Source organism: Achromobacter sp. JUb104, from assembly GCF_024806975.1.
GTDB classification, from domain to species: Bacteria; Pseudomonadota; Gammaproteobacteria; order Burkholderiales; family Burkholderiaceae_B; genus Achromobacter; species Achromobacter spanius.
Genome location: NZ_JANUEY010000006.1, coordinates 1 through 57,671 on the forward strand (window position 1 = coordinate 1; position 57,671 = coordinate 57,671).

Below are 57,671 nucleotides of genomic sequence, written 5' to 3' on the forward strand. Positions count from 1 at the left end.
GTCACGGAAGACCTGGGCGTGTCGGGCGGCAAGCTCAGCGTGAACGGCGCGGTCACCATCAGCGACGCCGACGCCGGCGAGTCGACCTTCAATGCGAGCTCCCTCAAGTTCACCGGCAGCACGCATGCCGGTGGCCAGCTGGGCGCAGTCACCATGAACGCCGACGGCACGTACACCTACAAGGTGGACAACGCCGCCGTACAGTTCCTGAAGGCCGGCCAGTCCATCGTCGAGACCTACACGGTCGCGTCCGCTGACGGCACCGCCACCAGCACCATTAGCATCACCATCAACGGCACAAATGACCTGCCGACGGTGACCAATGACGCGAAGTCGGTCACGGAAGACCTGGGCGTGTCGGGCGGCAAGCTCAGCGTGAACGGCGCGGTCACCATCAGCGACGCCGACGCCGGCGAGTCGACCTTCAATGCAAGCTCCCTCAAGTTCACCGGCAGCACGCATGCTGGTGGCCAGCTGGGCGCGGTCACCATCAACGCCGACGGCACGTACACCTACAAGGTGGACAACGCCGCCGTGCAGTTCCTGAAGGCTGGCCAATCTGTCGTCGAGACCTACACGGTCGCGTCCGCTGACGGCACCGCCACCAGCACCATTACCATCACCATCAACGGCACCAATGACCTGCCGGTGATCCAAGCTCAAACCAACCACGGCCTGGAAGACCAAACGGTGTCCGGCAACGTGCTGAGCGGTGCCGGCGACCGGGACAACGATGCACTGAGCGTCGCCGAATTCACCATCAATGGCACGAAGTATGCTGCTGGCGCCACCGCCAACATCGTGGGTGTCGGCTCGATCTTCATCAATGCCGATGGCGGCTATGTCTTCACGCCGAACGCCAACTGGAATGGTGTGGTGCCGCAAATCACCTACACCGTGACGGACGGCACGGGCCAGGTCTCTTCCTCGCTGGACATCGATGTCCTGCCCGTGAACGACGCGCCTGTGTCCAAGGATGGTTTCGGCAGCGTGACCGAGGGCAAGGACTACGTGTTCGGCACGAAGGACTTCGCGTTCTCGGATCCGGTGGAAGGCCATTCGATGAAGTCGGTGATCATCGATTCCCTGCCTTCGGGCGGCACGCTGTACCTCAATGGCCAGGCAGTGACGCAAGGCCAGGAGATCAGCGCGGCGGATCTCGCCGGCGGCAAGCTGGTATACACGCCGAACACCTCGAACGTTGGCGAGAACGCGGGCGCGTCCTTCCAGTTCCAGGTCAAGGACACCGGCGGCACTGCCAACGGCGGCCAGGACACGTCCAGCGAGCAGACGTTCACGCTGCATGTCGACCAGTTCACCACAGGCAATAACGGCGACGAAACCGTGAAGGGCGGATCCGGCGACGACGTGTTGTTGGGCGACCAGGGCGGCATGGTGAAGAATGTGACGCCGGGCGCGAGCTATAACATCGCGCTGGTGTTGGATCTGTCGGGTTCGATGGACTATTACTGGGGCAGCGGATCCAACCAAGAGCGACGCCTCGAGACCGCCAAGAAGGCCCTCAAGGCGCTGCTTGAAAATCAGCTGGCGATGCACGATGGCACCATCAACGTGTCACTGATCACCTTCGCGGATAGCAGCGCCAAGCTGCAGAAGGAAATCTCTGGCCTGAACTCCAGCAATGTCGACGAAATGGTAGACATTCTGATGGGTCTGAAGGCTGACGGAGGTACTCCCTATGGCGCTGCCTTCCACGAAGCCAAGGACTGGTTCGACGGCCAGCCCACGGTAGATGCCAACGGCAAACCGTACGAGAACCTGACGTTCTTCCTGACGGACGGCGAGCCTACCTCCGAAGGGTGGTGGGGCTATGACCGAGACGCCGAGTTCAACTCCCTGGCCGGCGTGAGCGACGTGCACGGCATAGGCATCGGCTCGGGTGTATCCACTTCCACACTTAATCAGTACGACAACACCGGCGGCCGCTATACCTCTGGCGGCGAGGTCTACGTGAACTTCTCCGGAACCTCGGGAGCGAATAATCCCGCCAACTGGCAGAAGGATGGAGACGGCTCTGCGGCGAAAAGCGGCAATGCGATGCGCCTCACCGACACGACGGCGGACGGTAAAGAATTTACCGTGACCATGAATGCCGCCAACAAGATGGTCGTGAACAGCGCCGGCGGCGCCACGTTCAGCTTCGACGCAAGCGTCGCCAACAAGGGAACCGGCGATACCTTCAAGTGGGTGTTGTTGAAGTGGAATGGCACCGCCTGGGCGCCGGTGGAGTCGGGCTCGGAAGCCAACACCCGCTCGAGCATCCACGGCCCTGGCCAGTACCTGTATCAGTTCACCCTCAATGACAAGAGTTCGAGCAACAGCGCGTTCCGAGTAGATATCGACAATATCCGCTCGTACACGTCGGGCCGCACCGACAACTCGCAAGTGGTGCTGAGCCCGTCGGACCTGGAGTCGGCGCTGGCCGGTGGCAGCACAACTACCGAACTGGCCCCGGTCGGCAACGACAAGATATTCGGCGGCGACGGCAACGACATCCTGTTCGGCGACACGGTCAATACCGATCAGTTGCCCTGGGGCATTGGCGGCAATCCGGCCAAGCCGGCCGACCTGGGTGACGGCGCTGGCCTGGATGGTCTGAAGCAGTTCCTGCTGCTGAAGAACGGCGTGCAGCCCACGGATGCCGATCTGCACAAGTTCATCCTGGACAATCACTCGATCTTCGATGTGCAGGGCGACGCGCGCGGCGGCAATGACGAATTGCACGGCGGCAATGGCAACGACATCATCTACGGCCAGGGCGGCAACGACACCCTGTACGGCGATGCTGGCAATGACACGTTGTATGGCGGCACCGGCAGCGACACGTTGTACGGCGGCGACGGCAATGACGTCCTGATCGGCGGCCAGGGCAACGACATCCTTGTCGGCGGCGCAGGCAGCGACACGTTCAAGTGGGAACTCAACGACCAGGGCACCGTCGGTGCCCCGGCCGTGGACACAATCAAGGATTTCTCGAAGGCCTCGATCGCCGATGGCGGCGATGTCCTGGACCTGAAGGAACTTCTCGTGGGCGAGCACGACGGCAACTTGTCGCAGTATCTGAACTTCAAGCAGGATCCGGCCAACTCCAACAACACGCTCGTCGAGATCAACACCCAGGGCAAGCTTGGCACCCAAGGCGCCGACCAGAAGATCGTGCTGGAAAACGTGGACCTCACGCATGACGCCAACGGCCAGGTCATGAGCAACCAGGCCATCATCAATGACCTGCTGCAGAAGGGGAAGCTGAACGTCGATCACAGCTAAGCCCTAGGCATCAAGGGGACGGCGGGCAGCCGCCCTCCCCTTGAACCCGCCATATTTTTTGCTGACACGTCTTTCATGAGTCGGAAAAATGTGAAAATCCGTTTCATGTCTTCGACTCACCGTTACCGCGGCTTTGTAAACCTGTGTCGGCTGGTATTGCTGTGCCTGGCTTGCGTCTGGGGCGGAAGTTTCGCGCTGGATCTCAGCTCGGAACGGCTGCAAAGCCTGGCCGCCAGCCGCTATGGCGCGAAGGGCGCGAAGTCTGTTGGCAACTGGCTGCAGTTGATGCGCAGCCCGCCCCCGTCACAAGAACGGGACAAGCTGACGCTCGCCAACGATTTCTGGAACCAGGCGCTGCTGTCCGCCGAAGACATCACCCTCTGGAAGCAGGCCGATTACTGGGCCACGCCGCTCGAATCGCTGGGCCGAGGCGCCGGCGACTGTGAAGACTACGTCATCGGCAAGTACTTCACCCTGTTGGCGATGGGTGTGCCCGCCAACAAGCTGCGTTTCATCTACGTCCGCGCGCGCGTGGGCGGGCCGGCCAGCAGCAGCCAGGTCGCCCACATGGTGCTGGGCTACTACGACACGCCAAACGCTGTTCCGCTGGTGCTGGACAGCCTGATCTCAACCATCTTGCCGGCCACGCAACGTCGCGACCTGACGCCGGTATTCAGTTTCAACGCCGACGGTGTCTACGTTGACGGCAAGCCTGCCGCGCCGGTTGACCGACTCAGCCGCTGGCGTGATCTACTTCAACGCATGGAACGGGACGGCATACGCCCCTGATGGCCGGAAACAAGACTATGTCCATACTTCGACAGTTACTGCTTAGCGTGACCCTCGCGATCGGCGTCATCCTGCTGGGCACGTTGGCGCTTAGCATCAACTCGGCGCGCGAATACCTGTCTGGCCAGTTGCAGGTGCAAAGCACCGACGCGGCCGTGTCGCTGGCATTGTCCTTGTCGCAACCCGCCAATAACGATCCGGTGCTGCAGGAATTGCTGATCTCGGCACTGTACGACGGGGGGCATTTCTCGCTGGTGCGTCTGGCGGACCCCGAAGGCAAGGTGCTGATCGAACGCAAGTCCACGGCCACGCCGAATGCGGTTCCCGCCTGGTTTCAGAAGCTGGCGCCGCTGGACACGCAACCGGCCAGCCACGCGGTCAGCGACGGCTGGCGTCAGGTGGGTGAAGTGACCTTGATCGCCAATGACGCTTACGCCTGGGAAGCCCTGTGGCGCAGCAGCGTGAAGATGATCGCGCTGGTGGTCGGCGCCGGCGTGTTGTGGGCCGTGTTTGCTTTTGTGCTGGTGGGGTGGATCAAGAACCGTCTGCTGCGCGAGATCAGCGACCATGTCCGCAGCATCGGCCAAGACACCCCGCCCGAACAAGTCGAGGCGCGCGTGCCCGAGTTGTCTGGCGTGGTGCAGGCGTTGAACCAGACCCGCGAGCGCGTGTACGCCAGCGTGGAAGAACAGAATGCCAAGATCGAATCGCTGGAACTGGAACTGAACCAGGATCCGGTCACCCGCTTGCCGAATCGCAAGTATTTCGTGAATGAATTCCGGCGCGCGCTGGAAGCGCCGACGGTGGCGGGCGGGCACGTGCTGGTGTTCCGCCAACGCGACCTGGCTGACCTGAACCGCCACATGCCGCGCGAATTCATCGACCAATGGCTACGCGCCGCGTGCGAACGGATTCAGGGTGCGCTGAAGGCGCTGCACGTGGCGTCGCCCTTGCTGGCCCGCCTGAACGGTTCGGACTTCGCGTTGTTGCTGCCGGGCTGCGCGGCGCCACAGGCCATGATGGTGGCCGAGCAGCTCCGGGCCGACCTGCATGCCACGCGCATTCCCGTGGGTGAAGGCCACCTTTGCCGCTGGGCCCTGGCCATGACGGACTACGGCCAGGGCAACCAGGCCGGCCCGGTACTGGCGCGCCTGGACTTCGGCCTGATGCGCGCGGAAAGCGCCAACAACGATCAGGTCGTGATCGCGGGCGCGACGGATATGCAATCGCCATCGGAATCGGGAGAGCGGGCCTGGAAGGACGCTATTCTGTCCGCGCTGGAAGACAAGCACTTCGAACTGGCCACGGAACGGCTGCTGGCGGCCGACGGCACCGCCTTGCGCACCGAGGCCATGCTGATGCTGCGCACGTCCGCCGATCAGGTTGCCATTCCCGCCACGCTGTTCATCCCCCCCGCCGTGCGCCTGGATCTGGTGGCGGATTGCGACCTGGAATCGGTGCGCCTGGGCCTGGATTGGCTTGCCGCCCATGACGGTGAACTGGCGGTGCGGGTCGCCCTGCCGTCCTTGCGCGGCCAGAAGTTCTTCCGCCAATTGGCCCTGATGCTGACGGAACACCGGCCCTTGGCCCATCGTCTGTTTCTGGAGATTGATGCGCATGGCCTGGTGGAATGCCATGAGCAGATCGCCACGCTGGCCCGCGTTGTCTCGGACTTTGGCGCGCATATTGGCGTGCGCCGTCTGGCGCAGCAATTCGGCGCGGTGGCCCAATTGCACACGCTGCCTTTGTCCTACGTAAAACTGGGCGGTGGCTTTGTGGGGGGAATGTCGCAAAGCCCGGGCAGCCAACAGTTGACGGCCTCGGTGTTGGAAACCGCTCGTGCCTTGAACATCGACGTATACGCCGAAGACGTGCCGGACGCTGAAACGCAGCGCATCCTGGCCGGCTTGGGCATCGAGGTCATGCGTGGTCCGGGCGTGAAGCGCGTGGCAAACCCGGCGTAGCCGCGCCGCGCATCAACGACGCATCAACGAATAAGCCGCCCGGGTTTGACCCCGGGCGGCTATTTTTTTGCGTGGCTGCCGCGCAATGACGACTCTATTTCTTCGCCTGCTGGTACAGCGGCAATACTTGCTGGGCGGCGGCTTGCAGATCAGTGATGCGAGACTCGGCCGAGGGGTGCGTCGACAAGATTTCCGGCGGCGCACTGCCGCTACTGGCCGCCCCCATCTTTTGCCATAACGTCACGGCGGCGCGCGGGTCGTACCCTGCCCGGGCCGCCAGTTCGACACCCATGCGATCCGCTTCTGTTTCATGCGTGCGGCTGTTGGGCAACGAGAACATCACGTCGGTAAGCTGGCCGCCCAGGTCGGAGGCGGCGCTGGAACCCGTGGCGATGGACAGCACGGACAAGCCCAGGTTCGTTGCCATCTGCTGCGAAACGCGCTCGCGCGCATGCTCGCGCAACGCGTGAGCAATCTCGTGGCCAATCACCGCGGCAAGCTCATCGTCGGTGGGTTTGATCTTCGAGATCAGGCCGGTATAGACGGCGATCTTGCCTCCGGGCATGCACCAGGCGTTGACCTCGTCGCTGGACAAGACGTGGACTTCCCATTTCCAGCCCGCCGCATCTGGGCGAAAAATGCCCGCCTGCGCAACAAGCCGCTGGGAAATGGTGCGCACGCGCGACAATTGCTGCGCATCACGATCCAGCAAGCCCTTGGCTTGCGCCTGTTTGAGGATGTCGGCGTATTGCTGGCTGGCTTCCTGCTCCAGCGCTTGGGACGGCACCAGGCTGGACATGTACTGCGTCCGGTTGACGCCGATGGCGCCGGACTGCGTGGTGTTCATGCCGGTACAGCCCGCCAACACGGCCAGGGCAAGCGCGGCCCCAGCGCCGCGCAACAGATGACGTTTACGATTCATGACGGCCTCCTGGAAACGATGGCGAGAATGCCGGGGGGATCAGAGGGGATCGCCGCACTGCCCGCGGTGGCGCAGCGCGTGGTCGATCAGCACCAGCGCCAGCATGGCTTCCGCGATGGGCGTTGCGCGAATGCCGACGCAAGGGTCGTGGCGGCCCAGCGTTTGCACCATCACGGGTTCGTTCGCGCGGTTCACCGAGCGACGTTCCACGCGGATGCTGGACGTGGGCTTGATGGCCAGCGATACGGTGATCGGCTGGCCCGTTGAAATGCCGCCCAACACGCCGCCGGCGTGATTGGTCAGAAAGCCATCAGGCGTGATTTCGTCACCGTGCTCGGAGCCGCGCTGCGCAATGCAGTCAAAGCCCGCGCCGATGGACACGCCCTTCACGGCGTTCAGCCCCATCATCACGTGCGCGATGTCGGCGTCCAGGCGGTCATAGATGGGTTCGCCCCAGCCCGCGGGCAGGTTTTCGGCTACGACTTCAATGCGCGCGCCGACGGAATCGCCATCGCGGCGCAACTGGTCCATATAGGCTTCCAGTTCCGGCACGACCTCGGCGTTGGGTGCGTAGAAGGGGTTGTTGGGCACTTCGTCCCAGGACAGGAACGGGATGGCCACCGGGCCCAACTGGCTCATGTAGCCGCGCACCTTGACGCCGTATTGCTCGGCCAGCCACTTCTTGGCGATGGCGCCCGCCGCGACCGTGGGCGCCGTCAGGCGGGCCGATGAACGGCCACCGCCGCGCGGGTCACGCACGCCGAACTTGCGCCAGTAGGCGTAATCGGCGTGGCCGGGCCGAAACGTGTCGGCGATGTTTGAATAGTCTTTGCTGCGGGCATCGGTGTTGCGGATCAGCAGGCCAATCGGCGTGCCGGTGGTGACACCTTCATATACCCCGGACAGGATTTCGACCTGATCGGCTTCCTGGCGCTGCGTGACATGGCGCGAGGTGCCCGGGCGGCGGCGATCCAGTTCCAACTGGATATCGGACGCGTCCAGGCTCAACCCCGGAGGGCAGCCATCCACGACGCAACCGATAGCCGGCCCGTGGGATTCGCCGAAATTCGTGACGGTAAAAAGAGTACCTAGGGTATTGCCGGGCATAGGAAGTCAACAGGTCGGGTTTGCAAGCAACCCCGATTATGACACCGCCAGGGCCAAAGCCTGGATTTCAGCAGCCGGCGCTGGCCGCCCAAGTAGAAAACCCTGCATCACGCGGCAGCCCAACGATTTCAGGATTTCGCGCTGGCCTTCGGTTTCAACGCCTTCGGCCACGACAGGCAGCCGCATCGCCTGGCATAGGCCGAACAGCGCCGAGACGACCTCGCGGCTGCCAGCGTCGGACTCCAGCGCGGAAATGAAGCTGCGATCAATCTTCACCCAATCAATGGGCAAATGGCGCAGATGATTCAGGCTGGAATAACCGCAACCGAAATCGTCCAGCGCAATGCCGATGCCCTGGGCGCGCAGCGTGTTCAGCATCTTCACGTGCCTTTCGTAGTGCAGGATGAAGATCGATTCCGTGATCTCCAGCACCAGCTTGCGCGGCGACAGTTGCGTGGTGGCCAAGACGTCGGACACCAATTGCACCAGCCCGTCTTCATTCATCTGCTTGACGGACAGGTTCACATGCACACGCCAGGCCGGCGGCCACAAGGCGGCCTGCGAACACGCGCGTTCCAGAATCCAAGCGCCCAGGGGCACAATCAGCCCGCTGCGCTCGGCCAGCTCAATGGTGACGGCTGGCGACACACTGCCCAGCGTCGGGTGATGCCAGCGCAACAGCGCTTCGCACCCCTGCACCACGCCCGAGCCGCTATCGCAGACCGGCTGGTAAAAGAGCTCGAATTGCTCCATGGCCGGCGTGGTCAAGGCCAGCCGCAGGTCATTCTCCAGACCCTGCTGGTCTCGGTGCCGCGCCAACAGTCGGAAATCGAACAGATTCCACCCTGGCCCGCCGCGCTCCTTGAGGGGCACCAGCGCCACCTGCACGCAACGTTGCAGTTCTTCAACCGTGCGCCCATGTTCCGGGTACAAAGCCGCGCCCACCCTGAACACAGCGATCAGGGGACGCCCACCTAGTTCATAGGGCTCGCTCAGGTCTTCCAGCAATTTGGTGGACACCTGGGCGGCGCCCACCTCGTCCACTTCCGGCACGCAGATGGTGAAGGTGTCGGTGCCGCTGCGGGCGACCATACCGCCCAGCGTGCGCGTGATCAGGCTCAGGCGGTTGGCGACATGCACCAAAAGCGTCTGGTCTTCGCCCGCGCGCAGCATGGCGCTGATCTCGGCGTATTGCTCGAAACTGACAAGAAAAAACGCGCCTCGGCGCGCAGGCCCGTCTTTTTGCGCCAGCCAGACTCGGGCGCGCCGATGCAATTCCTGCTGGCTCAAGACGCCGGTCAGCTCGTCGCGCGTCAGGCGGTGACGCAGCGCACGATCGCGGCGCACGAAAAACCAACTTATCGCTGCCAGTGCGCCCGTGAGCGTCAGGCACAGTGCGAGCAGGTAACTCTCACGCACGGAGCCCCCTATCTAGATACCTTTGGCGTTGCGGTCCAGGAAAGAACCCAAAGGCTGTAACATTTTTTAAATTATGCATTATTTTCGCAAAAAAACGCCACACTTCGGAGGCAACGCGCCTCTTTTCCTTGAAATCTGAAGGCTCTTTACTCGCTTGCGGGTGGTCATGTCGGTCCTTGGTCGCAGAGTGCCGGCCGGTCCCTTGACCCATGCCCTGCCCTTACTACGACAGCGAAGCCCCAAAAATTAATACGCCCTGTCTCAATAGTTCTCAAGCTTGCGATCATCACAATCGAAATAATTGCATAGCTCGTCTGACGTTGCGCCGAATTTCGTAATATTCTGTACGTTATGTGACATGCCGAATTACAGTGTAAGCGGTGCCGCTGGAGTATTAGTAACGTGTGTCACGTTTCTTATCCAGGCTTCTTTACGTCGAGCACCCTCGTTGCCCGACGCCCTTTAACCGGCGGCCATGTAGTCTTCGACACGCGCGCTTGCTGCCCGCAAAGGGAACTCAACCACATGTCGACATTACGCCGATTACTTTTTTGCACTGCTCTCCTGGTCGGCTTCATCCTGCTTGGCGCTCAGGCGCTGGGGATGCTGGCCGCCCACCGCTATCTGAACACCCAACTTGCCCAGCAGAGCGAAAGCGGGGCCAGCGCACTGGCGTGGGCCTTGGCGCATGCCTCGTCCAGCCACGAAGAACGGGCGGCATTGGCTGATGAATTGTTTGAACAAGGGCTGTATACGCAGGTGCGCATCACCAACGAAGGCGATGCCTCCGTCATTGAGCGGAACAGCCCGCAGGCCTCCACCGCCCGCAACGGCGATTGGCGCAGTGCCTGGCTGATGGTCCAGGCCCCGTCGATATCGCGTCCCTATGTGTCGTTGGACGGCGGCGCGCGCGGCACGGTAACGGTGCAAGCGGATACCCGACTGGCGCGCGACACGCTGTGGCAAGGTGGCGTCCGGGTCCTGGGGCTGGTGTTGGCGGCAGGCGTCTTCTGGGCGCTTTTTGCCATCAACCTGGTGCGATGGATCGAGACAAGGACGTCGCGCGATATCTGCGAACGGGTACGCGCCTTGGCGCCCGGCCACAATGCCCCGCCAAGCGGATCGTGTGAACTGGCGGGCGTGGACCAGGCCCTGGTTGACGCGCAGCGGCGGGTGGCCGCCACCGTCGAAGAACAGAATGCCAAGATCGAATCACTGCAAAGCGAAATCTACCGGGATCCGATCACCCGCCTATCCAACCGCAAGCATTTCATTGACCAATTCCGAGCGGCGCTGGCCGATAAAACCGGGGAAGCGGGCGGCCACGTCCTGATGTTCCGCCAGCGCGATCTGGCCCAGATCAACCGCCATCTGTCGCGCGCGTTCACGGATCAATGGCTGCGATCCTCGTCTGACCGCTTGCGCAAGCTGATTACCGAATTTGGCGGACCCACGGCGCAACTTGCCCGGATCAGCGGCTCGGACTTCGCGCTCTTGATGCCCCGGACCTCGGCGCCGCAGGCCAGCGTGCTGGCCGAACGGGTGCGACGTGAATTGCGTTCGCTGCGGGTGCCCATGGACAAGTACGGATGGTGCCGATGGGCGCTGGCGATGGCCGCTTACGCCCCCGGTGACAACATGAGCGATACGCTGGCGCGGCTGGACCACGCCCTGATGTGCGCCGAAAGCGCCGAAGACGATCAGATCACCCCCGCCAGCCAGGCGGCCGACAGCACGCGCATCGGTGAATACAGTTGGCACGACGCCCTGGTCACCGCCCTGGAGCAGCATCGGTTTTCGCTATCGGTGCTGCCGCTGCATGCGGTGCAGGGCGAACTGCTGCACCATGAAGCCAGCCTGATGTTGCACGACACGACCGATGGCGATCCCGTTCCGGCTTCGATTTTCATGCCGCCCGCGGTTCGCCTGGGCCTGTCGGCCGAATGCGACATACAGGCTATCCGCTTGGGACTGGACTGGCTGTTCACCCATTCGGCGGCGCTGACGGTGCCGATTTCCTTGGCGTCGCTGGCGCAAAGCTCGTTCCTGTCGCGGCTTGAACGCATGCTGGCCGACCGCCCGGCATTGACCGTGCGCCTGATCATCGAGGTAGATGCCGACGGCTTGATCGAGCAAGCCGCCGATCTGCGCCAGCTTTGCAACATCGTCACCGCTGCGGGCGGCCGCGTGGGCCTGTCGCGGCTGTCGCAGCAATTTGGCGCCATGGAACGGCTGCACGAGTTCCCCGTGTCGTATTTGAAGCTGTGCGGCAGTTTCATTACCGGCTTGCTTTACAGCCCCGGCAGCCAGCACCTGGCCGCCACCGTCATGACCACCGCGGCGACCCTGGGCATGGCCGTCTATGCCGAAGACGTGCCCGACCTGGCCACCCAGGACATCCTGGAAGATCTGGGCGTCCGCGCGATACGCGGGGCTGTCGTAAACTTCGCCCTTACGCGCGAACTCGCGCCGGATCATCAATGGGTTCCTAGTTGACGGAAGGACTGTTTCTTCGCACCCGCTGTTTTTTCCACCAACGCGGTGCACGACGCGCCACCGCCGGATCGCAGGCCCTCTTGTTGCGACTCGGCATGCTGGCGTGCGCGTTCTTCTGGCCTGGCGCGGTGCTGGCCCGTGGCATCACTTCCCCTTACGAAGACCTCCTGCTTGGCTTGACCGCGGGCGTGGCGATGACGTGCGGCCTGGCGTGCCTGATGGCCTGGGTCTGCACCCGGTCGTCGCTTTTTGGCGCGGGCCTGGCCTTCATGGTGCTGGAAGGCGTATTCCGTTCGTTACCCACGCTGCTGCCGCCCGGTGCGTTGCAGGCCGGCTCTTTTGCCGCGCTATTGGCGCTGACCGCTCCGTTGCTGATGGGGTCGCCTCAGCCGGGGTCGCCTCAGCCGGGGTCGCCACATGCCGCCAGGGTTGCAAGCGCCTGCCGCGGCCTCAGCATGGCGCTGGCGTGCGTGGCAGCGTTGGCGCTGATCTTTGTCTATGAAACCGAAAGCGGCCTGATTCCAGCCGTCATCGCCGGAACCTGTGCCTGCCTGAGCGTGGCGCTGACGGCCTGGTTCGCGGTGCAAGCCGTTCAGCGCAAAGCCGGCCGCCCTTTGACAATAGCCTTGGTCTGCATCTATGCGGCATCGGCGTGGATGCTAGGCCATGACGCCTGGCTGTCCAACGGTGCAGACACCACCGGTACGCCGATTGAGCTTGCCAGGATGTTGCTGGTGGCCGGTGCGCTGCTGGGCGTGGCGCTAAGGTGGCACAGCCATGGGCCCATTGCGGTGCGTCGCGGCGTTCACGACCATGCCGATGCCGAACACGTGGCGCAGGGCGAACTGCGCGTGGCGGAACTGGCCGGTGCGCTGGACACGCAACGCCAAATGAACGCTTTGATTTCGCATGAACTGCGGGCGCCGCTATCCACCATCAGTGCGGCGGCGCAATCCCTGGACATGATCCTGTCCGACAGCGGTGAAGCCGTCGACACGCGCCTGGCCCGCATCCACCGCTCTGTGGCGCGCATGACGGAATTGATGGATCAGTTGCTGAATCAGGACCGTCTGGGCGATCAGGCCTGGACGCCGCGAGGCGAACATACCGACCTGGCTGAACTGGCGCGCGACGTGGCGGCGGCGATGCAACCCGACACCGCTCATGCGCTGATGGTTCAAGCGGACGACCCCTTGCCCGTGTTTTGCGACCGTCCGCTGACCAGCGTCGTGGTGCGCAACCTGATTCACAACGCGATCAAATATTCGCCGGCCAATGAACCCGTCAGGGTAGAAACCGGCCAGGTTCGCGTCGGTGACGCGCAAATGGCATGGCTGGCCGTGGTGGACCGTGGCCCGGGTATTGAAGATCAGGAGCAGGCGCGTGTGTTCGAGCCGCATTTCCGGCGTTCCGCGCATCGGGAAACGCAGGGCATGGGTATTGGGCTATATCTGGCTCGCCGCATTTGCCAGAACCAGGGGGGCTCGCTGACCCTGCAGAGCAAGGTCGGCGTGGGCACCCGCTTTGTCATCACCCTGCCCGTCAACGCGCCCGGCCAATCTGGCGCGAATCAGGCCGCGAACACGTAGCCTTGGCCGCGCACCGACAAGACCGGCAGCTTGAGGCCGGCGGTTTGCGCCTTGGCGCGCAGCCGGCTGACCAGCACATCGATGCGGCGCAGTTCGAAGCCACCTGGACTCTCGGGCAAGAACAATTCCGCCAATACCTGGCGGCTGACGGCATTGCCGGCCGCATCCATCAGGGCCATCAGGAACGTCCGTTCCTGCGCGCTCAAGTGCAGCGATGCGCCGTCTGGCGCCACCAGGATCCAGCCCCCGTCCTGCAATGACCAGGTGCTGTCCGCCGATGCCCGCGATTCAGCGTCGGCCGGACGCGGCGCCTTGGCCAGCCGCATGCGGCGAGCCAGGCTGCGAATCACGGAGCTGAGCTCAAGCAAGTCCACGGGCTTGGTCATATAGACGTCCGCGCCGCCCTCCAGGCCGCGCACCCGGTCTTCCAGGGCGCTACGACCTGTCAGCATGACAATGCCTACCGGGCTCAAGGCCCGCAGCCGAGTGGCGACGGAAAAGCCGTCTTCGCCTGGAAGATGCGCATCCAGGATGACGATGTCGCACGGCTGCTCCTGCAGCCGACGATAAAACGCCGCCGCATTGTCACAAGCAAACGCTACCCGAAAACCATAGCCGCCCAGGCCTAACGCCAGTTCCTCTCGGAAGTCGGCGTCATCCTCAAGCAGACCGATACATAGCAAACCATCTGCGCCAGGCATATTCAGAGTGCTTTATATTGAAAATTGTCGACAAATGCCCCATGGATGCGGTATGCGATCCTGAGTGTCCAACAGGCGACAATCTTACGAGATTTACAATGGAAACGAATGATTGCAGTGAAAAAAAGCGTGATATTTCGCTCTCTATCACCGCTTTTTCGCGTAAATCACAAGAATTCGGTATGCGTTTCCGCGCGTTTGACGCCAAGTCTTATCAAGATGAGCAACTGACTTCCAAACTTCCGGCCCAATCCGGGGGTAGACCGGCATAGCGTTCATACCCCGGTTGCGCCTCATACGGATTGCGCAGCAGCTTCATCAAGGTATCGATTTCGCTTGCGTCGCCCGTCTTTGCCGCCCGGATTGCCTCTTCGGCCAGGTGATTGCGCAATACATACAGGGGGTTGACGCGATTCATGCCGTCAGCGATTTCCTGCGCGGGCCGGCCGTCCTGCGCCTGGCGCGCCAGCAGTCTGTCGAGCCAGGCGGCAGCCGCCGGACGGTCGATGAACAGATCTTCGAACCCATTGCGCTGCCCCAGCACCGCGTCCGCCAGCCGGCGCCATGACAGGGTGAAATCAGCCTGGTTGGCGTCCATCAGCTTGAGCAGGTCGTCCAGCAGTTCCTCATCGGCTGGCCGCCATGCCGCCAGCCCCAGCTTGGCGCCCATGCGGTCGTGAAAGGCGCGGGTGAAAACCGCCTCGAACTCGTCCAGCACGGCGCGCAGGCCGTCAACGTCTTGCACCAGCGCATGCAGGCTACCGCCCAGGCGATACAGATTCCATAGCGCCACCGACGGCTGGCGGTTCCAGGAATAGCGGCCTTCCGAATCGGAATGGTTGCACACGTGCCCGAGGCGGAAGCCGTCCATGAAGCCGTACGGACCGTAATCCAGCGTGAGCCCCAGAATGGACATGTTGTCGGTGTTCATGACGCCATGGCAAAAGCCCACCGCCTGCCAGTCGGCCATCAGCCGCGCCGTGCGGTGCGTGACCTCGCGCAGCAAGTTGATGTAGGGCGTCACGTCATCGTGGGAGTCCTGCGATTGGCCCGACGGCGCCTCGCGGCATTGCGGGTAAAAGCGGTCAATGACATAGTCGGCCAGCGTCTTCAACAGTTCCGGCTGTCGGCGCGATGACCAATGTTCAAACGAACCAAATCGAACGAAGCTGGGCGACATTCGCGTCACGATGGCGGCGGTCTCCACGGTTTCGCGCATGACCGGGTCATCCGACACCACCAGCGCCAGTGCGCGCGTCGTGGGAATACCCAGACCGTGCATGGCTTCGCTGGCCAGGTATTCACGCACTGACGAGCGCAACACGGCGCGGCCGTCTCCCATGCGTGAGTACGGCGTCATCCCGGCGCCCTTCAGTTGCAGTTCCCAGCCCCCGTCCGGCCCCTGGACCTCGCCCAACAGGTGGGCGCGCCCGTCTCCGAGCTGGCCCGCCCACACGCCGAACTGATGTCCGCTGTAGACCGCGGCCAGCGTGTCGCCGCCCGGCAGCGGTTCCGAACCGGAAAAAACCTGCAAGAACTCGGGCGTCGTCAGGACGGACGGGTCCAGGCCAAGCAGCGCGGCCGCGTCGGCGTTGGCGTGCAACAGGCGCGGTTTATTCAGCCCTTGAGGCGTCAGGCGGGTATAGAAGGCAGCGGGCAACGCGGCAAACGTATTGACCGCGCGCAGTTCGGATAGGGAGTGTGCATTCATGCGCGTTGGCTCCTGGCGGCGCGCTTGGCGGGCCGCACATAGAAAATGGCGCTAAGGAAAAAGGTAGCCGAAAGGACGATTTCGCCCCAGGCCATCAGCACGGAAAGCGGCATCGGGTCGGACATGGCTCGCACCACTCCTTCCATCAGATACAGCAGCGACAACATGGACGCCCACTGATAGGTGTAGAGGTTCCCGCGCAGGATGCCGCGCAGCGGAAACGCCAGCGGCAGCGCCTTCAACAACATCCAGGATCCGCCCGGCCGCAACGGCGCCACCACGGTTTCCCAGGTCACGCACAGGACGATCAGGGCGAACAGCGAAACCGAGGCCAGCAGGCGCAAACGGGGGTTGAGTTCAAGGTTCATGCTGCTATTATCGCCTGATGAATCGCCCCGCCGAGCCCGTCGCCGCCACGCCGGCGGCTACCAAACCCTCGACCCCGCGCTATTCATGGGTTGTCAGGGCAGGCCTTTTTTTTCGGTTCACCCTGCAACGCGCCGGCGAAGAAAAACTTCTGCAAGTCGCGTCCAGCCTCACCTTCACTACGGTGCTGGCCATCGTGCCCATGCTGGCAGTGGTGCTTTCCCTGTTCACCGCCTTCCCGGTGTTTCAGGAGTTCCGTGTCGCCCTTGAAGACTTCCTTGCCAACAGCCTGATGCCGCCGTCCGTCTCGGACAACATCATGGACTACCTGAACCAGTTCGCGCGCCAGGCGTCCCGTCTGACGGCCATTGGCGGCGCGTTCCTGCTGGTGACTTCCCTGCTGTTGATCATGACGATCGACCAGGCCTTCAATGACATCTGGCATGTGTCGCGCCAGCGGCCGCTACGGCAGCGCGCGCTGGTGTATTGGGCCATCATCACGCTGGGGCCGGTCCTGGCCGGCGCCAGCTTGTGGGCCACCTCTTTCGTGGCGCGCGAATCGCTGGGGCTGGTGCGCGACGTCCCGGAAATCATCAGCATCGCCGTTTCCTTCATGCCGCTGATCCTGACGGGTTTGGGCTTCGCGGCCCTGTTCGTCTTCGTTCCCAACCGGGACGTGCTGTGGCGGGACGCGCTGATTGGCGGGGCCGTGACGGCCATCGTCCTGGAAATCATGAAGTCGGGCTTTGCGTACTACCTGACCCGGTTTCCCACTTACACCATCATTTACGGCGCCTTCGCCACACTGCCGATATTTCTGTTGTGGATCTACCTGTCGTGGCTGGCCGTGCTGTTGGGCGCCATCCTGGCTTCCAGCGCACCGCTGATCCGACTTGGCCGCCGCAAGATCAACCGCTACCCCGGCGCGCAATTCGTGGATGCCCTGGACGCCTTGCGCGCCCTGCGCCGCGCGCAGTCCGCTAATCCGCCGGGCCTGCCCGTCAACGTGCTCGCGTCGCAACTGCGCCTGCACCAAGACGAACTGAACGATGTGCTGGAAAAGCTGAGCGCGATGGGTCTGGCCACCCGCAGCCCGGAAGACCTCTGGGTGCTGACCTGCGATGCCCGCGAAACATCGATGGCGCCGGTCGTGGACAATTTTCTGCTGGATCGCGGCCAGGCCCGGGTGCGAAACGACCCGGAGATCCTGCGCGTCGCCTCGTCCGTGATTTCCCAGGAAAATGCGCCAACGCTGGAAGAACTGTGCGGAGAAGCGCAGAATACCGAAAATGGAGTCGCTCCCCTATTGCAGTTGGAAGCGAACAAGAAATAGCAAAGTATCAGGGCGCAGTCCGCCCAGGAGGAACCGATGTTGAAGGTCAGCGAGATTTTGCGCGTCAAGGGCGACACGCTCTATACGGCGTCGCCCGACATGCCTGTGTCCCAGGCCGTGCAAACCATGAGCGAGCAGGACATAGGCTCGCTTGTCATCATGGAATTCGGCACCCTGACCGGCATGCTCACGTTCCGCGAGATCATCCGCCACATGCACGCGCATGGCGGCGCCGGTGAAACCACCATCCGGTCCATCATGGACGACGCGCCGGTCAGCGTGTCCCCCAACACCAGCGCCGACGAAGTACAGCGCCTGATGCTGGAAAAGCATGCGCGCTACATCCCGGTCATGGACGGCCCGACCCTGATGGGCGTCATTTCGTTCTATGACATGGCGCAGGCGATCGTGGCGGCTCAGCAATTTGAAAACAACATGCTGAAAGCCTACATCCGCGACTGGCCAACCGAAAGCGCGGAACCCGCCAAGTCGTGATCCCCCCCAGGCTTTGGCGGCAGCAGCCGCCAGCCTGCCGTCAGACCCCCGCCGGCGCCGCTTCCAATGCGGCGCCGCGCACATCCGGCGCCTGCCGCTGGCTGCGCCAGGCGTCGTAAATCAGGTCAGGGTTGTTGGCCGCAAGCAGGGCCGGGTCCGACAGCATCCGGCGCCAGCGCCGCGCCCCGGACTGCCCATTCACCAAGCCCAGCATCGGGCGCGTCATCACGCGCAAGGGCACGCCCTTTGCCACCTGCCTGGCGGCGTATTCGGTCATGGCGTCCACCACCTGCGCGTCGGTGGGCAGACGAACCGACGGCCACAATTGCAGTGAAACCTCGGACAGCACGCGCGGCGTGTGCCAGGCGGCTCGACCCAACATCACACCATCGAACTCGTTCGCGGCCCCAACGGACTGACCCGCATCGGCCAAACCGCCGTTCAACACAAACGTGCAGTCGGGAAAGTCGCGCTTGAGTTGCTTGACCACGTCGTAGCGCAGCGGCGGAATTTCGCGGTTGTCCTTCGGCGACAGGCCCTTCAACACCGCATTGCGGGCGTGGGCAATGAAGACCCGGCATCCCGTGTCATAAATCTTGCCGACGAAGTCTCGGACAAATTCGTAGGAATTCTCGTAATCGAGGCCCAAGCGATGCTTGACGGTGACCGGGATGTCGACGGCGTCCTGCATGGCTTTCATGCAATCCGCGACCAGGGCGGGCTCGGCCATCAGGCAGGCGCCGAACGCGCCTTTTTGCACGCGCTCCGAGGGGCAGCCGCAGTTCAGGTTGATCTCGTCGTAACCCCATTGGCGGCCCAGCTTGGCCGCTTGGGCCAATGCGTCAGGCTCGCTCCCGCCAAGTTGCAGCGCCACGGGGTGCTCGGCCTCGTCAAAGTCCAAGTGCCGCGGGACGTTGCCATGCAACAGCGCGCCCGTCGTGATCATTTCCGTATACAAGCGCGCGCGGGGAGCCAGCAGCCGATGGAAATAGCGGCAATGGCGATCGGTTACGTCAATCATCGGGGCGACGCACAGCCGCCAGTCGGGGGAGTCCAAGAATCACTCTACAAAACAAGGGGATGCGGTATTTTACGGGCTTCGCGGCAATATGTCCGGCAGCCTGTCCACGCCTGCCCAAGCCCCTCCCGAACGGCCCGGGCGCTATGTGGTCTAAAATTGCGCCGCCGCCGCCGCACCCGGCATGTCCGAGCGTCCGTTAACTCCTTACCCTGTACATCAATGGCCGTATTCACTCCCGTATCCGACGACGACGCGCGCGCCCTCCTGGCGCGATTCGACCTGGGCGAGTTCGTCTCGCTTCGAGGGATTACGGCGGGTATCGAGAACACCAATTACTTCTTGTATACGACCCGCGGCGAATTCGTGCTGACGCTGTTCGAGGTGTTGACGCACGCGCAACTGCCTTTCTACATTGAATTGATGTACCACCTGGCGGAACGCGGCGTCCCGGTGCCGCAACCGCAAAACCTGCGCGACGGCACCCGACTGACGACCCTGCACGGCAAACCCTGCGCCATCGTGTCGCGCTTGCCTGGCGGCTACGAGCCCGCCCCCGGCGCGACCCATTGCGCACTGGCGGGCGCAACCCTGGCCCGCGCCCATCTGGCCGCCCAGGATTTTCCGATCCACCAGCCCAACCTGCGCGGCTTGAACTGGTGGCTGGAAACGGCCCCCAAAGTCATGCCGTTTCTTACCCCCGAGCAGGTCGAGCTATTAAGCGCGGAACTGGCTGCCCAACAAGCCGCGGTGACCACGCCCGCCTGGCAGGCGCTGCAGACGGGCCCCGCCCATTGCGACCTCTTCCGCGACAATGTGCTGTTTGCGGGCACGTTCGAAGATCCGCTCATGGGCGGCATCATCGACTTCTATTTCGCGGGCTGCGACACGTGGCTGTTCGACGTGGCGGTCAGCGTCAACGACTGGTGCATTGAACGGGATACCGGCGAGTTCGTTCCCGAACTGGTGCAATCATGGCTGGCCGCCTACGCCAGCGTGCGCCCCTTCACCGATGCCGAACGCGAGGTCTGGCCCCTGATGCTGCGAGCGGCCGCCCTGCGCTTCTGGATTTCCCGCCTGTACGATTTTTTCCTGCCCCGGCCCGCGCAAACGCTTAAACCGCACGACCCGCGGCACTTCGAAAGAGTGTTGCAGGCACGCCACCGCTCGCGCTTGCCAATATTGCCGTAACCGTAACGCCCCCCATAATGGGGCTCGCGCGTCCCTTTTTGAGAGACATCCCTCCTTTAGAGAGCCATGCAAGCAGCATTCTTACCCGCGACGTCCGGCTGGCAATGGGTTCGAGACGGCTTCCGTCTGTTCCGCAAACAACCCCTGGCCATGTTTACCTGGGCAATGTTCATCAGCCTTCTGGTCGTCTTCGCCAGCGCGACTCCTCCAGTGGGCCCGATCCTGGTCGTGGCGCTCATGCCCATCATCACCCTCATGACCTTGTCTGCGTGCAAGCACATTGAGGCCGACCGCGTCATGCTGCCGTCGATGTGGGGCAAACCCCTCAAGCAACCGGGCGTGTTCAGGAAGCTGTTCCTGATGGGCTTGTTGTATGCGGGCTTAAGCATGGCGGCCGGCCTGCTCACTTTCCTGCCGTTCATGGACTCGATGGCGGAGGCTTATCGCATCGCTTCCGTCGAGCGCTCTCTGGACCCTATTCTGATGGCCATGCGGGTTCCGCTGACCATCTTCGCCATTATTTATGTCGTGATCGCCGCCTTGTTCTGGCATGCGCCGGTGTTGGTCGCATGGCATGGCCTGCGCTTGGTGCAAGCCTTGTTTTTCTCCGGTATTGCTTGCTGGCGCAACAAGTGGCCGTTCCTGGTGTACGGCGCCACCTGGGCACTGGTTTTCCTCTTCATCGACCTGTGCGCCGGCCTGCTGGTTTATATGGGCCTGTCGCTCGAATTCGCGGGCACCCTACAGATTCCGTTCAATATCGCCGCGGGCGGCGCGCTGTATTGCAGCTTCTATCCGGCCTATACCTCCGTGTTCGGCATCAATAACACCAGCCCGCATCTCGACAACGGCAACAGCGCCCAGGCATAAGGCAATGCGGCAGGGTGGCAACGCCCTGCGCACCGCCATCACCCGCAGATCCCGCCCGACAAACGCCACGTCGATGGCATAGCGCATGCCAAAGGTATGCACGCCAGCGCAGGGCATGAGCAATACGCCGGACCGCTTGCCAGGCGGTCGGCGCCCCAGCAGGCCCCGCATCCGGCGCCTCCAGTCATCCACACGCAAGAACCTCAGCCGGACAGGCGACAAGGGCGGGCAGCCATTCATTGCACGCTTTGCAGCAATTGAACGGCAATGGGAAACGCCAGCACGATGAACGTGCACGGGAAAATGCACGCGATCAAGGGCAGCAGCATTTTTACCGGCGCCTGCATCGCCAATTGTTCGGCTCGCACGTGCCGGTCGCTGCGACACTGCGCCGCTTGTGCCCGCAGAACCGGCCCCAGGCTGATGCCCAGCGCCTCGGCTTGCGCCAATGCGGCGGCCCAGGTCCGGGCAAGCGGGCTGTTGCTGCGGTCGGCCAGCGCCTTGATCGCGGCTGTACGCGTAACGCCCGCCCGCATCTCGGCCAAGGCCTCCGCCAATGCATCGCGCAGAACACCTTGCGGGCCGCTTTGCGCCGCCAACTGCAGCGCCCCCTGCACACTCAAACCCGCTTCCACGCATAGCGTCATCATGTCGAACACAAAGGGCAGATCGCGTTCAATGCTGCGGCGGCGTGTTTCGCTCAGGCTACGCAGCCAGGCGCGGGGAGCCAGGCCAGCCAAAATGCCCAAAGCCAGCGCCCAAGGCATCCAGGCCAAGGGCGACATGCCGTAGGCCGCCATCGCGCCTGCCGCCGCCCCACCAGCCAACAGCGCCGCGCTGGCGCTCAATGCCGCCACGTGTGCGTAACCCACGCTTGCCGGTAAGCCCGCCCATTCGATCGCGCGCGCCAATCGCGTGCGCAGGCGCCACGAACATAGCGGCCCCGCTATTGGCGCCACGGCAGATACCCATGGCCAGGCCGCCTGCCACCACCATGGCAATCCGGCAGACACCGCCTGTTTGCCGCCCAGCAAGGGGCGCAGCGCAAACCAGGTCACGCAACCCACGGCCAGCGCCGCCATCAACATGCTCAGGTCCAGCAACATGACCCCCTTCCCCATTACCCCCTCCTGTTAGAGCTCGATCCGGACAATGCGCCGGATCAGCAACACACCCGCCGTCTCCAGTACGGCCACCATCGCAAGCACGCCCCACCCCATGGGCGTGTGCCACAGCAAGCCCATGATGTCGGGTTCAAGCTCATTCAATACGGCGAGCAACACCAAGGGCAGCGCCCCTACTATCCATGCTTGCAAACGCCCTTGGGATGTCAGCGCCTGCAGCTTCGCCTGCAACTGCAAGCGCGCACGCAAGGTTTGCGCAATGCTCTCCAGCGCCTCGGCCAGGTTACCGCCGGTCTGTGCCGCAATACGCATGGCGGCCACCACCAGCGAGGTGGAGTCGGCGGGCATCCGCGACTGCAAATTTCCTAGCGCCGCATCCCACGGCACGCCCAAGCGCTGCTCCCGCAGCATCAAGCCAAATTCCTGGGCCAGCGGTGCGCCGCTCTGCTCAACCACATGGCGCAAGCCCGTGGGCAGTGCGACCCCTGCGCGCAATGCCGAGGCCAGCATCAACAACGCCATTGGCAATTGCTGTTCGAAACGACGTGCCCGCCTGCGCCGCAGCATCTCAACCATCATGCGAGGCGCCCGAGAGGCCAGCCCGGCAAGCAACGCCGCCAGAATGCCACTGCCCGTCAACGAAAAAGCCAACGCCGCCGCCAGCGCCGCGCAGGCGACGGCCGCCAGCCACAACTGCGAGGGGTCGATGAACAGGAACACCTCGCTAAGCCGGACTCCCGCGTCTTGCGTGTAAAGCTCCCGGTAGCGGCGCAATGCCGGCGCAAACCAGGCCTGGGCATGCAGCACCAACACTGCTGCGCAGCACATAGCGCCCGCCGCCGCCAGCCAGATCATGGAAACCCCGGTGCAGACTTGGACGAAGGCGTCCCCTTCGGCATCGACGTTTCGGTGAACCACGCCGGATCCATCGATACCCCATCGTCAGACCAACCCTGCGAAAAGCCGGGCAACGCTCCACATCCCTTGAAGCCCGCCGTCCGGTCAAATCGGAATAGCTCCTGCAGTTGTATGCGCCCACTTTCCATCCCCGCGACTTCGACGATCGACGTCACGACGCGACGGCCGTCCGCCAAGCGGGCCTGCTGCACCACAAGCTCAACGCTGGCGGCGATCTGTTCGCGCACGGCGGACAAGGGCAAGTCCAGGCCCGCCATCAGGATCATCGATTCCAGTCGGCCCAAGGCATCGCGAGGTGAGTTCGCGTGCAAGGTTGTCAACGAGCCCTCGTGGCCCGTGTTCATAGCCGTCAACATGTCGAACGCTTCGGCGCCACGGCACTCCCCGACGACGATACGGTCCGGCCGCATGCGCAGCGCGTTGCGTACCAGCTCGCGTATGGCGATATGCCCCCTGCCCTCCTGGTTGGCGGGACGCGCTTCCAGGGCCACCAGATGATCGTGATTCAGCCGCAACTCGGCGGCGTCCTCAATGGTGACGATCCGCTCGCCATCGGGGATTTCGTTGGACAAGATGTTCAGCAAGGTCGTTTTGCCCGAGCCCGTGCCGCCGGACACAACCAGGTTTTTGCGCATCCTGACGCATAGCGCCAGGAATCGCGCCATGGCCTCGCTTAAGGACGCCGCCGCGATCAGATCGGACATCTGGGGCCGCCGCTGCGGAAACTTGCGGATGGTCAAGCTGGCGCCTTTCATCGCCACCGGCGGAATGATGGCGTGCACGCGCGATCCATCGGGCAAGCGTGCGTCAACCATGGGCGAGCTTTCGTCGATGCGACGGCCCAGTGGCGTGACGATGCGCTCGATTACCCAACGCACCGATTGTTCGCTGGTGAATGCGGCGGGGTGTCGCCAAAGCCGCCCCGCGCGTTCCACATAGATCTCGTCATAACGGTTGACCATGATCTCGGTGATGTCGGGCGCGGCCAGCAGGGGCTCCAAGGGGCCCAATCCCACGGCTTCGTCCAGCACCTCTCTGCACAAGGCCTGCTTGGCCGCATCGTCGGGCAAATCGACGTCCGACGCGACGATATGCGTCAGCAGGCGCTCGGCTTCGGCGCGCAACGTGCCGTCGCTCATGCCCGCGACGTCGCGCCGGCGCAGGTCCAGCGCGTCGAGCAAGGCCGCGTGCAGGCGCCGACGCGCTTGCACGCGCTGTGGCGCAATGGGCGGCAACGGCATCGTGGCTATCGAAGGCGCTGCCGTCTCAGCCGGGGTCAGCACGGCCGCGTCCGGCGATGCGGGCGCAACGGCTACGGCGAAGGCCAGAGCCGGTGCAGCATCGTCCGGCGCCACCCACCGTACGCGCAAGCGGCAAGGACCTATCAGGATATCGTCGTCGGGCAAGACCGGCGCATGACGCACCACTCTTGCTCCGTTCACCAGGGTGCCTGCCAAGGTACCCAGATCCTCCAGGACAATATCGTCGTCTTGACGAAGCAAACGGGCGTGCTGCCGCCCGACTCGCCAATTGATGATACGCAAGCCGCACTGGGAGCCCCGTCCGATCAGCACCGGCGTCGGCTCGAACTGTCGGCGAACGCCGGAATCTTCAAATGTCATTTCGATGTCGAGCATGGCGTCACTCTTGATGTGGAGTCTGGGGGAAGTCATCGCGGGCGACCCACTGCGAACCTGCACCTGCATAGGGATCCCAAGCGTCGACGGTGACGGGTGTTGCGGTGCCCAGGCGCGGCGGCTCTGGAAACGCCGTGTCCAACACCCCTCGCCCGCGCCGCACCCTATCCTGCATTGCGGGCTCGCTTTGCGACACAATCTTGGGGGTCACAAAAATGGCCAACTCGGTTTCGCGCTGCTGAAACCTGCGCGACGAAAACAAGGCACCAAGAATGGGAATGTTCTGCAACCAGGGCAGGCCATTGATCTCCTGGCCTTGCTCTCGCGACAAGAAACCCCCAATGACCAGCGTATTGCCCGATCTGACGTTGAATTCGGTGGAAGCCCGCCGCGTCCGCAAGGCCGGGCCACCCGCAACGCTTAGGGACGTGTCGACAGAACTGGCCTCGACTTCGATCAACGACCGAATCACGCCGTTTCGGTCGATGCGCGGCGTGATGTTGAGCGACACGCCATACGGTTTGAACAAGGTGGTGGGATTGCCACGCGAATCGGTCGACGTGTAGGGAACCTCGCCGCCCGCCAGGAACGTGGCGCTGGCGCCGCTGCGCGCAAGCAGTTGCGGCTGCGCCAGCATGACGGCTTCACCACTTTGCGCCAGCGCGGCGATGCGGGCGGACAGCAAGGCATTGACTCCGAAGTAACCCGCGGCGGCCGATGCCGGCCCGGCTGTCTCGATGATGGATTCGCCAGGTCGGGTCATGCGCGCCCGCGAGCCTGCGTCCCAGGCCAGGCCGGCATTCGCACCGCCTTGAGTCACCCCGTCCCAACGCAGGCCGAACTCGCGCATTCGCGATGTGGGAATCTCAACCACCTGCACATCAAGCAGCACCATTCGGTCCCATCCCACTTGCCCCGTGAAGTCCAGGATGGCGGGATAACGTTCGGCCAGGGCCGCGATGCGTGCCCGGTCGTCGTCGGACAAATCGTCTCCTTCGATCACGATTCGCCCTCCCACCGTGGTGCTGCGCGCGCCAGGAATACGGGCAAGCAGCGACTCAACCTCTGCCCGCAAACGCGGCGCGCCAGCGGCGACAACGCGCAGGTCATAGGCTTTCGGTTTGGCCCCGGCCGCCCAGACGTGCACGGACGACACGCCTTCGGCGCGGGCAAAGATCACGACGTCCCGGCCTTCTGTCGCAACGGCGCTTAACACCTGTCCGTTTCCAATGGCCACTCGTTTCACGCCGGGGTGCGGCAGTACCCGCGTTTCACCTACCTGCAACTCCAACGCCTGCGGCTCAGTTGAGGTGGAGGCAGTGGCCGTGGTGGACGTCAGGGCAAGCGTGATTGCGCTCAGGATGAATGCGATGCGTCTCATGGCCGCTCCGATGCACTACCCGCCATTGCGGCGGCGTCTGAAGGAACAGGCGATTGCGCCTGCATGCGGTCCCCGTACAAGATCGTTACGCCGGGAGCAGGCGCGGGTTCCGGCGCCAATCCGATAAGCGAGGCCAGATCCGTCTGAGTGGATTCGGCAACGGCCGCCTCATCGTCGCGATGTCGCAGCATGGCCGTCAACGAGCCCGCCTGCCTGGCAGCGACGAACTTCATGGCTTGGTCCGGATCGGCGGCAAGCGTAATGCTGCCGGCACCACTTGCCCCCCCATCTTCATCGGCCCCGGCGCCAACCGTCAGCACATGCATGCCCTGCAGCAAAGGCACGGTGAGCTCTCTTTGTCGATGAGGAAAGGTCACGTAGATGTCGATCAAATCACCGGCACGCAGCATATCGGCCAGCCCGCCAAGGTCAGCCGCGGCGACAGTCAGCGCCCGCTGGCCTGAACGCAGTCGGGATGCCAAGGCGGGGGTCGGCGTGGAGAAAGTCAGATGTGACTTCAGCAAAGGTTCGCCGTGGGCCACATCCGCCACCAAGGTGCCACCAAGCAAATTGTTCAGCGCCAGCGGATCCAGGCTGGCGGAAGACGCCCACTGCGCCGGAATTTCGCGGACCGCCACGTCAGCCTCTTCCAGCCGCGTGCCCGCGGCAAGGTCATAGGCCGCAACCAGACGCTCGACAACCGGTGTGCGAGCCTCGGCTTCCAACGCCTCTACCCGTTGCTGCACGTGCTCGCGCACGGCCCATGCCGACAGCAACCCCGCCATCAATGCCAGCCCATACACGCCGGCGCGGCGCAGCCGGGAAACGCCATGCATCAGTGCAGCCTTCATGGCACCCACCTTCTGACCCGCAGGCCGCTGCCCGCATCCAACGGCACCAACGACACCTGCATGCGTTGGTCTGCGCGCGCCCATGACTGCAAAGCGCCGTCATCTGCTTCAAGGCGCCACCCGTCGCGCAGCAAGGCCGCTTTTAGCAAGGGGGCTATCCGAGAAGGCGGCAAGCCATGTTGCCAAATACGCTCCCACACTTTGACGCCCGCCTCCATCACGGCAAAATCGAGGCGCAGCCGTGCGCCCTCTGGCAGCCAGACGGGCATCACAGGGTTGGGAAGGGCCGCCATGCGCAGCGAAGACACCGTGCCGATGGTCCGGCTCGGACCTGCACTTTGCATTTGCGCCACCCATTGCTGATCATCGATCCAGCCAGACAGGATGAGATGGCCCGGCAGCACATTCAAATCGGACAAGCCCGGCTGCTGGTCCACCAACGCGCGGACCACGGCACGGCTATCCGCCGGTGCGTCAAACACCAGCACTTGGGCCGGGTAGCCATGAAGCCACACGCGGTCAGCCAGCAAGGCATGCGTGGACCCTTCCGGCAAGCGCAGCCCGCTTAGAGAAACAGCGACTGTCGTTGCGGACTGCGAGGGCTGTGCGACGCAGGGGCCCGCCACCGTCGCAAGCCACGTCATTACCGCCAAGCGACGAAGCAGACGAACGACGACAGGCCTCGCCCAGAGAATCGAAGTCATTGAGTACGCATTCATGGCTTTCGTCCTTTACGTATTCCCAACCGGTCAGGCGGCACCACATCTGCCCACGCGGACAACCAATCGGTCTGTAGCGCGGCCCGCCTCCAAGGACCGTCCATGCGCCGTGTGGCAGGCCCGACGCGTCGCGCCTGCGCAAGCGACGCCCGTTCAACCTGGCGCCATGCGGTCGGTGCATTGCCAATACGACGGCGCGCGTCGGCGTCTCCATGTGCATGGCCGGCACCGATCGCCACATGCGCATGGCGCGCGATGATCGGCGCTTGCCCCTTCCGCGAAGGCATCGCGCGCCCATACACCGACAGCAGGCGCAGGCCGTCGCCAAACCATTCGCCCTGCAATACAGACATGTTCGACGGCGCGATGCCGGGCAGTTCAAGGATCCGTTGGCGCAGTCCCGCGGCAACCATCGAATGCGCTGGCGCCACGGGCTGCCCCAGCGCGCCGAACATCGCCGTCTTGCGGCTGACCTGCGACAACTGTTGAGCCGAGAACTGCAGCCCGCCGACCCAGGACACTGCCCAAACCAGCACCGCCATCAGCGGCAGCATCAGCAAGCCCTCGACGATCGCCTGCCCTTGTTGCCGAGCGGGACAACGGAGATACCCATTCCTCTGCATCATCGTGCGCTCCGGGCATGCGAGGCCTCTGCGCGCGTGACCGCCGAGAGACGTGCCTGCCAATAAGGTCGAAACAAGGTGGCCAGTTCTTCACGGCGATCCGCACGCTGCTCCGGCCGCAAGAAATACGTTTCAGCGGCGCTGGTCACGGTGATCCCGCCTGACTGCCCCAGGGCGGCGTAACGAAAGATGCCCGTCGGCAACGCCAACACGCTGTCCGCGTCGGTGGTCTTCAGTACAGAACCAGACCAACGCACGCTCACGGCAAACCGCAGCCTTTCGTGCAAGCGCGACGCCTTGACTTCGCGGTAAGCCGGCAAGCCTTTGCCGGGCCAACGCTGCGCGGACGCCATCGCATAGGAATTCGCCATGGGGTTGGTCACGCCGCTGAAGATGTCCCACGCGGTGGACTGCTCCACCCAGCGCCAAAAGTCCTCTTGGGAAAAGTCCGCGGGCGGCTCATCCACGTAGTCCACGCCATCTGGCGTCTTGGACTTCTGGCCCTGCGCCGTACCCCAGGCCATTGAGTATTCACGGAAATAGCAACCAATCCATCGATTGGATCGCAGCGCATGAAATGACTGCGTGTCCAAGGCCCCCCAACGTCCATCGGGCCCAAGCCATGTCGAACCACGGCGACGCAACTCATGCCGCTTCAAAGGGCAGCGCTTGCTGACGGGCCAGGGATTACGGCGTGTGGCATTGCGCTTTTGCAGATATCCGTAGCGGTCAGCCGCTAGTTCCACTGCTGGCCGCAAACCCGCTTTGCGCGTGGCTACGTTGCGCTCGGCGAACCCCGGCCACGCATCCGACAGCAGATGCAACGTCAGACCCCGCGCACGCGGCGACTTGCTCAAATCCGAACTCGAACCCTGATCAGAACCCGGATCCGGATCAGCCATGTTGGCGTCCAGGACTTTGCGCATGATGCGATCGCGCGAGGCCGTCAGCCTCGCCATGGCTGAGGCCGCCGCCGCGTCCAATACCCGATGCACAACGTGGTCATGTTGCGCGAACGCGCTTGCCAACCGCGACTCGGCATCGGGCAATGCCTGCCCTGCCCGATAAGCAAGCCCCATATCCGGACCGAACAGCATGGCGATCAAGCCGGCAGGCGGGTTGCCCCGGGTACGTTGAGCGTGCATGGTGCGGCCGTACTGCGCGGCGGCTGCCAAGGTGACCAAGTGCGCCATGGCGACTTGATGCGCAATCTGCGTTCGGTTCACATAGGCAAGGGCATTCAGCGTGCGCGCTTGCTCAAGCGCGCCGCTGTACGCGGCCGCATCCGCCGCATGGGTCAAGCGCATGCGGCCTTCCGCCGTTTGACCCAGGTTGTAGAGCACAACCAGGGATACCGCCGCGACCGACACGATCATCATGCCCAGCACCAATGCCTGGCCATGCTGAACGCTGGAAGGCATGCGCATCTGCGTCATCACTTCGCATCCGAGGCATTGCCGGTAAAGGACTTGAGCGACCGAGCCTTGGCCTGAGCCGCTGCCTTCTGAGCCGCCTGCTGTGCCGCGCGCGTCTGTGTGCCGCCATCTTCCCCTGCAAGCTCACGTGCCATGGCGGCAGTCTGTGAACGCACCACCTGGCCGAAATACTGATAGACGGCAATGGCCGCCACCGCTACGAGCGCCACAACAACGATGTATTCGGTCATACCCTGGCCCAATTGCCGTTTTCGACTGCTCCACATCTCTGCTCTCCGCTGCGTTGAATGAAGCGTCAGTGTCGGCTCGGCCCCAGGACGCCACAATTCGCGCATGCCGAGGTGGGCAAAAAGATCCCGCGATCTTGACGTGCGTGAGAACGTGACAGCCCAACAAGAAAAAACCCTTCGCACCATGGGCTGCGAAGGGTTCATGCGATGGGTGGACGTGGCCCCCTCAATATTCTTGTAACCCTTTAATTTTCTGGGGTTTTCCCTATTGCCGATGGAATTTCACAGCAGTAGATTTGAGTTGCCGGGCTGTCTGACACCCATCGCGTGCGAAGCCGGGCAGGAGCGCCTCAGACTCATCTTGAGCTGGGGCGCTCTTCCATTGGGGCGTCGTAATTGCCAGACATTCGGCATATCAAGACGGCCAAACCATCTCGTTTCCGAGACGCCGCAGGACTTGTTGCGATAACGAGGAACGTCCCCGTTTTTGATGGAATATACTGGATATACAAACAGTATTTTCCGCCATGACGTTCAAAGCCCCCCTCACCCTTGACGACCTTCGCACCATCCGCGAACGCCAGCCCTGGAATTCAGATGTGATCTCGCTGCTCTGGGAGGTCAAACGGCTGCGCTCGGTGTTGCTGCGTGCGTATCAGTTATCTGGCGACTTCAAACGGCCGGCCGGGGTCACGGGCGAACTTTACGACGACTTCATGAAAAGCCTGCGCGACGAACCCTGTGTGCAAGAACGTGACGGGCTGGCGTCATCGCTGCTTGAAGCGCCGGACAAGCTCAGGAAAGGAATGGCCCCGCGGTAGCCGCTGGGGCGTGCCCCGGCGGGCCGCAGAGAGGGGAGTCAATTGGTCTTAGATTGGACCTAGAAGCCACGCAAAGCTGAGTTCGCTTGGTAGAGTGCGATGCATGAACGACTGGCCTATCCCCAATTTCCCGCTCGAGCAATTCAGAGCGCTCTCGTTCGCGGACAAAGAACTTTGTCTGGCGATGGTCCGCGCATACTGTGCAGAGGTTGCGCTGCAAGAACAAATCGGCTTGCGGCCGGCCGAGGATGATCTCTCTCTCTATTAGCTAAACCCACCATCGCCTGACTAGGCGGCAACATGGCCTGACACAGCCGCCGGTGCCCGGCGGGCATCGGCGCGACGTCAGGCCTCCAAGCGGGCCCGCACGGGTGCGAAGCCCGCGCGCCGCTTCCAGGTAAGCAGGCCTTCTCCTCCATGCTCAAGCGCCCCATACCAGATAGCGCGCGCACCGCGGGCTGGTGGCGTGTCGGCGTGCAATAACCATTGCGCGATGTGCACATGCATAAGCAGCATGATGCCGTCAGCCAGATGGTCGCGGTGCCCCATCAGGTCCAGGTAGTGGACCAATTCACCGCTGCGCGCGAGCTTGGTATAGGCCACCAGACGCTCTGTGGTCTCAAGTGGCCCGTTGCGATGGCCGGGGGTATCAATGAAATGGGACGCACGCGATAGCCGATGCGCTCGGCACGGCGGATCTTGGACAGGTTGCGCGAAGACCTGCCACGCAGCAGGCGGTTCAGCCCCTGGACATCGCGGCAGGCGTGTAGATCCAGCATCATCGGCGTGGCCCCCCGGCCACTGCCTTGCATATCGTAGCGCTGCGCCACACGCTGCATGCGCACCAACGCCTGCGTCGAACCCGGCCCTTGCGCCCGCGCCTTGTCGCGCATGCCGAAGACAGGGACTTTTTGGACACTGCGCGTTGGGTCCGGCAGACGCCGAAAATGAAACAGCCGCCATTGCTGGCGGCTGTTTCGTACCTGATTTCTCAGGATTTTCTTGGTAGGCCCCCCGAGAGTCGAACTCGGCACCAACGGATTATGAGTCCGCTGCTCTAACCAGGCATGAGCTAGAGGCCCAGGAAACGATTACTGCCCTTCCAGGAAGCTCTTCAGCTTATCGGCCCGGCTGGGGTGACGCAGCTTGCGCAGCGCTTTAGCCTCTATTTGGCGAATGCGCTCGCGGGTGACGTCGAACTGCTTGCCCACTTCTTCCAGGGTCTGGTCGGTGCTCATTTCGATACCGAAACGCATACGCAGAACCTTGGCTTCACGCGGGGTGAGAGAGTCTAGCACTTCCTTGACCACATCACGCATGGAACCATGCAAGGCCGCGTCCGACGGCGCCAGGGTCGACGTATCTTCAATGAAATCGCCCAGGTGCGAGTCATCGTCGTCACCAATCGGCGTTTCCATCGAGATCGGTTCCTTGGCGATCTTCAGGATCTTGCGGATCTTGTCCTCGGGCATGTCCATCTTCTGCGCCAGGGTTGCGGGATCCGGCTCGGCACCGGTTTCCTGCAGGATCTGACGGCTGATCCGGTTCATCTTGTTGATCGTTTCGATCATGTGAACCGGAATGCGGATGGTGCGCGCCTGGTCAGCGATGGAACGCGTAATGGCCTGACGAATCCACCACGTGGCGTACGTCGAGAACTTGTAGCCGCGACGGTATTCGAACTTATCCACGGCCTTCATCAGACCAATGTTGCCTTCCTGGATCAGATCCAGGAACTGCAGGCCACGGTTCGTGTACTTCTTGGCGATCGAGATCACCAGGCGCAGGTTGGCCTCGGTCATTTCGCGCTTGGCCTTGCGAGCCTTGGCTTCGCCGGTGGCCATACGCTTGTTGACGTCTTTCAAGTCCTTCAGCGGCAACACGACGCGCGTTTGCAGGTCGATCAACTTCTGCTGCAATTCCTGAACAGCGGGAATTTGGCGTTCCAGCGTCTCGGCGTAAGGATGGCCAGCGGCAACTTCGTCCACCACCCACTGCAGATTGGTTTCGTTGCCGGGGAAGACCTTGATGAAGTGCAAGCGCGGCATGCCGGCACGGTCCACACACGTATGCAGGACGGCGCGTTCAAGCTGGCGCACTTCTTCCACTTGGCTGCGCAGCGTGTCAGCCAGCTTCTCGACCATCTTGGCGGTGAAGCGGATACCCATCAGTTCGTTCTGGATGGATTCCTGGGCGCGCACGTAGATGTCTGACTTGTAGCCGTCCTTCTCGTACGACAGGCGCATCTTGTCGAACTGCTTGCCCACTTCGTCGAACTTGGCCAGCGCCTTCACGCGCAGGTCTTCCAGTTGCTTGCTGGACATGCCGCCGGCGGGGCCGTCGTCGCCTTCGTCTTCGTCCGCGGTGACACCGGCGCCGGCGTATTCTTCGCCGTCTTCCGGATCAACAAGGCCGTCAACGACTTCGTCGATCTGCGCCTGGCCTTCGCGCACGCGCAGGATGTGGGCAAGGATCTCGTTGATCGTGGTCGGGCAGGCCGAAATGGCCATGACCATGTGCTTCAGGCCGTCTTCGATGCGCTTGGCGATTTCGATTTCGCCTTCGCGAGTCAGCAGTTCGACCGAACCCATTTCGCGCATATACATACGCACGGGGTCGGTGGTGCGGCCGAAGTCGGAATCCACCGTGGTGAGCGCGGCTTCGGCTTCGTCTTCGACATCGTCGTCGTTGGACGCGACGGGCGCGTTCTCGCTCATCAGCAGCGTTTCGGCGTCGGGTGCCTGGTCATAGACCGCGATACCCATGTCGCTGAATGTGCTGATGATGCCGTCGATGGCTTCAGCGTCGACCAAGTCGTCAGGCAGATGGTCGTTGATTTCGCCGTACGTCAGGTAGCCGCGATCCTTGCCCAGCTTGATCAGCTGCTTCAGGCGGTTGCGGCGTGCTTCGTATTCTTCCGGCGTGACGGGGCCACGGGCGATCAGATCCTTGGGATCAGCCTTGCCGCGCTTGCCACCACGCTTGGGCGGCTTCAGATCGGGCAGGACTTCGCCTTCGCCGTCCATCGTATCGTCGAAACCGTCGGAATCATTGTTGGCATTCTTGGCGGGACGGCCCGGACGGCGGCCGCTCGGCACGGGGCCCGAACGCGGGGCGCTGCCCCCCACCAGGTCGGCGAGCTTGTCCTCAGCCTTCTTGGCGCGAGCCTTCGTCACTTTTTCGGGCTTGTCAGCCGCAGCCGTCTTGGTTGCCTTTTTGGCAGCCGTCTTGACAGCAGCAGGCTTGGCGACCTTCACCGCCGTCTTGGCGGGCGCTTTTTCCGCCGCCATGCTTACGGCGCGCTTGGCCGCGGGGGCCTTGATTTCAGCCGCATCAATTGCAGAGGAGGATTTGCCGGTGGATTTGGTCATAGTCGCTTCCGTGGTCGTCGCAACCCGTTTGGGCATGTTGCACCGCGCAAGCACCACGCCAGACTGTGGCCTAGCGCGACGCAGCTACGGGTAAAACAGATAAATCGGCGAAGATCACGCGGCTGCGTTGTTCGCAGCGCCAGTTCTTTCGAACCCGTTTAGCGACGTGGCGGTGCAATACCGTTGGGGCGCTTTACGTGCATAACCTCATTCCGCGACGGATTCCGGGCGTTGGGGGGGCTGCCTGCCTATAAATAGGCTTTGCTTGCTTATGGGGTCATTGCCCCTAGCAGCTATGTAGACACAGCACCCAGACCACTAACGCTACGCAAAAATGCTCGCCGTTGAACTGCCTGATTCACCGCTCAGCCTTTGGCATCAGCCATTGGCCATAATAATTTAATGATGTAACAAATACGGCTGCCGAATTAAGCTCTTCGCCTAAGCTCTTCGGCAGCATTTCAATTCCTTGGTACTCTTTTCTGGCGCACTACGTCCAAGCGCCAATCTTGCTTCTATTGCTTCTACTTTCTACGACTGCTTTTCAACTCTGCGTTTCAACTGGCTTCCCAGCTCATTACTTCAGAATTAGATCTCGATTTCGGGATTTGATTCCGTCAGACCGTTCCGCCAGGCGCCTATGCCTGCCAGCGGACAACCTTTGATTTTAGCGCATTTAACGTATCCCGGCACCTTTCAGGGTGGCCATTCTGCCGGAGAGCTCCAGGTAGCGCTTGCGCGCTTCCTCAGTCGACAGCCCGGTGGACGCCAATTTGGCCATTTCCAGCTTGGCTGAATCGAATTCAATGCGCCGCAAAGCGTCATCCCACTCCGTCTGCGGGTCGGGCAGATCTTCCTGCGACAGGATATCCGCGCGCAACCCTTTCAATACGGTCGCCAAGTCCGAGTCCGGATCAGCCGCTTCCAGCAAGGCGCCCACATGGCGCGCACCGCTGGATTGGGCCAGCATGATCAGGTCTCTTACCAAACCTAGATGGGGGCCATGGTCGATGACTTCAAGCTGCTGATCACCCATGGAATCCACTAATTCGGGGTGGGCCAACAAAAGACCCAGCAAACGCTTGGCCAGCGACGGCATCGTGCGGCGTCCTTCAAAGCCGCCGACGTCATTGTCCCGGCGCCCCTTCCAGTTGCCCTTCCCGCCCTTCCAGTCGCTCTTGCCCTTCCAGTCGCCTTTACTCTTCCACTCGGGCTTCCCTGCTGACCTTTGACCACCACCGCCAAGCATTTCGGCGCCGTGCGACGGAATATGCCCGTAATCGGCATAGTCGGGCTCGTCGGCGGGAATGTCCTGGAAATCATGGCCGGCAAAGTCGTAATCCATATCCGGGTGCCCGCCATCATGATCCGAGCCAGAGCCACCCGCTGCACCGCCCCCTTCACCAGGCGGGGGCTTGGACCCGGCCGGCGTAAAAGGCTTGGCGGGCTGCTGGGCCAGAATCTGCGTCATTTCTTCGGGCGTCAGCTGTACCAGCTTGGCCATTTCGCGCTCGATCTGAACACGCAACGCGCACTCTGGAATCGACGCCAACAAAGGCTTGGCCTCGTGCAGGCAACTGGCGCGCCCTTCCGCTTCAGACATGTTATGGCGCGAGGCCAACTCGTCCAACAGAAAACGCGAAAGCGCCACCGCGTCGCCCAAACAGGCGCGAAAGGCTTCGGCGCCCAATTCGCGCACGTAAGAATCGGGGTCGTGCTCCGACGGCAAAAACAAAAACCGTATCGCGATATCGTCCCGCAGCACCGGCAGGCAAGCCTGCAGCGCTCGCCAGGCGGCTCGGCGGCCCGCTCCGTCCCCGTCAAAACTGAAAATCACCTTATCGCTTGCGCGAAGCAGCTTTTTCACATGGTCTGGCGTGGTCGCCGTACCCAGCGTCGCGACGGCATTGGCAATGCCCTGCTGCGCCAGCCCCACCACATCCATGTAGCCTTCAACCACGATCACCTGACCTTCCTGGCGAATGGCTTGGCGCGCTTCCCAAAGGCCGTATAGCTCGTGGCCCTTGGAAAACAGCGGTGTCTCGGGGGAATTCAGGTACTTGGGCTCGCCCTTGCCGATGATGCGTCCACCAAATCCGATGAGGCTACCGCGCACATTGCGGATCGGAAACATGACGCGCTCGCGAAAACGGTCATAGCGGCGGCCATCTTCAGACTCGATCACAAGTCCTGACTCGACCAGCGTAGGGTCTTCGTAATTGGGAAATACCTGCGACAGCCCGTGGCGGTCGGTGCCCGACCACCCCAAGCCGAAATGTGCCGCGATTTCCCCAGTCAGGCCGCGTTGTTTCAGGTAGCGGATCGCGGCGGGCGATGCTCGCAACTGCTTCAGATAATGCGCCTGGGCGGCATCCAGCACCTGTGTATGGCGGGATTCCTCGGCCTTACGACGCGCGGATTCCTGCTGCTGGCGTGGACTGCGATTTTCTTCGGGGACCGTCATTCCCGCCGAAGCCGCGAGCGTGCGCACGGCTTCGGGGAAACTGGTGCCCGTATGTTCCATCAGGAAAGTGATGGCGCTGCCGTGTGCTCCACAGCCGAAGCAGTGATAGAACTGCTTGGTGGGGCTGACAGTGAATGACGGACTTTTTTCGTTATGAAAGGGGCACAGGCCAAGCAAGTTGGCCCCACCCTTTCGCAACTGCACATATCGCCCGACTACGTCGACGACGTCGACTCGGGCGAGTAGATCCTGGATGAATGATTCTGGAATCAATAGATTCGGGAATCAAAAATCAATACAGGCGCGGGGGCAGTTGTTGGCTACGGATGCGCTTGTAGTGGCGCTTCACGGCGGCGGCGTGCTTGCGCTTGCGCTCAGCCGTGGGCTTCTCATAGAACTCGCGCGAACGCAGCTCGGTGAGCAAACCGGTCTTTTCGATGGTGCGCTTGAAGCGACGCAGAGCGGCTTCAAACGGTTCGTTTTCCTTCAGTCGAACGATAGGCATAAAGTGATTGGCCTGCTTGTAGGGTAACAAAAGTTGATGACAAACCTGGCTTGCTTACCAGCAACGCTGCGCGGGTCCAGGTCCGCGATAACCGCGGAACGTGGAACCTTTGAAAGCGCAACCCGAGTTCTTGAAAAACGACTAATTGGGAACCATGCAGCGCTGCTTGAACAACACCGATGCGCACCCACTTCTACTCGTTCTTACTTATTTCTCGGATTTCCGCTGGCTGTTTCCGTTACCCAAACACTACCCAAAGAGTAACAAGCCAAGTTCGGTTTAGCGATAACCAGCGATTCTAGCATGGTCAGCGCCGCTTTGACTACTAGGAGGGACTCTGGGCGCGTACTAGCCCCCCTCCTCTGACGCTCACAACGGATCAGCTCGTGTGACCCTTGCGGATCCAGGCTTCCAACTGATGCGGACGAAGACTGTCGTAATCTTCGAACGGCTGGTGAATCCACGGATTCGTCGGCAGCTTTTCAACGTAATAGTCGGGCGTGGCCTGGGAATGCCCCTTCCACCACAGCACCGCGCTGCGCAGCTCGGTGATGTCCGCGAACTGGCGCTTCAGGTGGTCATAGACCTTGTTGAAGGTTTTTCCGGTATCGACCATGTCGTCAACCAGCAACACGCGGCCGGACAAGGTGCCTCGCGTAATGGTGATGAACTGGGCGATATCCATGTCGCCTTGCTTCGTGCCGGCAGCCTCGCGATAGCTGCTGGTCGCCAGGATGCCCAAGGGCACGTCAAAAATACGGGACATAACATCGCCGACGCGCATGCCGCCGCGCGCCAGACACAGAATCTTGTCGAACTTCCATCCCGACTGGTGCACCTGCAAGGTAAGGCGCTCGATCAACCGGTTGTAATCGTCCCACGTCACCCACAGATGGCTTTCATCATTGGTCGGCGTGCTCATAGGTAAGCATCTCCTGCTTAAAGATACGAAAAGGCCGCCGCCGGTATGAGACCGGCGGCGGCCTTTGGAATATTAACCCGATCAGCCCTTCAGGGGATGACGCAGGACAATGGTTTCGTTGCGGTCAGGCCCCGTCGACACCAGGTCGATCGGCACACCGCAAACTTCGGCAACGCGCTCCAGGTAACGACGGGCCGCGGCGGGCAGCTTGTCGTACTCGGTGATGCCGACGGTCGATTCCGACCAACCCGGCAGCTCTTCCAGGACCGGTTGCGCTTGCGCAACCGCGTGCGCGCCATAAGGCAGCACGTCGCGGAATTCGCCGTTCACGCGGTAGCCGACGCCAAGTTGAATCGTTTCCAGACCGTCCAACACGTCCAGCTTGGTGATGCACAGGCCGGAAATGCCGTTCAGACGGACCGAACGCTTCAGCGCCGCGCCATCAAACCAGCCGCAGCGACGCGGACGACCTGTGACCGAACCGAATTCCTTGCCGATGGTGGCCAGGCGGGTGCCGATCTCGTCAACCAATTCCGTGGGGAACGGGCCCGAACCGACGCGGGTGGTGTACGCCTTGGTGATACCCAACACGTAGTCCAATTGCTGCGGGCCTACGCCAGCACCCGCGGACGCGGCACCAGCCACGCAATTGCTGCTGGTGACGAAGGGGTACGTGCCGTGATCGACGTCCAGCAAAGCGCCCTGCGCACCTTCGAAAAGAATGCGCTTGCCTTCCTGCTGCATTGCGTACAGGTTGCTGGACACGTCCTTGACCATCGGCGCAATGGCCGGAGCCAGCGCCATGGCCTGATCGCGCACCTCGTCAGCCGACACCGCTTCGGCGCCCAAGTACTTGGTCAGCACGAAGTTGTGGTAATCCAGCACTTCGGCCAGCTTTTCGTCAAACAGCGACGGGTTGAACAAGTCCTGCACGCGCAGTGCGCGACGGGCGACCTTGTCTTCGTACGCCGGCCCAATGCCACGACCGGTCGTGCCGATCTTGCCTTCGCCCTTGCGCGCTTCGCGCGCCTTGTCGATGGCCACGTGATAAGGCAGGATCAGCGGGCAGATTTCGGAAATCTGCAGGCGCGAACGCACGTCCAGACCCGCAGCTTCCAGCTCTTCGATTTCCTTGAGCAGAGCTTCCGGGGACAGCACGACGCCATTGCCAATAAAGCAGGTGACACCAGGATGCATGATGCCCGACGGGATCAGGCGCAGAATCGTCTTCTTGCCGTTGATCCACAGCGTATGGCCGGCGTTGTGACCGCCCTGAAAGCGAACCACGCCCTGGACGGATTCCGCCAGCCAGTCGACGATCTTGCCCTTGCCCTCGTCACCCCATTGGGTGCCGATTACGACTACGTTCTTGCTCATGTTACGAATCAATATCGAGTTTCTCGGGAAATCCGGAAATCTCCCCGCGGCCCTCTCGTTTCCAAGAGGGAGTTAGTCACAGCGTTCTGACCGTCCAGGCGCCATCTTGCAGCGCCAGCTCGCGATCGCAAACGAATTCGTCCTGATCCTGCTCGTGACCGGGCAATACCTGAACGACAATTTCCCCTGACCTGCGCAGACGGCGAACCGCCTCGGTCAAGGCGGGGGCTTGCCCCCAAGGCGCGCGAACCGCACGCGCCCGTTCCGCTGGCGGCAAACCCGCCGCCAGTTTGCGTAAATCCAGACTGAAACCAGTTGCCGGACGAGCCCGACCGAAGGCACGGCTGACGTCGTCGTAGCGGCCGCCACTGACCAGCGCGTCGTGCCAGCCTTCCGCATACAGCGCGAACTTCACGCCGGAGTGGTAGCCATACCCACCCACGTCGGCCAGATCCACACCAAACGCCACATTGGGCATCGCGTCCACCAGCGCTTGCAACGCGTCCAATGCTGCCGCCACACCCGGCAACAGCGGCAATTCTCGGCGTGCATTTTTTAGCACTTCCGGGCCACCGTACAAATTCGGCAGCAAGGTCAACGCCTTAAGCGTCTCTTCCCGTATGCCCGGCGCGCGCGAGGCCAGCTCAACCAACCCCGGCACGTCCTTATCGCGCAGCAAACGGATAACGTCCTCCGCCAACGCCACGGCGGCCGGATCCGACTCGACGATGGCGCGAACCACACCCGGATGGCACAAGTCCAGACGGGGGTTGCGCACCCCGGCGATCGCCACCGTTTCCAGCACAAGCTGGATGATTTCCAGATCGGCTTCAAAACCTGCATGACCGTAGATCTCGGCGCCGATTTGCAACAGCTCGCGGCTGGACAGCAGATCAGCCGGGCGAGCGTGCAGCACGTTACCGCAATAGCACAGGCGGGTTACGCCAGCGCGGTTCAACAAGTGCGCATCAATGCGCGTGACCTGAGGAGTCATGTCGGCCCGCACACCCAGAGTGCGCCCGGTCAGCTGATCAACCAGCTTGCACGTGCGCAGATCCAGATCGCTACCGGTGCCGGACAGCAATGAATCGATGTATTCGACCAGGGGCGGCGCGACCAGCTCGAAGCCGTAAGTACGGTACAAATCGAGAAGTTCGCGGCGCAATTCCTCGATGCGCCGGGCCTCTGCCGGAAGTACGTCGGCAAGGCTCTCGGGCAGCAACCAGTTACCCATGAATGTTTACCTGAATAACGCCAAGTGATGCGTGGGCGTCGCCCAAACGAAAAAGCGGCTGAGGGGGCGTAAGCCCGCTCAGCCGCTGCGGAATGTTTTCTAGCTTACGCGGTATTGTACATGAGTCAGCGAGCAGCGCCAGCCGGGATTCAGCCGCCGCCAAACTGTCCCCCTATTGTCTTGCCTGGCTGCGTATCAAGAAAAAGCCCCTTGGAATTCCAAGGGGCTTTTCGTTCCGCGATGCGCCGCCGACTTACTTGGCGGGCACGGTAACCGGCGCCAAAGCGTCACCGGCCGGGTCCTTCATGAACTGGAAGAAGCTGGAGCTGGGGTCGACCACCAGTACGTCGCCCGGCTTCGAGAACGAAGCACGGTAGGCTTCCAGGCTCTTGTAGTACGTGTAGAACTGCGGGTTCTTGCCGTAGGCCTGCGCATAGATCGAGGCGGCGGCAGCGTCGCCTTCACCCATGATGCCCTGCGCTTTGGCATAAGCCTGGGCCACGATCACTTCACGCTGACGATCCGCTTCGGCGCGGATCTTTTCGCCTTCGGCGGCACCGATGGAACGCAGCTCGTTGGCGACGCGCGTACGCTCCGCTTCCATGCGGCGGTACACCGATTCCGAAATTTCCGGCGCGAACTCGATCCGGCGCAACCGCACGTCGACGATCTGCACGCCCAAGGGCTCGGCGCGCTTGGCCACGTTCGCCAGGATCTCGGCCATGATCTTGTCGCGTTCGGTCGAGACCACGTCGCGCACCGTGCGCACGTTGACCGAAGCGTTCAAGGCGTCGCGGATCAGCGCTTGCAAGCGCTCTTGCGCCACGCGCTCATTGCCGCCCGTCGAAACGTAGTATTGACGGGGATCCGCAATACGCCACTTCACGTACGAGTCGATCAGCAGGTTCTTCTTTTCGGAAGTCTGGATGCGTTCGGCTTCGTTGGTTTCGATGGTCAGAATGCGCTTGTCGAGCGTCACCACGTTCTGAAACGGCGGCGGCGCCTTGAAGTACAGGCCGGGTTCATTGATGGTCTTGCGCACTTCACCCAGCGAGAACACAAGGGCGTAGTCGCGCTCGCGCACGACGAAGACGGTGGACGACAGGGCAGCCAGCACGATAAGCAGGCCGACCAGGATGGGCATAAAACGTTGCATGATCAGAATTCCTCCGGGTTAGCGCGACGTGCGGTCGCGAGGCAGCGTGTTGCTATTGCTGCTGCCGGAAGATTGGGGCACCGGGACCACGTTGCTACGCAACGGCGGTTGAATCGGCGGACTGATCAACGCAGGCGAACCCGGGTTGCCGACGGTGGACTTGCCAGCGTCTTGAGCTGCCAGATTCATGATCTTGTCCAGGGGCAAATACAACATGTTGTTGTTGCTCTTGGTGTCGACCATAACCTTGCTGGCGCGCGTGAAGATGTCCTGCATGCTTTCCAGGTACATGCGCTGGCGCATGACTTGCGGCGCCTTTTCGTATTCGCCCAGGATGCTGGTGAAGCGCGACGTATTACCCTGCGCATCGCCCACAACCTTGGCCTTGTAGCCTTCGGCCTGCTCAGTCATGCGCGATGCCTGACCACTGGCAAGCGGCACGACTTGGTTGGCATAGGCCTGGCCTTCGTTGATCTGGCGCTCGCGGTCTTGACCGGCCTTGACGGCGTCGTCGAAGGCGGCTTGCACCTGCTCGGGCGGCTGCACGTTTTGAATGGCGACGGTGCTGACCTGCACGCCGCTTTGGTAGCGGTCCAGGATCTGCTGCATCAACGCCTGCACCTGCGTGGCAACTTCGGTACGGCCTTCGTACAGCACGAAGTCCATCCGCTGCTTGCCCACGACTTCGCGCATGGCCGTTTCAGAGGCCTGGCGGACCGATTCGTCCGGATCGCGCGTTTGGAACAGGTAGTCAGGAGCGCCATCGGCGCGCAGGCGGTATTGCACGACGAACTGCATGTCGACGATGTTCTCGTCCGTCGTGAGCATCAGCGCTTCAGGCAGAACCTTGTTGCGCGAACCGCCGCGGAAACCGACTTCGAACGTGCGCAATTGCGACACGTTGACGATTTCCTGGCTTTGAATGGGATACGGCAAGCGCCACTGGAAGCCGGCTTGCGAGGTGCTCTTGTACTTGCCGAATTGGGTCACAACCGCGACCTGGCCTTCTTGCACGATGTAGAAACCGCTGGCCAGCCAGATGCCCACCGCAACCAGGGCAATAACGCCCAGGCCAATGCGCGCACCACGCGGAGAAGGCGGCGTCATGCCGCCTCGGTTGTTGGGGCGGTTGTTACCACCGCCACCGCCCTTGCGACCAAACAACGAGCCGATGCGATTGTTGAAATCGCGCCAGACTTCGTCCAGGTCAGGTGGGCCGTCTCCATTGCCTTGAGGCCGCTTCGGCGGCGGCTCGGAGCCATTGTTATTCCCACGACCCCAACCGGGGTCATTCAGATTGAAGAGTTTGATAATTCGCGGCATTGTTTCCCACAATCTGTCCGGTCTCCGCAATTGCCCCGCGCAACGCATCCAGACCGGCGCGCTCGGTGGCGCTTACAAATACTCGCGCAATCGTACCATGTGCATCGCGTTCCACCCGGGGTTCCAGGCCGGCCCGGTCAATCTTGTTGTATACCAGGATGGTCGGAATGGCGGACGCGCCGATTTCGGCAAGTACCTTGTTCACTTCAAAGATCTGCTCGTCGCGCTGGGGGCTGGCCGCATCAACCACGTGCAGCAGCAAATCGGCATGCACGGTTTCTTCCAGCGTTGCGCGGAACGCGGCAATAAGGCCGTGAGGCAGATCACGAATGAAGCCCACTGTGTCCGACACCACGACGGACCCGGCACCTTCGATCCAGATGCGGCGGGTGGTGGTATCGAGCGTTGCGAAGAGCTGGTCGGCGGCATAGCTGTCCGCGCGCGTCAGCGCGTTGAACAGCGTGGACTTTCCCGCGTTGGTATAACCCACCAGCGACACCGACAACGCGCCGCCTCGCGCCCGAGCACGACGCTGGGTCACACGCTGGCGCTCAACGCGGTCCAGCCGTTCACGCAGCGTCTTGACCTTGGCGCCGATCATGCGGCGGTCCATTTCAAGCTGCGATTCACCTGGGCCGCGCATCCCGATACCACCGCGCTGACGCTCCAGGTGGCTCCACATGCGCGTAAGGCGCGTGGCCAAATGCTGCAACTGCGCCAGTTCGACCTGCAATTTGCCTTCGTGGCTTTTCGCACGCAAGGCGAAGATATCCAGGATCAGCGCAACGCGGTCCACCACGCGCAGATTGAAAGCGCGTTCAAGGTTGCGTTGCTGGGCGGGCGACAACGGTTGATCGAACAGAACGATATCGGCCAATAGGGCCTGCGCCATTCCAACGGCCTCATCCGCCTTGCCCGAGCCGATGAAGAACTTGGCGTCGGGCCGGTCGCGCCGAGCGGTCAGGGTGCCGACGACTTCAGCGCCCGCCCCCTTGGCCAGCATGGCGAATTCTTCGGCGTGGGCAGCGAAGTCCGGGTCACCCAGATCGACGCTGATAATCAGAGCGCGCATACATGCACCATATTGGAGCCAAAGCGAAAATGCCCGCCGACGAGAACCGTCCGGCGGGCAAAAAAAGGTAAAGCTGGAGCGAGACTATTCAGCAGGGACTTCCACCTGGAAATTTACGGCGCGTGCGGGAACAACGGTAGAAATGGCGTGCTTGTAAACCATTTGCGTGACCGTATTACGCAGCAGCACCACGTACTGATCAAAAGATTCGATTTGCCCTTGAAGCTTGATACCGTTCACCAAGTAAATCGACACGGGCACATGATCCTTGCGCAGCGTGTTCAGGAACGGATCTTGCAAAGTTTGCCCTTTATTGCTCATTGGCCAGGCTCCATTTGTTTGTTATTGAATGATGATGTGCTTTCTTGTACTGGTGGAGCACATCGAAGCATGTACTCTACAGGGTTTTCCCGGCCCGTGCTACTTGGCCGGGAAGCAAAAGTGACACCAGAGATTTCAAGCTGAAATGGCTCTGAAAATCACGTTTGCAGGACCTCCGCGAGCGCTTTCAGAAGCAGGTTTACCTGCTCGTCGGTGCCCACGGTAATGCGAAGAAACTGGTCAATGCGCGCATGACGGAAATGACGCACGATGATGCTGCGTTCACGCAAGTCGGCGGCCAGGCCTGCGGCGTCTTTCAAGGGATGCCGCGCAAACACGAAATTCGCTGCCGACGGCAACACCTCAAAGCCCAACGCCTCCAGGCCTGCCGTCATCCGCGAGCGGGTTTCGATCACGGCTTGGCGCGTTTGCTCAAAGTACTCTGTATCTTCCAATGCCGCCACTGCGCCGGCCGATGCCAGGCGATCGATGGGGTAGGAGTTGAAACTGTTCTTTACGCGCTCGAGCCCGTCGATAAGCTCGGCGCTTCCCACGGCGAAGCCCACGCGCAACCCCGCCAGCGAACGCGACTTGGACAGCGTCTGTACCACCAGCAGATTGTCGTAGCGCGCGACCAGCCCCACAGCGGATTCACCGCCGAAGTCCACATAGGCTTCGTCCACCACCACGACCGCGTCCGGGTTGGCCGCCACGATGCGCTCAACGTCGGCCAAGCTCAGCGCTCTGCCGGTAGGCGCATTGGGATTCGGGAAGATGATGGCGCCTGCCTGCCCGTTTGCACCGGGCAGGTAGTCATCAACGTTGATGGAAAAGTCCGCCGCCAACGGCACCGTTTCGTACTCAATGCCGTACAGCCCGCAATAGACCGGATAAAAGCTGTAGGTGATGTCCGGAAAGCGCAGCGGCTTGTCGTGCTTGAGCAGCGCAAGAAAAACGTGCGCCAGCACCTCGTCGGAACCGTTGCCGACGAAGACCTGGTTGGCTTGCACGCCAACCGTGGCCGCTATGGCTTGGCGCAGCTGATCGGACGACGGGTCCGGATACAGCTTGAGTGTGTCGTCGCTGGCTGCGCGGATGGCCTCGATCACCTTGGGCGACGGCCCGTAAGGGTGCTCGTTGGTGTTCAGCTTGACCAGGTTCTGAAGCTTGGGCTGCTCGCCCGGAACATACGGACTGAGCGTCCCGACCACGGGACTCCAGAAACGGCTCATGGATCAGCTTTCCTGCGCGTAGGGGTTGTGCGACGACTTGAATTCGATGCGCAGCGGCGTACCGGCCAGATCAAACGCATTACGGAAACGCGTTTCCAGATAGCGGCGATACGAATCGGGGATGGCATCCAGCGCGTTGCCGTGGATAACGACCAGCGGCGGGTTCTGCCCGCCTTGGTGCGCATACCGCATCTTGGGGCGGAAGATACCCTTGCGCGGCGGCTGCTGCTGCTCGATGGCGGCCTGCAATTCACGCGTCAGCTTCGGCGTGGACAATTTGGCGAACGCCGCGGCATGCGCCGAATTGATGGACTTCAGCAGCGGCTTGATGCCCTGTCCGCGCAACGCCGAAATCGTGTGCATGCGCGCGAACGACAGGAACCGCAGCTTGCGCTGGAATTCGCGTTCGATGCGTTCCTTTTCCTCGCCGTCCAGGCCATCCCATTTATTGATGGCAACCACCACGGCGCGGCCTGTTTCCAGCACGAAGCCCGCAATGTGGGCATCCTGCTCGGAGATCTCGGTATGCGCGTCCAGCATTAGCAGCACGACGTTGCTGGCCTCGATGGCCTGCAGCGTCTTGATGACCGAGAACTTCTCGACAGCCTCGAACACCTTGCCGCGCTTGCGCAGGCCGGCGGTGTCGATCAGCGTGTAGCGACGGCCGTCACGGTCGAAATCAATTTCGATGGCATCGCGCGTCGTGCCGGGCAGGTCGAACGCAATCACGCGCTCTTCGCCCATCAGCGTGTTGATGAGCGTCGACTTGCCGACGTTCGGACGGCCCACGATCGCCAGCTTGATGCGGTGATCGTGCTCGCCCTCGCCTTCTTCGAAAGATTCTTCTTCCGAGGGCGGCTCGGCCAGATCCTTAAGCGCGAGCTCGATCAGGTCGACGATGCCGTCGCCGTGCGCCGCCGAAATCGGATAGGGCTGACCCAGGCCAAGTTCATGGAACTCGGAAATGGCGGGGCCCAAGCCCATGCCTTCCGCCTTGTTCACCGCCAGCAGAACGCGCTGCTGGCCAGACTTGCGCAGCAGTTGGGCGATCTCGTGGTCGTGAGCGTTCAGGCCGGCGCGCGCGTCGACCAAAAACACCACGACGTCGGCTTCGGCGATGGCCTGCCGGGTCTGGCGAGCCATCTCCAGCAAGATACCGTCTTTGGCGACGGGCTCGAAACCGCCGGTATCGATAGCGATGAACGGGATCTCGCCTACCCTGCCCTCACCGTAATGGCGATCGCGGGTCAGGCCGGAAAAGTCGGCCACCAACGCGGCGCGAGATCGCGTCAGGCGGTTGAAAAGGGTCGACTTCCCCACATTGGGGCGACCGACCAGGGCAACGACAGGCTTGAAAGACACGGTGTAAGGCTTTGTTCTATAGGTTTTAGTTGGCGCCGATCAGGACGAGATTGCCATTGCCCGTCTGGACCAGCACACCTTGGGGGGTGGTTTGCGGCGGCGAAACGACGGCGCCTCCACCCACGGACAGCCGCGCCATCAGGCTGCCGTCACTACGCGACAGAAAGTGCAGATAGCCTTCCAGATCGCCAACCGCGAGCGCGCCGCCCAGCAGGGCCGGTGCGGTCAGTTGACGGTTCTTCAGAGCCGCCTGCTTCCACACGTTGCCGCCATTATCCAGCGCAAACGCGCTGACGACGCTATTTTGATCCGCTGCGTAGGCAAAGCGGTCATCCAGCGTCATGCCGCTGACGCTGGAGAAATCCTTGGCCCACAGCGGACGGCCGCCGGCCGTAACCTCAAAGCAGACGATACGCCCTTGATAAGCCACCGCGCAAAGAAGATTTCCCGCGATGCGCGGCGTGCCGACGACGTCGGTCAGGCGTTCCAGGTCGCTGGCGCCACGCGGCGTTGCCACGGTGCCTTCCCATTGCACGTTGCCGCTGTCCGACGCAATTGCCATCAGCTTGCCACCGGGCAGCCCCGAGATGACGAGGCCTTCAGCCAGAACCATCTGCGACACGCTGCGCAAGGCCAGTGACGGGCCGGGACGCTGCACGTTCCAAACACGCTCGCCGCTGTTGGCATCGAACGCCTGGATGCGGTAGTCGCCACTACGGACCACGACGATGCCGTAGCCCACCACCGGCGGGACGGTAACGTCGCTGGTGGCGCGGACCTTCCACTTGACCTTGCCGGTGTCGTCGAAGGCGATGACTTCGCCGTCAGGCGAGGCGACGGCGGTGGTGGTGCCGTCGCTGCCGGCGCCGGCCGACAGCTTGGTGTCGGCATTGGCCTTCCACAAGGGCCGGCCGCTTTGCAGGTCGAACTTGCCGACCGAACCGTCCGGCGTGGCGGCGTAGACGGCGGAACCCAGCACGGTGGGCGCGAAGCCCAGGCCAGACCCGCTACCGATCGACGTTGACCAGACCTGACGCACCGACATGCCTGCCTTGTACTCAGTCAGCGGCGCGGGATCATAACGGCCATCGTCACGGGAAAACAGGCCGCAACCGCCCAATGCAAGCAAGCCTGCCAGGCAAACGGCGCCACGCCACGTACGACCAGGTGCAAATTTACGCATTACAGTCACGCTCCGCTCAGGGCATCCAATTTCAGTTGCACGACTTGGGTCAGCGGGTTAGCCGTACCCAGGCCATCGATGGCGCTTTGCCACGCGGCACGCGCCTCATCGCGCTTGCCCTGCGCGGCAAGGACATCGCCGCGGCGATCCGCGAACAAGGCGGCAAACGCAGCCGGCGGGTTGTTCAATTGCGCCAGCGCGGCATCAAACTGCTTTTGGTCCAGCAGCATGCCGGCCAGGCGCAGCCGGGCAACGGCTTGCATGGACGGGTTCTTGCCCTGCGCCGCCAGCCATTCCAGTTGTTCACGTGCGCCGGCATCGTCTTTCTGGGCTTGCAGCGCCTGCGCCGCGACCAGCGCGCCGCGCGCGGCATAGCCAGTGGCCGGGTACTGTTCGCGCAGCGTGGCGGCGGCGGCCTTGATGCGCACCGACGAATCAGCACCACCCAGGCGAGCGGCGTCTTCCAGCGCCTCGAAGTAGCCCATGGCCTGGTTGGTGCGATGCGACTCGTAGGCCTTCCAGCCCCACCATCCGCCCCACGCCAACGCCACCGCGGCAAACAGCGACACAACCAGCGTGCCGTATCGGGCCCACCACGCCTTGATGGCGTCCAGCTTTTCCTGTTCTTCGAGATCGTATGCCATGCCTTAACCCTTGTTGTTCAGTACCGCAGCCAGGTCCGCAAGCGGCACCTGCTGCTGCGCGTTGTCGCCCTGGGCGTCCGCACGCAAATATTTGACGCTGGCGGTCTGCGAAGTGACTTCGTCGGCGCCAAGAATAACCGCAACCCGGGCGCCGCTGGCATCCGCGCGCTTGAATTGGGACTTGAAGCCGGCCGAACCCGCATGCACGATCACCGACAGGCCGGCATCACGCAAGGTTTCGCCGACGCTCGCCGCCAGGCGCTGCGCTTCTTCGCCTTGGTGCACCACATAGACATCGCATTCGGCCGGGGCGTCGAGCTGGACGCTTTGTTCCCAAAGGTCAAGCAGGCGTTCCATGCCGATCGCAAAGCCGACCGCCGGGGCGGGCTTGCCGCCCAGCAGTTCGATCAGCCCGTCGTAGCGGCCACCGCCGCACACCGTGCCTTGCGAACCCAGACGGTCGGTAACCCACTCGAACACGGTCAGGTTGTAGTAGTCCAGGCCGCGCACCAGGCGCGGGTTCAAGCTGTATTCAATGCCGGCTTCGGTCAGACGCTGGCACACGCCTTCAAAGTGCGCGCGGGATTCATCGCCCAGGAAATCAAACAGGCGCGGCGCACTGTTGGCCATTTCCTGCATGGCGGGGTTCTTGGTGTCCAGCACGCGCAGCGGGTTCGTGTACAAGCGGCGCTGGCCGTCTTCGTCGAGAATGTCGCGGTGCTTTTCCAGGTGCTCGATCAATGCGGCGCGATGCGCGGCGCGTTCGGCGGGCTGCCCCAGGGAATTCAGTTCCAGGCGCACATCCTTCAAGCCCAGCAGCTTCCACAGGCGCGCCAGCATGACGATAAGTTCGGCGTCCACATCAGGACCGACGAAGCCCAAGGCTTCCACGTCGATCTGATGGAACTGGCGGTAGCGGCCGCGCTGCGGGCGCTCGTGGCGAAACACCGGGCCAATCGAGTAGACGCGCTGCGGGCGGTCATAGAGCATGTTGTGCTCGATGGAGGCGCGCACGATACCGGCCGTCATTTCAGGGCGCATCGTCAGCGATTCACCGTTCAAGGCATCGGTGAACGTGTACATCTCTTTTTCGACGATGTCCGTGACTTCGCCGATGCCGCGCGTGAACAGGCGCGTATGCTCAAGCACAGGCGTACGCACGTTGCGATAGCCGTAGCCGCGCAGCCAGCCGCGCACGATTTCCTCGAATTGTTCCCAGCGGGCGCTCGGCCCGGGCAACACGTCATTCATGCCGCGTATGGCGGCGACTTTCTGGAAAGCTTGAGTCATCTTGATCATGCCGCATCGCGCACCGGCCGGCGCGCTTGCGGCTACACCCTTTCTTTTAATGAGAAGCGAGCACGCCGTACCGGCGCGCCACGTAGTCTTCGACGATGGCCTGGAACTCTTCGGCGATATGGTCGCCCTTGAGCGTGACCGTGCGTTCGCCATCCACGAATACCGGCGCCGCGGGCACTTCGCCCGTTCCCGGCAAACTGATACCGATATCGGCATGGCGGCTTTCGCCCGGCCCATTGACCACACAGCCCATGACCGCGACGTTCATGCTTTCGACGCCGGGGTACTGCGCCTTCCAGACCGGCATCTGGCGACGCAGGTAGGACTGGATGCTGTCAGCCAGTTCCTGGAAGAACGTGCTGCTGGTGCGGCCGCAACCGGGGCACGCCACCACCATGGGGGTGAACGCGCGCAGGCCCATGGTCTGCAGGATTTCTTGCGCCACAACCGCTTCGCGGCTGCGGTCGCCGCCGGGTTCCGGCGTCAACGAAATACGGATGGTGTCGCCAATGCCCTGCTGCAGCAGAACCGCCAGCGCGGCGGTGGACGCCACGATGCCCTTGCTGCCCATGCCGGCTTCGGTCAGGCCCAGATGCAGGGGGTAATCACAACGGGCGGACAGGTCGCGGTAGACCGCGATCAGGTCCTGCACATGGCTGACCTTGCACGACAGGATGATGGCATCACGGCGCAAGCCAAGTTCTTCGGCGCGCTGCGCATTGGTGATGGCCGACACGACCAGCGCGTCACGCATCACGGCCTGGGCCTCCCAGGGCTGCGCGCGGCGGCTGTTTTCGTCCATCTTGCGCGCCATCAGTTCGTGGTCCAGGCTGCCCCAGTTCACGCCAATGCGCACGGGCTTGTCGTAACGGCAAGCCACTTCGATCATCTGCGCGAAGTTGTCGTCGCGCCGCTTGCCGCCGCCCATGTTGCCCGGATTGATCCGGTACTTGGACAGCGCCTGCGCGCACTCCGGAAACTGCGTCAGCAGCTTGTGGCCGTTGTAGTGGAAGTCTCCAACCAGCGGCACATTCACGCCCATGCGATCAAGTTGTTCGCGGATGGCTACCACTTCGCGGGCCGCCTCGGGCGTATTCACCGTGATCCGTACCAGCTCGGAGCCGGCCAGCGCCAGTTCCTTGACCTGGATCGCCGTGGCGATGGGGTCAGCCGTGTCGGTATTGGTCATGGACTGCACCACGACCGGGGCGTCGCCCCCAACCATGACAACGCGATCGCCCCACTTCACCGCCACGGAACGGGTGGCGCGGCGCATGGCGGCCCCGACAGACGGAGGCGGCGCATCGTGGCAAGGCAGAGAGGAATCTTGCATCGGTGGAACCGGTTTACTTGGTGGGCTTGGGCAGCCAGTCGAACGGCAGCCATTGCTGCGGCAACCAGCCTTGCCAGAAGGCATACGCCACGCCGGCGGCCAGCACCAGCACGATGGCGATCAGCCAGCCCCAGGAGGTGGACGACGAACGTTCGTCGTCAGCGCTGGACTGGGGAATGGAATGCGCCGAATGCAGGGCGCCCGGGCTCAGCTTTACCGGACCGGTGACGCGGGCCTTCGGGTCCAGCGAATCGACGATGGCTTGGGAATCAGCGCCCAGCAGGCGCGCATAGTTGCGGACCAGGCCGCGCAGCGAAACGCCGGTGGGCAAGTCCGCCCACGCTTCGTTTTCAAGGGCGTCGATCTGCTTGGTGGAAAACTTGATGCGGCTGGAAACCTCATCAAGCGACCAGCCCTTGGACTGGCGCAGCGCGCGCAATGCCGAGCCGATATTGCCCGCAGCACCGGCGGGCGTTTCAGAAACTGCAGAAGCGACATCCTGCGTCATGCATGCACCTGTTTAATTGGTATGGTCTGGCGCTGTGCAGCGTTGCGCTCGGTAATCCGAGTGCGGTCGCGCACTTCTCCGGCCAGTTGACCACAAGCCGCATCGATGTCGTCACCCCGGGTCTTGCGCACGGTCGTGATGATGCCGGCGTCCATCAGCCGCTGCGCAAACACTTTCACGCGCGCGGAGTTGGAACGCTTCAGGCCCGACTCTGGGAAGGGGTTGAACGGAATCAGATTGAGCTTGCAGCGCAACTGGCGTGCAATTTGGATCAGTTCCTTGGCGTGCTGGTCGGTATCGTTGATGCCGTCCAGCATGCAGTATTCAAAAGTGATGAAGTCGCGCGGGGCAAACGCCAGATAGCGCTCGCAGGCCGCCAGCAACTCTTTCAGCGGGTATTTCTTGTTCAGCGGCACGAGCTCGTCGCGCAGCGCATCGTTGGGCGCGTGCAGCGACACCGCCAGCGCCACCGGACAGTCTTGCGACAGGCGGTCCATCATGGGGACCACGCCCGACGTGGACACCGTGACACGGCGGCGCGACAGGCCGTAAGCGTTGTCGTCGAGCATCAGGCGCAGGGCCGGCAGCACCTGGTCGTAATTGAGCAGGGGTTCGCCCATGCCCATCATCACCACGTTGCTGACGACGCGCGTATCTTCGGTGGCCTTGGCGTTCGCCAGGCGGGCGGTGCCGATATCGGCTTCCAGCACGCGCTTGGCCCACCACAACTGGCCGATGATTTCGCTGGTTTTCAGGTTGCGGTTAAAGCCCTGATGCCCGGTCGAGCAAAAGCGGCAATTGACCACGCAGCCGGCTTGGCTGGAAATGCAAAGGGTGCCGCGATCGTCTTCGGGGATGAAGACGGTTTCGATGGCATTGCCCTGCCCCACGTCGAACAGCCACTTGCGCGTGCCGTCGGTCGAGCGTTGCTCGATATTGACGGGCAAGGCCTCGATGCGGCAGTTGGACGCGAGCTGGCTGCGAAATTCGCGGGCCAGATCAGTCATGGCGTCGAACGAATCGGCGCCGCGCTGGTGCATCCAGCGCTGCAGCTGGCGAGCGCGAAACGGCTTGCCGCCCCACTGCCCGACAAGTTCGGACAGGGCGGAGCCATCCAGCCCCAGCAGATTGATTCGTTCGACGGATTCCATGACCTGGGTAACGCTAAAAAACTAATTCAGTGCTTACGCGAAAATCAACGGCTGTGGATGTTGATTTCGGGGAAGAAGAAAGCGACTTCGACAGCAGCCGTTTCCGGAGCGTCCGAGCCGTGCACGGCGTTGGCGTCGATGCTGTCGGCGAAGTCGGCGCGGATGGTGCCGGCTTCGGCCTTCTTCGGGTCCGTGGCGCCCATCAGGTCGCGGTTCTTCTGGATGGCGTCTTCACCTTCCAGCACTTGCACGAACACGGGGCCCGAGATCATAAAATCGACCAGGTCCTTGAAGAAGGGGCGTTCCTTGTGCACGGCGTAGAAACGCTCGGCATCGGCGCGCGACAGTTGCGCCAGGCGGGCAGCGATGACCTTCAGGCCGGCTTGTTCGAAGCGGCCGACGATCTGGCCGATGACGTTCTTGGCGACGGCGTCGGGCTTGATGATCGAGAGGGTGCGTTGAATGGACATTAGGAACTCCGAAAACTGATTTCTGACTGGTTTCTGATGAATTGCCTGGCGTGGCTCTGCACTTGTCGGTGTCACCCTTGAAGTGTCATCGCGCGATGGGCGCGCAGGCGGTCCGGCGTGTTTGAACGATTCCGTTGAACATTCCGGGCCGGCCTGAACCGCTTGCCAAGGCAGGGATTCGACACTGGCCACCGATCGGACGTGCCCATGATTCTTGTCGAGGATACCGAAACGTGGGCTTTTAAGCGCACATTTCTGAAGGAATCCTCAATGAATTCAGGGACTTCTAAAAGGTTTACAGTAACCCGGTATTCTAACACGCTGAGAAGACCGCATTACATCTTAAAATGAGCGGTTTGCTGCCCGTATCCCTACGCCGGGCGCCCTGTCTGCCGGAACCCTGTAATGACTCAAGCTGCTCCCCCGAACGCCGCGAATCCCGCGAGCGACACCCCGGAACTCTCCAAGAGCTTCGAACCCTCCGAATTGGAATCGCGCTGGTATGCCGAATGGGACAAGCGCGGATACTTCACGGCGGGCCAGCACGTAAAAACAGGGACGGAAAGCCAGCCCTACGTTATTCAGTTCCCGCCTCCCAACGTGACGGGCACCCTGCACATGGGCCACGCCTTCAACCAGACCATCATGGACGGTCTGGTTCGCTACCGCCGCATGGCCGGCGACGACACCGTCTTCATTCCCGGCACCGACCACGCCGGCATCGCCACGCAGATCGTTGTTGAAAGACAGCTGGATGCCCAGAAGGTTTCCCGTCATGACCTCGGCCGCGAAAAATTCGTGGAAAAGGTCTGGGAATGGAAGGAAAAGTCGGGCAATGCCATCACCGAACAGGTGCGCCGCCTGGGCGCCTCGGCCGACTGGCCGCGCGAATACTTCACGATGGACGACCGCATGTCGCGCGGCGTGGTCGAGACTTTCGTGCGCCTGCATAAACAGGGCCTGATCTACCGCGGCAAGCGCCTGGTCAACTGGGACCCGAAGCTGCTGACCGCCGTGTCCGACCTGGAAGTGCAGTCCGAAGAGACCGAGGGCCACATGTGGCACATCCTCTACCCCTTCGTGGATGGCCCGCAGACCATCGTTGACAAAGACGGCCAGACCGTCACCTTGCGTGGCCTCACCATCGCCACGACCCGCCCGGAAACCATGCTGGCCGACGGTGCGCTGTGCGTGCACCCCGAAGACCCGCGCTATCAGCACCTGGTTGGCAAGGAAGTCGAGCTGCCACTGTGCGACCGCAACATCCCGATCATCGCTGACGATTTCGTTGACCCGGAATTCGGTACGGGCTGCGTGAAGATTACCGGCGCACACGACTTCAACGACTACGCCTGCGCGATGCGCCATGATCTGCCCCTGATCGTGATCTTCACGCTGGACGCGCACATCAACGAAAACGGCCCCAAGCAGTTCCAGGGCCTGGAGCGTTACGAAGCGCGCAAGGCCGTCGTTGCGCAGCTGGACGCCGAAGGCTATCTGGTCAAGGTCGAATCGCACAAGATGATGCAGCCCAAGGGCGACCGCACCGGCGTCGTCCTGGAGCCCATGCTGACCGACCAATGGTTCGTGGCCATGAGCAAGCCCGCGCCGGAAGGCACGCTGAACCCGGGCAAGAGCATTACCGAAGTGGCGCTGGAAGTGGTGGCTGACGGCCGCATCCAGTTCTACCCAGACAACTGGACCACCATCTACAACCAATGGCTGAACAACATCCAGGACTGGTGCATTTCGCGCCAACTGTGGTGGGGCCATCAGATCCCGGCCTGGTATTCGGAAGACGGCCAGGTCTTTGTGGCGCACGACGAAGCGGGCGCCATCGAGCAGGCGCGCGCCGCCGGCGTCACGGGCGATCTCACGCGGGATCCGGACGTGCTGGACACCTGGTTCTCGTCGGGTCTCGTGCCCTTCACCACGCTGGGCTGGCCGGACAACACGCCGGACCTGCAACGCTACCTGCCTTCCAGCGTGCTGGTGACGGGCTTTGACATCATTTTCTTCTGGGTCGCGCGCATGGTCATGCTGACCACGCACATGACCGGCCAGATCCCGTTCAAGCACGTCTACGTGCACGGCCTGATCCGCGATGCCGACGGCCAGAAGATGAGCAAGTCCAAGGGCAATACGCTGGACCCGGTCGACCTCATCGACGGCATCGACCTGGACGGCCTGGTCGCCAAGCGCACCTACGGCCTGATGAACCCCAAGCAGGCCGGCAACATCGAAAAGGCTACGCGCCGCCAGTACCCCGACGGCATCCCGGCGTTCGGCACCGATGCGCTGCGCTTCACGATGGCGGCCTACGCCACGCTGGGCCGCAACATCAACTTCGACCTGAAGCGCTGCGAGGGCTATCGCAACTTCTGCAACAAGCTGTGGAACGCCACGCGCTTCGTGCTGATGAACACCGAAGGCCATGACCTGACCGGTTCGGACGCAGGCGAAACCTCGTTCGTGGACCGCTGGATCATCAGCCAGATGCAAACGCTGGAAGCCGACGTGGCGCGCGGCTTTGCCGACTACCGCTTCGACAACATCGCCAACGCGCTGTACCGCTACGTCTGGGACGAATACTGCGATTGGTACCTGGAACTGGCCAAGGTCCAGATCCAGACCGGCACGCCGGCCCAGCAACTTGGTACGCGCCGCACGCTGATCCGCGTGCTGGAATGCGTGCTGCGCCTGGCCCACCCCATCATTCCGTTCATCACCGAAGAGCTGTGGCAGAAGGTGTCGGTGGTGGCGGGCAAGCGCAAGGAAGGCGTGGCCGACAGCGTCAGCGTGCAGCCGTATCCGCAGGCCAATCCGGCCGCCGTGGATGCCGCCGCCGAAGCGGACGTAGCCGAGCTGAAGGCGCAAGTTGAAGCCGTGCGCGCACTGCGTGGCGAAATGAACCTGTCGCCCGCCCAGAAGGTGCCGTTGTGCGCCCAAGGCGACGCGCCCACGCTCAAGCGCAACGCGCCCTACCTTGCCGCGCTGGCCAAGCTGAGCCAGGTCGACGTGCTGGACGTCTTGCCGGATGCCGGCGCGCCGGTTCAAGTGGTGGGAGCCAGCCGCCTGATGCTGCACGTCGAGATCGACGTGGCCGCCGAACGCATCCGCCTGGACAAGGAAATTGCCCGCCTGGAAGGCGAAATCGCCAAGGCCAACGGCAAGCTGTCGAACGCCAGCTTCGTCGAGCGCGCCCCGGCAGCGGTGGTCGAACAGGAAAAGGCGCGCATGGCGCAGTTTGGTGAAACCCTGCAAAAGGTGCGCGAACAGCGCGCCAAGCTCGGCGAATAAGCGACTGCGGATCGCGCTGAAGCCAAACACCCCGGAGCGATGCTCCGGGGTGTTTTTTTATCTGGCCACCATTAACGGCCCGGCACCTACACGCCGCCGTCCGTCATGCGATACCAGGTGACAACGGCATTCACATACAGCCGGCGCAAGCCATAAAGCGGAAACGGCACCACCGGCGACAAGGGCACCGGCAACGCGGCGGCATCACCCGTGGCCACATATTCCGCCATGGCGCGCCCCATGCTCGTCTGCAGCCCCACGCCGCGCCCCTGGCAACCAATGTCGACCAGCAAGCCGGGCTGTGGCTCGTGCAAATGCGGCAGGTAATCGCGCGTAATGGCAACGCGGCCGCACCAGCGATATTCGAAGGGTGTACCCGCCACTTGCGGAAACATCTTCAACATGACGCGCTCAAGGTGCGCCCAATCTTGCGGCCCCTTGGGCT

The 57,671-nt window shown here is 62.5% G+C and carries 48 protein-coding genes, 1 tRNA gene and 1 pseudogene (1 of these 50 running past the window's edge); 11 read left to right on the top strand and 39 right to left on the bottom strand.

Features of this window, described 5'->3' with window-relative positions; all coding sequences use genetic code 11:
* From M2361_RS28370 to M2361_RS28380, 3 genes are all read left to right on the top strand, one after another.
* A partial coding sequence (locus tag M2361_RS28370; RefSeq protein ID WP_310508939.1) for a VCBS domain-containing protein occupies positions 1 to 3,288 on the top strand: 3,288 nt, incomplete at its 5' end.
* Between the two features lie 105 nt (positions 3,289 to 3,393).
* On the top strand, positions 3,394 to 4,077 hold the full coding sequence (locus M2361_RS28375; protein WP_259253098.1) for a transglutaminase-like cysteine peptidase: 684 nt from the start codon (positions 3,394 to 3,396) through the stop codon (positions 4,075 to 4,077).
* Between the two features lie 17 nt (positions 4,078 to 4,094).
* Positions 4,095 to 6,041 (top strand): LapD/MoxY N-terminal periplasmic domain-containing protein, encoded by a 1,947-nt coding sequence (locus M2361_RS28380; RefSeq protein ID WP_259253099.1) that lies wholly within the window; start codon positions 4,095 to 4,097, stop codon positions 6,039 to 6,041.
* A gap of 94 nt (positions 6,042 to 6,135) precedes the next feature.
* On the opposite strand, the gene M2361_RS28385 is transcribed toward M2361_RS28380, so the two are convergent.
* Genes M2361_RS28385 through M2361_RS28395 form a run of 3 tightly spaced genes read right to left on the bottom strand, consistent with a single transcriptional unit; the run spans position 6,136 to position 9,489 of the window.
* Positions 6,136 to 6,963 (bottom strand): M48 family metallopeptidase, encoded by an 828-nt coding sequence (locus M2361_RS28385; protein WP_259253100.1) that lies wholly within the window; start codon positions 6,961 to 6,963, stop codon positions 6,136 to 6,138.
* 39 nt (positions 6,964 to 7,002) lie between these two features.
* Positions 7,003 to 8,070: a chorismate synthase gene (gene aroC / locus M2361_RS28390; protein ID WP_088591654.1), complete on the bottom strand. Its 1,068-nt coding sequence runs from the start codon at positions 8,068 to 8,070 to the stop codon at positions 7,003 to 7,005.
* A 36-nt stretch (positions 8,071 to 8,106) separates the two neighbouring features.
* Positions 8,107 to 9,489: a bifunctional diguanylate cyclase/phosphodiesterase gene (locus M2361_RS28395; RefSeq protein WP_259253102.1), complete on the bottom strand. Its 1,383-nt coding sequence runs from the start codon at positions 9,487 to 9,489 to the stop codon at positions 8,107 to 8,109.
* A 603-nt stretch (positions 9,490 to 10,092) separates the two neighbouring features.
* On the opposite strand from M2361_RS28395, the gene M2361_RS28400 reads away from it, so the two are divergent.
* Positions 10,093 to 11,985, top strand: coding sequence for an EAL domain-containing protein (locus M2361_RS28400; RefSeq protein ID WP_259253103.1), 1,893 nt, complete (start codon positions 10,093 to 10,095; stop codon positions 11,983 to 11,985).
* 80 nt (positions 11,986 to 12,065) lie between these two features.
* Positions 12,066 to 13,574, top strand: coding sequence for a HAMP domain-containing sensor histidine kinase (locus M2361_RS28405; RefSeq protein ID WP_310508940.1), 1,509 nt, complete (start codon positions 12,066 to 12,068; stop codon positions 13,572 to 13,574).
* Here M2361_RS28405 and M2361_RS28410 read toward each other — a convergent pair.
* From M2361_RS28410 to M2361_RS28420, 3 genes are all read right to left on the bottom strand, one after another.
* Positions 13,556 to 14,275, bottom strand: a complete 720-nt coding sequence (locus tag M2361_RS28410; RefSeq protein WP_100855109.1) for a response regulator transcription factor — start codon at positions 14,273 to 14,275, stop codon at positions 13,556 to 13,558. The genes M2361_RS28405 and M2361_RS28410 overlap by 19 nt on opposite strands.
* Before the next feature lie 214 nt (positions 14,276 to 14,489).
* Complete coding sequence (locus M2361_RS28415; RefSeq protein ID WP_259253105.1) at positions 14,490 to 15,986, bottom strand: YdiU family protein; 1,497 nt, start codon at positions 15,984 to 15,986, stop codon at positions 14,490 to 14,492.
* Positions 15,983 to 16,354: a DUF2069 domain-containing protein gene (locus tag M2361_RS28420; RefSeq protein WP_100855107.1), complete on the bottom strand. Its 372-nt coding sequence runs from the start codon at positions 16,352 to 16,354 to the stop codon at positions 15,983 to 15,985. The genes M2361_RS28415 and M2361_RS28420 overlap by 4 nt, the downstream gene beginning before the upstream one ends.
* A 17-nt stretch (positions 16,355 to 16,371) precedes the next feature.
* On the opposite strand from M2361_RS28420, the gene M2361_RS28425 reads away from it, so the two are divergent.
* Both M2361_RS28425 and M2361_RS28430 read left to right on the top strand, forming a co-directional pair.
* Positions 16,372 to 17,685 carry a YihY family inner membrane protein gene (locus M2361_RS28425; RefSeq protein WP_259253106.1) on the top strand — a complete coding sequence of 438 codons (1,314 nt, stop codon included), beginning with the start codon at positions 16,372 to 16,374 and terminating at the stop codon, positions 17,683 to 17,685.
* 36 nt (positions 17,686 to 17,721) lie between these two features.
* Complete coding sequence (locus M2361_RS28430; RefSeq protein ID WP_042792875.1) at positions 17,722 to 18,180, top strand: CBS domain-containing protein; 459 nt, start codon at positions 17,722 to 17,724, stop codon at positions 18,178 to 18,180.
* A gap of 40 nt (positions 18,181 to 18,220) precedes the next feature.
* On the opposite strand, the gene dusA is transcribed toward M2361_RS28430, so the two are convergent.
* Positions 18,221 to 19,237 carry a tRNA dihydrouridine(20/20a) synthase DusA gene (gene dusA, locus M2361_RS28435; RefSeq protein ID WP_259253107.1) on the bottom strand — a complete coding sequence of 339 codons (1,017 nt, stop codon included), beginning with the start codon at positions 19,235 to 19,237 and terminating at the stop codon, positions 18,221 to 18,223.
* A 183-nt stretch (positions 19,238 to 19,420) separates the two neighbouring features.
* Between dusA and M2361_RS28440 the strand changes: the two genes are divergently transcribed.
* Positions 19,421 to 20,389: a homoserine kinase gene (locus M2361_RS28440; RefSeq protein ID WP_259253108.1), complete on the top strand. Its 969-nt coding sequence runs from the start codon at positions 19,421 to 19,423 to the stop codon at positions 20,387 to 20,389.
* Between the two features lie 66 nt (positions 20,390 to 20,455).
* Positions 20,456 to 21,259, top strand: a complete 804-nt coding sequence (locus M2361_RS28445) for a BPSS1780 family membrane protein (RefSeq protein ID WP_259253109.1) — start codon at positions 20,456 to 20,458, stop codon at positions 21,257 to 21,259.
* Positions 21,260 to 21,265: 6 nt separating this feature from the next.
* Here the strand turns inward: M2361_RS28445 and M2361_RS29110 are convergent.
* The 10 genes and pseudogenes from M2361_RS29110 to M2361_RS28490 form a co-directional block, all read right to left on the bottom strand.
* Positions 21,266 to 21,499: pseudogene (locus tag M2361_RS29110) on the bottom strand (DUF192 domain-containing protein); the annotation flags it as partial.
* A complete protein-coding gene (locus M2361_RS28450) occupies positions 21,496 to 22,365 on the bottom strand; it encodes a type II secretion system F family protein (RefSeq protein WP_404976469.1) in 870 nt (289 codons plus the stop codon). The gene M2361_RS28450 and the pseudogene M2361_RS29110, both read right to left, overlap by 4 nt.
* Positions 22,366 to 22,392: 27 nt before the next feature.
* Complete coding sequence (locus M2361_RS28455; protein WP_259253115.1) at positions 22,393 to 23,238, bottom strand: type II secretion system F family protein; 846 nt, start codon at positions 23,236 to 23,238, stop codon at positions 22,393 to 22,395.
* Positions 23,235 to 24,938 carry an ATPase, T2SS/T4P/T4SS family gene (locus tag M2361_RS28460; RefSeq protein ID WP_259253116.1) on the bottom strand — a complete coding sequence of 568 codons (1,704 nt, stop codon included), beginning with the start codon at positions 24,936 to 24,938 and terminating at the stop codon, positions 23,235 to 23,237. The genes M2361_RS28455 and M2361_RS28460 overlap by 4 nt, the downstream gene beginning before the upstream one ends.
* A gap of 4 nt (positions 24,939 to 24,942) precedes the next feature.
* Positions 24,943 to 26,319 carry a type II and III secretion system protein family protein gene (locus tag M2361_RS28465; protein ID WP_259253117.1) on the bottom strand — a complete coding sequence of 459 codons (1,377 nt, stop codon included), beginning with the start codon at positions 26,317 to 26,319 and terminating at the stop codon, positions 24,943 to 24,945.
* The gene (cpaB, locus tag M2361_RS28470) at positions 26,316 to 27,170 is read right to left on the bottom strand and encodes a Flp pilus assembly protein CpaB (RefSeq protein ID WP_259253120.1); all 855 of its coding nucleotides are present in this window, start codon (positions 27,168 to 27,170) and stop codon (positions 26,316 to 26,318) included. The genes M2361_RS28465 and cpaB overlap by 4 nt, the downstream gene beginning before the upstream one ends.
* Positions 27,167 to 27,889 (bottom strand): hypothetical protein, encoded by a 723-nt coding sequence (locus M2361_RS28475; protein ID WP_259253121.1) that lies wholly within the window; start codon positions 27,887 to 27,889, stop codon positions 27,167 to 27,169. Before M2361_RS28475 ends, cpaB begins: the two co-directional genes overlap by 4 nt.
* Complete coding sequence (locus tag M2361_RS28480) at positions 27,886 to 28,515, bottom strand: pilus assembly protein (RefSeq protein WP_259253123.1); 630 nt, start codon at positions 28,513 to 28,515, stop codon at positions 27,886 to 27,888. The genes M2361_RS28475 and M2361_RS28480 overlap by 4 nt, the downstream gene beginning before the upstream one ends.
* Positions 28,512 to 29,933 carry a hypothetical protein gene (locus tag M2361_RS28485; protein ID WP_259253124.1) on the bottom strand — a complete coding sequence of 474 codons (1,422 nt, stop codon included), beginning with the start codon at positions 29,931 to 29,933 and terminating at the stop codon, positions 28,512 to 28,514. The genes M2361_RS28480 and M2361_RS28485 overlap by 4 nt, the downstream gene beginning before the upstream one ends.
* A gap of 14 nt (positions 29,934 to 29,947) precedes the next feature.
* Positions 29,948 to 30,214, bottom strand: coding sequence for a hypothetical protein (locus M2361_RS28490; RefSeq protein WP_100855097.1), 267 nt, complete (start codon positions 30,212 to 30,214; stop codon positions 29,948 to 29,950).
* A gap of 491 nt (positions 30,215 to 30,705) precedes the next feature.
* Here M2361_RS28490 and M2361_RS28495 point away from each other — a divergent pair, with 491 nt between their 5' ends.
* The gene (locus tag M2361_RS28495; RefSeq protein ID WP_100855096.1) at positions 30,706 to 30,999 is read left to right on the top strand and encodes a hypothetical protein; all 294 of its coding nucleotides are present in this window, start codon (positions 30,706 to 30,708) and stop codon (positions 30,997 to 30,999) included.
* 345 nt (positions 31,000 to 31,344) lie between these two features.
* Here the strand turns inward: M2361_RS28495 and M2361_RS28500 are convergent, their stop codons facing one another.
* The 21 genes from M2361_RS28500 to ndk form a co-directional block, all read right to left on the bottom strand.
* The gene (locus M2361_RS28500) at positions 31,345 to 31,602 is read right to left on the bottom strand and encodes a hypothetical protein (RefSeq protein ID WP_259253125.1); all 258 of its coding nucleotides are present in this window, start codon (positions 31,600 to 31,602) and stop codon (positions 31,345 to 31,347) included.
* 400 nt (positions 31,603 to 32,002) lie between these two features.
* A tRNA-Ile gene (locus tag M2361_RS28505) sits at positions 32,003 to 32,081 on the bottom strand.
* Between the two features lie 9 nt (positions 32,082 to 32,090).
* Entirely contained in the window at positions 32,091 to 34,370 is a 2,280-nt protein-coding gene (gene rpoD, locus M2361_RS28510) for an RNA polymerase sigma factor RpoD (RefSeq protein ID WP_259253126.1), read from the bottom strand.
* Positions 34,371 to 35,046: 676 nt separating this feature from the next.
* Positions 35,047 to 37,107 (bottom strand): DNA primase, encoded by a 2,061-nt coding sequence (gene dnaG, locus M2361_RS28515; protein ID WP_259253127.1) that lies wholly within the window; start codon positions 37,105 to 37,107, stop codon positions 35,047 to 35,049.
* Between the two features lie 19 nt (positions 37,108 to 37,126).
* A complete protein-coding gene (gene rpsU, locus M2361_RS28520; RefSeq protein WP_006218592.1) occupies positions 37,127 to 37,339 on the bottom strand; it encodes a 30S ribosomal protein S21 in 213 nt (70 codons plus the stop codon).
* A 379-nt stretch (positions 37,340 to 37,718) separates the two neighbouring features.
* Positions 37,719 to 38,261, bottom strand: coding sequence for a phosphoribosyltransferase (locus tag M2361_RS28525; protein ID WP_100855090.1), 543 nt, complete (start codon positions 38,259 to 38,261; stop codon positions 37,719 to 37,721).
* An 81-nt stretch (positions 38,262 to 38,342) separates the two neighbouring features.
* Positions 38,343 to 39,638: an adenylosuccinate synthase gene (locus M2361_RS28530; RefSeq protein WP_162941177.1), complete on the bottom strand. Its 1,296-nt coding sequence runs from the start codon at positions 39,636 to 39,638 to the stop codon at positions 38,343 to 38,345.
* Between the two features lie 76 nt (positions 39,639 to 39,714).
* The gene (locus M2361_RS28535; protein WP_259253138.1) at positions 39,715 to 40,872 is read right to left on the bottom strand and encodes an ATP phosphoribosyltransferase regulatory subunit; all 1,158 of its coding nucleotides are present in this window, start codon (positions 40,870 to 40,872) and stop codon (positions 39,715 to 39,717) included.
* 253 nt (positions 40,873 to 41,125) lie between these two features.
* On the bottom strand, positions 41,126 to 42,028 hold the full coding sequence (hflC, locus tag M2361_RS28540; protein ID WP_259253139.1) for a protease modulator HflC: 903 nt from the start codon (positions 42,026 to 42,028) through the stop codon (positions 41,126 to 41,128).
* Positions 42,029 to 42,046: 18 nt separating this feature from the next.
* Complete coding sequence (gene hflK / locus M2361_RS28545) at positions 42,047 to 43,351, bottom strand: FtsH protease activity modulator HflK (protein ID WP_259253141.1); 1,305 nt, start codon at positions 43,349 to 43,351, stop codon at positions 42,047 to 42,049.
* On the bottom strand, positions 43,317 to 44,423 hold the full coding sequence (gene hflX, locus M2361_RS28550) for a GTPase HflX (protein ID WP_050446291.1): 1,107 nt from the start codon (positions 44,421 to 44,423) through the stop codon (positions 43,317 to 43,319). Before hflX ends, hflK begins: the two co-directional genes overlap by 35 nt.
* A gap of 84 nt (positions 44,424 to 44,507) precedes the next feature.
* The gene (gene hfq / locus M2361_RS28555) at positions 44,508 to 44,744 is read right to left on the bottom strand and encodes an RNA chaperone Hfq (protein ID WP_006218585.1); all 237 of its coding nucleotides are present in this window, start codon (positions 44,742 to 44,744) and stop codon (positions 44,508 to 44,510) included.
* Between the two features lie 158 nt (positions 44,745 to 44,902).
* A complete protein-coding gene (gene hisC, locus M2361_RS28560; protein ID WP_259253147.1) occupies positions 44,903 to 45,976 on the bottom strand; it encodes a histidinol-phosphate transaminase in 1,074 nt (357 codons plus the stop codon).
* Positions 45,977 to 45,979: 3 nt separating this feature from the next.
* Entirely contained in the window at positions 45,980 to 47,338 is a 1,359-nt protein-coding gene (gene der, locus M2361_RS28565) for a ribosome biogenesis GTPase Der (protein WP_259253148.1), read from the bottom strand.
* 25 nt (positions 47,339 to 47,363) lie between these two features.
* The gene (bamB, locus tag M2361_RS28570) at positions 47,364 to 48,521 is read right to left on the bottom strand and encodes an outer membrane protein assembly factor BamB (RefSeq protein ID WP_259253149.1); all 1,158 of its coding nucleotides are present in this window, start codon (positions 48,519 to 48,521) and stop codon (positions 47,364 to 47,366) included.
* A 5-nt stretch (positions 48,522 to 48,526) separates the two neighbouring features.
* Positions 48,527 to 49,165: a tetratricopeptide repeat protein gene (locus M2361_RS28575; protein WP_100855082.1), complete on the bottom strand. Its 639-nt coding sequence runs from the start codon at positions 49,163 to 49,165 to the stop codon at positions 48,527 to 48,529.
* A gap of 3 nt (positions 49,166 to 49,168) precedes the next feature.
* Positions 49,169 to 50,455 carry a histidine--tRNA ligase gene (hisS, locus tag M2361_RS28580; protein ID WP_259253150.1) on the bottom strand — a complete coding sequence of 429 codons (1,287 nt, stop codon included), beginning with the start codon at positions 50,453 to 50,455 and terminating at the stop codon, positions 49,169 to 49,171.
* Between the two features lie 55 nt (positions 50,456 to 50,510).
* Entirely contained in the window at positions 50,511 to 51,797 is a 1,287-nt protein-coding gene (ispG, locus tag M2361_RS28585; RefSeq protein WP_259253151.1) for a flavodoxin-dependent (E)-4-hydroxy-3-methylbut-2-enyl-diphosphate synthase, read from the bottom strand.
* Positions 51,798 to 51,810: 13 nt separating this feature from the next.
* On the bottom strand, positions 51,811 to 52,305 hold the full coding sequence (locus M2361_RS28590) for a RodZ family helix-turn-helix domain-containing protein (RefSeq protein WP_259253152.1): 495 nt from the start codon (positions 52,303 to 52,305) through the stop codon (positions 51,811 to 51,813).
* The gene (gene rlmN / locus M2361_RS28595) at positions 52,302 to 53,456 is read right to left on the bottom strand and encodes a 23S rRNA (adenine(2503)-C(2))-methyltransferase RlmN (RefSeq protein WP_050446283.1); all 1,155 of its coding nucleotides are present in this window, start codon (positions 53,454 to 53,456) and stop codon (positions 52,302 to 52,304) included. The genes M2361_RS28590 and rlmN overlap by 4 nt, the downstream gene beginning before the upstream one ends.
* Before the next feature lie 44 nt (positions 53,457 to 53,500).
* On the bottom strand, positions 53,501 to 53,926 hold the full coding sequence (gene ndk / locus M2361_RS28600; protein ID WP_006218576.1) for a nucleoside-diphosphate kinase: 426 nt from the start codon (positions 53,924 to 53,926) through the stop codon (positions 53,501 to 53,503).
* Between the two features lie 405 nt (positions 53,927 to 54,331).
* On the opposite strand from ndk, the gene M2361_RS28605 reads away from it, so the two are divergent.
* On the top strand, positions 54,332 to 57,226 hold the full coding sequence (locus M2361_RS28605; protein ID WP_259253153.1) for a valine--tRNA ligase: 2,895 nt from the start codon (positions 54,332 to 54,334) through the stop codon (positions 57,224 to 57,226).
* Between the two features lie 86 nt (positions 57,227 to 57,312).
* Here the strand turns inward: M2361_RS28605 and M2361_RS28610 are convergent, their stop codons facing one another.
* On the bottom strand, positions 57,313 to 57,671 hold the 3' portion of the coding sequence (locus M2361_RS28610; protein WP_259253154.1) for an FAD-binding oxidoreductase. Its footprint extends 931 nt past the window's final position; the window shows 359 of its 1,290 coding nt (coding positions 932-1,290); the start codon falls outside the window, past its right edge; the stop codon is at positions 57,313 to 57,315.

Coding starts and splice junctions, on each gene's coding strand:
- M2361_RS28460 (WP_259253116.1), bottom strand. CDS start 24,938: ATGCTCGACATCGAAATGACATTTGAAGATTCCGGCGTTCGCCGACAG.
- M2361_RS28385 (WP_259253100.1), bottom strand. CDS start 6,963: ATGAATCGTAAACGTCATCTGTTGCGCGGCGCTGGGGCCGCGCTTGCC.
- bamB (WP_259253149.1), bottom strand. CDS start 48,521: ATGCGTAAATTTGCACCTGGTCGTACGTGGCGTGGCGCCGTTTGCCTG.
- cpaB (WP_259253120.1), bottom strand. CDS start 27,170: ATGAAGGCTGCACTGATGCATGGCGTTTCCCGGCTGCGCCGCGCCGGC.
- M2361_RS28490 (WP_100855097.1), bottom strand. CDS start 30,214: ATGTGGAGCAGTCGAAAACGGCAATTGGGCCAGGGTATGACCGAATAC.
- M2361_RS28525 (WP_100855090.1), bottom strand. CDS start 38,261: ATGAGCACGCCGACCAATGATGAAAGCCATCTGTGGGTGACGTGGGAC.
- M2361_RS28530 (WP_162941177.1), bottom strand. CDS start 39,638: ATGAGCAAGAACGTAGTCGTAATCGGCACCCAATGGGGTGACGAGGGC.
- M2361_RS28455 (WP_259253115.1), bottom strand. CDS start 23,238: ATGATCTGGCTGGCGGCGGCGGGCGCTATGTGCTGCGCAGCAGTGTTG.
- M2361_RS28535 (WP_259253138.1), bottom strand. CDS start 40,872: ATGGGTAACTGGTTGCTGCCCGAGAGCCTTGCCGACGTACTTCCGGCA.
- M2361_RS28445 (WP_259253109.1), top strand. CDS start 20,456: ATGCAAGCAGCATTCTTACCCGCGACGTCCGGCTGGCAATGGGTTCGA.
- M2361_RS28440 (WP_259253108.1), top strand. CDS start 19,421: ATGGCCGTATTCACTCCCGTATCCGACGACGACGCGCGCGCCCTCCTG.
- hflC (WP_259253139.1), bottom strand. CDS start 42,028: ATGCAACGTTTTATGCCCATCCTGGTCGGCCTGCTTATCGTGCTGGCT.
- hflX (WP_050446291.1), bottom strand. CDS start 44,423: ATGCGCGCTCTGATTATCAGCGTCGATCTGGGTGACCCGGACTTCGCT.
- M2361_RS28430 (WP_042792875.1), top strand. CDS start 17,722: ATGTTGAAGGTCAGCGAGATTTTGCGCGTCAAGGGCGACACGCTCTAT.
- M2361_RS28425 (WP_259253106.1), top strand. CDS start 16,372: ATGAATCGCCCCGCCGAGCCCGTCGCCGCCACGCCGGCGGCTACCAAA.
- hisC (WP_259253147.1), bottom strand. CDS start 45,976: ATGAGCCGTTTCTGGAGTCCCGTGGTCGGGACGCTCAGTCCGTATGTT.
- ispG (WP_259253151.1), bottom strand. CDS start 51,797: ATGCAAGATTCCTCTCTGCCTTGCCACGATGCGCCGCCTCCGTCTGTC.
- M2361_RS28465 (WP_259253117.1), bottom strand. CDS start 26,319: ATGAGACGCATCGCATTCATCCTGAGCGCAATCACGCTTGCCCTGACG.
- M2361_RS28475 (WP_259253121.1), bottom strand. CDS start 27,889: ATGAATGCGTACTCAATGACTTCGATTCTCTGGGCGAGGCCTGTCGTC.
- M2361_RS28450 (WP_404976469.1), bottom strand. CDS start 22,365: ATGTTGCTGGACCTGAGCATGTTGATGGCGGCGCTGGCCGTGGGTTGC.
- rpsU (WP_006218592.1), bottom strand. CDS start 37,339: ATGCCTATCGTTCGACTGAAGGAAAACGAACCGTTTGAAGCCGCTCTG.
- hflK (WP_259253141.1), bottom strand. CDS start 43,351: ATGCCGCGAATTATCAAACTCTTCAATCTGAATGACCCCGGTTGGGGT.
- M2361_RS28575 (WP_100855082.1), bottom strand. CDS start 49,165: ATGGCATACGATCTCGAAGAACAGGAAAAGCTGGACGCCATCAAGGCG.
- aroC (WP_088591654.1), bottom strand. CDS start 8,070: ATGCCCGGCAATACCCTAGGTACTCTTTTTACCGTCACGAATTTCGGC.
- hfq (WP_006218585.1), bottom strand. CDS start 44,744: ATGAGCAATAAAGGGCAAACTTTGCAAGATCCGTTCCTGAACACGCTG.
- M2361_RS28410 (WP_100855109.1), bottom strand. CDS start 14,275: ATGCCTGGCGCAGATGGTTTGCTATGTATCGGTCTGCTTGAGGATGAC.
- M2361_RS28415 (WP_259253105.1), bottom strand. CDS start 15,986: ATGAATGCACACTCCCTATCCGAACTGCGCGCGGTCAATACGTTTGCC.
- M2361_RS28375 (WP_259253098.1), top strand. CDS start 3,394: ATGTCTTCGACTCACCGTTACCGCGGCTTTGTAAACCTGTGTCGGCTG.
- M2361_RS28480 (WP_259253123.1), bottom strand. CDS start 28,515: ATGATGCAGAGGAATGGGTATCTCCGTTGTCCCGCTCGGCAACAAGGG.
- M2361_RS28380 (WP_259253099.1), top strand. CDS start 4,095: ATGTCCATACTTCGACAGTTACTGCTTAGCGTGACCCTCGCGATCGGC.
- M2361_RS28495 (WP_100855096.1), top strand. CDS start 30,706: ATGACGTTCAAAGCCCCCCTCACCCTTGACGACCTTCGCACCATCCGC.
- M2361_RS28605 (WP_259253153.1), top strand. CDS start 54,332: ATGACTCAAGCTGCTCCCCCGAACGCCGCGAATCCCGCGAGCGACACC.
- M2361_RS28590 (WP_259253152.1), bottom strand. CDS start 52,305: ATGACGCAGGATGTCGCTTCTGCAGTTTCTGAAACGCCCGCCGGTGCT.
- rlmN (WP_050446283.1), bottom strand. CDS start 53,456: ATGGAATCCGTCGAACGAATCAATCTGCTGGGGCTGGATGGCTCCGCC.
- M2361_RS28400 (WP_259253103.1), top strand. CDS start 10,093: ATGCTGGCCGCCCACCGCTATCTGAACACCCAACTTGCCCAGCAGAGC.
- M2361_RS28485 (WP_259253124.1), bottom strand. CDS start 29,933: ATGCCTTCCAGCGTTCAGCATGGCCAGGCATTGGTGCTGGGCATGATG.
- M2361_RS28420 (WP_100855107.1), bottom strand. CDS start 16,354: ATGAACCTTGAACTCAACCCCCGTTTGCGCCTGCTGGCCTCGGTTTCG.
- hisS (WP_259253150.1), bottom strand. CDS start 50,455: ATGACTCAAGCTTTCCAGAAAGTCGCCGCCATACGCGGCATGAATGAC.
- ndk (WP_006218576.1), bottom strand. CDS start 53,926: ATGTCCATTCAACGCACCCTCTCGATCATCAAGCCCGACGCCGTCGCC.
- rpoD (WP_259253126.1), bottom strand. CDS start 34,370: ATGACCAAATCCACCGGCAAATCCTCCTCTGCAATTGATGCGGCTGAA.